This window comes from Serratia sp. HNCC26DJ206 (genome assembly GCF_057180605.1).
Genome location: NZ_JBXUGP010000010.1, coordinates 115,344 through 157,081 on the forward strand (window position 1 = coordinate 115,344; position 41,738 = coordinate 157,081).

Annotated in this window: 40 protein-coding genes (1 of these 40 only partly in view); 10 read left to right on the top strand and 30 right to left on the bottom strand. The window is 52.6% G+C overall.

Going from position 1 to position 41,738, the window contains the following annotated elements; all coding sequences use genetic code 11:
- On the top strand, window positions 1-89 hold the 3' end of the coding sequence (locus tag AC2A1E_RS08830; RefSeq protein WP_484383432.1) for an NAD-dependent succinate-semialdehyde dehydrogenase. Its footprint begins 1,357 nt before the window's first position; 89 of the gene's 1,446 nt are visible here — the last part of the coding sequence; its start codon lies beyond the left edge, outside the window; the stop codon is at window positions 87-89.
- A 785-nt stretch (window positions 90-874) separates the two neighbouring features.
- Here AC2A1E_RS08830 and AC2A1E_RS08835 read toward each other — a convergent pair.
- The 27 genes from AC2A1E_RS08835 to asnC all read right to left on the bottom strand — a co-directional run bounded on the left by AC2A1E_RS08835 (window position 875) and on the right by asnC (window position 28,284).
- Window positions 875-1,615, bottom strand: a complete 741-nt coding sequence (locus AC2A1E_RS08835) for an amino acid ABC transporter permease (RefSeq protein ID WP_484383433.1) — start codon at window positions 1,613-1,615, stop codon at window positions 875-877.
- 1 nt (window position 1,616) lies between these two features.
- On the bottom strand, window positions 1,617-2,342 hold the full coding sequence (locus AC2A1E_RS08840) for an amino acid ABC transporter permease (protein ID WP_484383434.1): 726 nt from the start codon (window positions 2,340-2,342) through the stop codon (window positions 1,617-1,619).
- Between the two features lie 54 nt (window positions 2,343-2,396).
- Complete coding sequence (locus AC2A1E_RS08845) at window positions 2,397-3,236, bottom strand: ABC transporter substrate-binding protein (protein ID WP_459400659.1); 840 nt, start codon at window positions 3,234-3,236, stop codon at window positions 2,397-2,399.
- Between the two features lie 167 nt (window positions 3,237-3,403).
- On the bottom strand, window positions 3,404-4,135 hold the full coding sequence (gene phoU / locus AC2A1E_RS08850; RefSeq protein ID WP_484383435.1) for a phosphate signaling complex protein PhoU: 732 nt from the start codon (window positions 4,133-4,135) through the stop codon (window positions 3,404-3,406).
- Between the two features lie 12 nt (window positions 4,136-4,147).
- The gene (gene pstB, locus AC2A1E_RS08855) at window positions 4,148-4,924 is read right to left on the bottom strand and encodes a phosphate ABC transporter ATP-binding protein PstB (RefSeq protein WP_459400657.1); all 777 of its coding nucleotides are present in this window, start codon (window positions 4,922-4,924) and stop codon (window positions 4,148-4,150) included.
- Between the two features lie 48 nt (window positions 4,925-4,972).
- Entirely contained in the window at window positions 4,973-5,863 is an 891-nt protein-coding gene (gene pstA, locus AC2A1E_RS08860; protein ID WP_484383436.1) for a phosphate ABC transporter permease PstA, read from the bottom strand.
- Window position 5,864: 1 nt separating this feature from the next.
- Window positions 5,865-6,821 carry a phosphate ABC transporter permease PstC gene (gene pstC / locus AC2A1E_RS08865; RefSeq protein WP_484383437.1) on the bottom strand — a complete coding sequence of 319 codons (957 nt, stop codon included), beginning with the start codon at window positions 6,819-6,821 and terminating at the stop codon, window positions 5,865-5,867.
- Window positions 6,822-6,915: 94 nt separating this feature from the next.
- Window positions 6,916-7,956 carry a phosphate ABC transporter substrate-binding protein PstS gene (pstS, locus tag AC2A1E_RS08870; protein ID WP_459400654.1) on the bottom strand — a complete coding sequence of 347 codons (1,041 nt, stop codon included), beginning with the start codon at window positions 7,954-7,956 and terminating at the stop codon, window positions 6,916-6,918.
- A 222-nt stretch (window positions 7,957-8,178) separates the two neighbouring features.
- Window positions 8,179-9,450 (bottom strand): hypothetical protein, encoded by a 1,272-nt coding sequence (locus tag AC2A1E_RS08875; RefSeq protein ID WP_484383438.1) that lies wholly within the window; start codon window positions 9,448-9,450, stop codon window positions 8,179-8,181.
- Between the two features lie 3 nt (window positions 9,451-9,453).
- Window positions 9,454-10,227: an outer membrane lipoprotein-sorting protein gene (locus AC2A1E_RS08880; protein WP_484383439.1), complete on the bottom strand. Its 774-nt coding sequence runs from the start codon at window positions 10,225-10,227 to the stop codon at window positions 9,454-9,456.
- 53 nt (window positions 10,228-10,280) lie between these two features.
- Window positions 10,281-11,669, bottom strand: a complete 1,389-nt coding sequence (locus AC2A1E_RS08885) for an ABC transporter permease (RefSeq protein WP_484383440.1) — start codon at window positions 11,667-11,669, stop codon at window positions 10,281-10,283.
- A gap of 24 nt (window positions 11,670-11,693) precedes the next feature.
- Entirely contained in the window at window positions 11,694-12,377 is a 684-nt protein-coding gene (locus AC2A1E_RS08890) for an ABC transporter ATP-binding protein (protein ID WP_484383441.1), read from the bottom strand.
- 578 nt (window positions 12,378-12,955) lie between these two features.
- Complete coding sequence (glmS, locus tag AC2A1E_RS08895; RefSeq protein WP_484383442.1) at window positions 12,956-14,785, bottom strand: glutamine--fructose-6-phosphate transaminase (isomerizing); 1,830 nt, start codon at window positions 14,783-14,785, stop codon at window positions 12,956-12,958.
- 226 nt (window positions 14,786-15,011) lie between these two features.
- Entirely contained in the window at window positions 15,012-16,382 is a 1,371-nt protein-coding gene (gene glmU, locus AC2A1E_RS08900) for a bifunctional UDP-N-acetylglucosamine diphosphorylase/glucosamine-1-phosphate N-acetyltransferase GlmU (RefSeq protein WP_484383443.1), read from the bottom strand.
- A 293-nt stretch (window positions 16,383-16,675) separates the two neighbouring features.
- Window positions 16,676-17,095 carry a F0F1 ATP synthase subunit epsilon gene (locus AC2A1E_RS08905; RefSeq protein ID WP_459400647.1) on the bottom strand — a complete coding sequence of 140 codons (420 nt, stop codon included), beginning with the start codon at window positions 17,093-17,095 and terminating at the stop codon, window positions 16,676-16,678.
- 21 nt (window positions 17,096-17,116) lie between these two features.
- Window positions 17,117-18,499: a F0F1 ATP synthase subunit beta gene (atpD, locus tag AC2A1E_RS08910; RefSeq protein WP_459400646.1), complete on the bottom strand. Its 1,383-nt coding sequence runs from the start codon at window positions 18,497-18,499 to the stop codon at window positions 17,117-17,119.
- Between the two features lie 98 nt (window positions 18,500-18,597).
- The gene (gene atpG, locus AC2A1E_RS08915; RefSeq protein ID WP_459400645.1) at window positions 18,598-19,461 is read right to left on the bottom strand and encodes a F0F1 ATP synthase subunit gamma; all 864 of its coding nucleotides are present in this window, start codon (window positions 19,459-19,461) and stop codon (window positions 18,598-18,600) included.
- 57 nt (window positions 19,462-19,518) lie between these two features.
- Window positions 19,519-21,060: a F0F1 ATP synthase subunit alpha gene (gene atpA, locus AC2A1E_RS08920; protein WP_459400644.1), complete on the bottom strand. Its 1,542-nt coding sequence runs from the start codon at window positions 21,058-21,060 to the stop codon at window positions 19,519-19,521.
- Window positions 21,061-21,072: 12 nt separating this feature from the next.
- A complete protein-coding gene (gene atpH / locus AC2A1E_RS08925) occupies window positions 21,073-21,606 on the bottom strand; it encodes a F0F1 ATP synthase subunit delta (protein WP_484383444.1) in 534 nt (177 codons plus the stop codon).
- Window positions 21,607-21,620: 14 nt separating this feature from the next.
- Window positions 21,621-22,091: a F0F1 ATP synthase subunit B gene (gene atpF / locus AC2A1E_RS08930; RefSeq protein ID WP_076943874.1), complete on the bottom strand. Its 471-nt coding sequence runs from the start codon at window positions 22,089-22,091 to the stop codon at window positions 21,621-21,623.
- A gap of 58 nt (window positions 22,092-22,149) precedes the next feature.
- Window positions 22,150-22,389: a F0F1 ATP synthase subunit C gene (atpE, locus tag AC2A1E_RS08935; protein ID WP_004393045.1), complete on the bottom strand. Its 240-nt coding sequence runs from the start codon at window positions 22,387-22,389 to the stop codon at window positions 22,150-22,152.
- A 49-nt stretch (window positions 22,390-22,438) separates the two neighbouring features.
- Complete coding sequence (atpB, locus tag AC2A1E_RS08940) at window positions 22,439-23,215, bottom strand: F0F1 ATP synthase subunit A (protein ID WP_459400642.1); 777 nt, start codon at window positions 23,213-23,215, stop codon at window positions 22,439-22,441.
- Window positions 23,216-23,238: 23 nt separating this feature from the next.
- Complete coding sequence (gene atpI / locus AC2A1E_RS08945; protein WP_484383445.1) at window positions 23,239-23,622, bottom strand: F0F1 ATP synthase subunit I; 384 nt, start codon at window positions 23,620-23,622, stop codon at window positions 23,239-23,241.
- A 637-nt stretch (window positions 23,623-24,259) separates the two neighbouring features.
- A complete protein-coding gene (rsmG, locus tag AC2A1E_RS08950; RefSeq protein ID WP_459400640.1) occupies window positions 24,260-24,880 on the bottom strand; it encodes a 16S rRNA (guanine(527)-N(7))-methyltransferase RsmG in 621 nt (206 codons plus the stop codon).
- Between the two features lie 138 nt (window positions 24,881-25,018).
- On the bottom strand, window positions 25,019-26,908 hold the full coding sequence (gene mnmG / locus AC2A1E_RS08955) for a tRNA uridine-5-carboxymethylaminomethyl(34) synthesis enzyme MnmG (RefSeq protein WP_484383446.1): 1,890 nt from the start codon (window positions 26,906-26,908) through the stop codon (window positions 25,019-25,021).
- A gap of 381 nt (window positions 26,909-27,289) precedes the next feature.
- Entirely contained in the window at window positions 27,290-27,730 is a 441-nt protein-coding gene (gene mioC, locus AC2A1E_RS08960; protein WP_484383447.1) for an FMN-binding protein MioC, read from the bottom strand.
- A gap of 92 nt (window positions 27,731-27,822) precedes the next feature.
- A complete protein-coding gene (gene asnC / locus AC2A1E_RS08965) occupies window positions 27,823-28,284 on the bottom strand; it encodes a transcriptional regulator AsnC (protein WP_459400637.1) in 462 nt (153 codons plus the stop codon).
- 155 nt (window positions 28,285-28,439) lie between these two features.
- Here asnC and asnA point away from each other — a divergent pair, with 155 nt between their 5' ends.
- Complete coding sequence (gene asnA / locus AC2A1E_RS08970) at window positions 28,440-29,432, top strand: aspartate--ammonia ligase (RefSeq protein ID WP_484383448.1); 993 nt, start codon at window positions 28,440-28,442, stop codon at window positions 29,430-29,432.
- A gap of 7 nt (window positions 29,433-29,439) precedes the next feature.
- Here asnA and viaA read toward each other — a convergent pair whose 3' ends face one another.
- Both viaA and ravA read right to left on the bottom strand, forming a co-directional pair.
- Window positions 29,440-30,897 (bottom strand): ATPase RavA stimulator ViaA, encoded by a 1,458-nt coding sequence (gene viaA, locus AC2A1E_RS08975; RefSeq protein WP_484383449.1) that lies wholly within the window; start codon window positions 30,895-30,897, stop codon window positions 29,440-29,442.
- 2 nt (window positions 30,898-30,899) lie between these two features.
- Entirely contained in the window at window positions 30,900-32,408 is a 1,509-nt protein-coding gene (ravA, locus tag AC2A1E_RS08980; RefSeq protein WP_484383450.1) for an ATPase RavA, read from the bottom strand.
- A gap of 374 nt (window positions 32,409-32,782) precedes the next feature.
- Between ravA and kup the strand changes: the two genes are divergently transcribed.
- From kup to rbsR, 7 genes are all read left to right on the top strand, one after another.
- Complete coding sequence (gene kup / locus AC2A1E_RS08985) at window positions 32,783-34,651, top strand: low affinity potassium transporter Kup (protein ID WP_459400633.1); 1,869 nt, start codon at window positions 32,783-32,785, stop codon at window positions 34,649-34,651.
- Between the two features lie 167 nt (window positions 34,652-34,818).
- Window positions 34,819-35,238, top strand: a complete 420-nt coding sequence (gene rbsD, locus AC2A1E_RS08990) for a D-ribose pyranase (protein WP_484383451.1) — start codon at window positions 34,819-34,821, stop codon at window positions 35,236-35,238.
- A 7-nt stretch (window positions 35,239-35,245) separates the two neighbouring features.
- Window positions 35,246-36,751 (top strand): ribose ABC transporter ATP-binding protein RbsA, encoded by a 1,506-nt coding sequence (gene rbsA, locus AC2A1E_RS08995; RefSeq protein WP_484383458.1) that lies wholly within the window; start codon window positions 35,246-35,248, stop codon window positions 36,749-36,751.
- A gap of 7 nt (window positions 36,752-36,758) precedes the next feature.
- On the top strand, window positions 36,759-37,721 hold the full coding sequence (gene rbsC / locus AC2A1E_RS09000; protein WP_459400631.1) for a ribose ABC transporter permease: 963 nt from the start codon (window positions 36,759-36,761) through the stop codon (window positions 37,719-37,721).
- Window positions 37,722-37,791: 70 nt separating this feature from the next.
- Window positions 37,792-38,679, top strand: coding sequence for a ribose ABC transporter substrate-binding protein RbsB (rbsB, locus tag AC2A1E_RS09005; protein ID WP_076943890.1), 888 nt, complete (start codon window positions 37,792-37,794; stop codon window positions 38,677-38,679).
- A 62-nt stretch (window positions 38,680-38,741) separates the two neighbouring features.
- A complete protein-coding gene (rbsK, locus tag AC2A1E_RS09010; protein ID WP_484383452.1) occupies window positions 38,742-39,668 on the top strand; it encodes a ribokinase in 927 nt (308 codons plus the stop codon).
- A gap of 5 nt (window positions 39,669-39,673) precedes the next feature.
- Window positions 39,674-40,675, top strand: a complete 1,002-nt coding sequence (rbsR, locus tag AC2A1E_RS09015) for a ribose operon transcriptional repressor RbsR (RefSeq protein ID WP_484383453.1) — start codon at window positions 39,674-39,676, stop codon at window positions 40,673-40,675.
- A gap of 30 nt (window positions 40,676-40,705) precedes the next feature.
- On the opposite strand, the gene AC2A1E_RS09020 is transcribed toward rbsR, so the two are convergent.
- A complete protein-coding gene (locus tag AC2A1E_RS09020) occupies window positions 40,706-41,395 on the bottom strand; it encodes a FadR/GntR family transcriptional regulator (RefSeq protein ID WP_484383454.1) in 690 nt (229 codons plus the stop codon).
- A gap of 98 nt (window positions 41,396-41,493) precedes the next feature.
- On the opposite strand from AC2A1E_RS09020, the gene AC2A1E_RS09025 reads away from it, so the two are divergent.
- The coding region (locus AC2A1E_RS09025; RefSeq protein ID WP_484383455.1) for a hypothetical protein at window positions 41,494-41,738 on the top strand (245 nt) is incomplete at its 3' end.

A 41,738-nucleotide genomic window follows, 5' to 3' on the forward strand; every position in this document is an offset into this window, starting at 1 on the left:
AAGAGTCTGGTTTAGGTCGCGAAGGCTCGGACGTTGGTCTGGATGAATACATGGAAACCAAATACGTCAATCTAGGGCAGTTGCTGTAAGCGAGCCTAGGCATTACGGTTAATCTGTTTCCCCTCTCCTACAGAGCTGCCTCTTATACCGTCTATATCAGTCAGGAGTCATAGGAATTGCCGTAAACAGAACGCAACTCCATGAAACAACAATGGACGGCAATTGCAGGGCCCAAGGCGGGGCCCTGCACCGCGCCTACGCTTAACATGCCCTGCCCGCTGCGCGGGTGCCTTCGCTACACCACCGTCGCCGGGCGGGTCGGCTACGACAGGCGTCCCTTCCTGTCTCGCCTAAATCGGCCGTCCGTGGCCGATTTTCCCTGGCAACGGTGTCTTGCTCAGCAGGCCATGATGCGCTCAACGTCAACACCCGAATCTGTAAGCACTGGGCAGCCTTTGCAATACCGCTGATAACAGCGTGTCAAACCTATCGTTGGTGAGATGAGCACCGGTGTTGACGCCATTGAAGGCGCCGAACGGAAACACAGCGCATAGGCAAAATCGCCAAGGAAGGCGATTTTAGGCGAGATGAACAGGGATGTGAATCGTAGCCGGCCGTGATGCGCTGTGGTGGAGTGAGGGAAGTGGGCGAAGCCCACCGCCTGATAGGGCAAGGGCCGGGGTGCTGGGGGCTGGCTCTTGAGCCCCCAGCTCGGTCGCGTTCACCCTATCGCCAAGTGAACACAACATGTTTAGCGACCGAAATAATGACTCTCATCCCTTATCTCAAAATGTGAACAAGAGACAACCCACATGACGAGGGGATCAAACGTGCCACAATTAACGTCTGTGTTTCGAGAGAGGTTACAGAGAGATTAACTGGCCGGTAACGGTGGCCGATTGCGCCACCAGCGCCAACTGCGTTTCAGCGCTTTGGCCTGCGGGCTAAAGCGCTGGTTTAACGCATTCGCCAAGATATCCAGCGTCAGGCAGAAGATGAAATACACCAGCGCCACAAACAGGAACACCTCCATCGGATAGACCATGCTGCGGTTATTCACCTGGGTGGCCAGGAAGGTCAGTTCACCAACGCCAACGATATAAGCCAGTGAAGTATCTTTAATCAATGAGATCCACTGGTTGATAAACGAAGGCACCATCATGCGCAGCGCCTGCGGCAAGACGACCAGCAACAGCACCTGCCAGCGATTCAGCCCCAAAGAAAGCCCCGCCTGCCACTGCCCGGCACCGATGGCAACGATCCCCGCTTTGACCGCATGGGCCAGATAGGCCGAGGCGATCAGCGCCAGCGCGCACACCACGGTGGTAATTTCCGGAATATCGACACCGAACACCATTGGCAGCAGGAAGTAAGTCCAGAAAATCAGCATGATCACCGGGATCGCGCGGAAAAACCCTAACACCGCCGCCAATAACCCCGCCAGCACACCGCGCGACATCGCCAGCGCCACGCCCAGCAAGGTGCCGAGAATCGCCGAGGCTACCCCGGCCATCAGGCTGATCGCCAACGTCAGCGCCGCGCCACCCAATGGCCCATCGGGGAAAGTGCCCCACAGCAGGTAACCTAAGTTCTCGTGGATAACGGTGAAATCCATCTTAGTGCCCCCCGAGCGGTTTACGCTGCTGACGCCACATGCCCCAGCCTTCCAGCAGGGCAATAATCGCGATATACAACACCGTCGCCACGCCAAACGCCTGGAAGGTGCGTAGGGTTTCGGTTTCTACCTGACGCGAAGCGTAAGACAGCTCCGCCACACCGATAGCCATGGTCAGCGACGAATTTTTGATTACGTTCATGTATTGCCCCAACAACGGCGGGAAAGCGATTTTCAGCGCCTGCGGCAGCACCACGTAACGCATGGATTGCCAGCCAGTGAGCCCTAGCGCGTTGGCGGCGTACTTTTGCCCACCGGCAACACCACGGATACCGGAGCGGATCTCTTCGGCAATAAAGGCGGTGGAATAGAGCGTGAGGCCAAAAAAACCTGCCAGAAACTCAAACGAGGGCCACTCGAACCATCCCAGTGCATGAGGAGTATTCAGCCACTGCATGGCGGCTGAGGGCAGGATTTGCCCGGCGGCAAAATACCAGAAGAACAGTTGTATCAGCAGGGGGGTATTACGAAATAACGCGCTGTACGACACCGCCAGCCAGCTTAACGCTCGCACGCTGCTGTCCCGCATGGTGGCCAGAACAAATCCCAACAGCGTCGCTGCCAGCCCGGCGCAGGCCGATAGCCATAGCGTCATCAGGAAGCCATGCCATAGCCAGCTCAGATATTGTGGCGCCAGCAGCCAATCTGAGAGTTGTTGCAAATTCATCTGCGGTATTTCTCCTCACCTCAGCCCTCCCCAACCGGAGAGGGCAAAGGGAGATTAGGCTTTAGGCTGTTGATCCAACGGGCCGATCTTGAAGCTGCCACGCGGCTGGGCAGAATTGGTTTCCGGGCCGAACCAGCGATCGTAAAGCTTCACCGCTTCACCATCTTGTTCCAGCTTGATCAGCGTATCGTTAATGGTCGCGGTCAGGCGCTCTTCACCTTTAGGAATGCCGACGCCCTGATACTCTTTGGTGATACTGAACGGAGAAATTTCGAAATCCGCTTTTTGCGCGGCTGGCAGGTTGCCCAGCAGACCAACCAGCTTGGCGTCATCCTGGGTAATCGCCTGTACGTTGCCGTTGCGCAGTGCGACAAACGCCAACGGCGTATCGTCGTAAGAGATCACTTTAGCGGTGGGGTAATGCTCGCGCAGGGTGATTTCCTGCACCGTGCCTTTATCTGCCCCAATGCGCAGTTTTTTGATGTCTTCCGGCGTTTTCAGCACGCCTTTGTGAGCAATGAATTTCTGGCCGGTAGCGAAATACGGCACGCTAAAGTTCACTTCTTTAGCACGCTCATCGGTGATGGTGAAGTTGGCGGCGATCAGATCGACCTTTTTGGACACCAGCAGAGGAATACGGTTGGCCGGGTTGGTGGCGCGCAGTTCCACTTTAACGCCCAGCGCTTTACCAATGGCGTCCGCCACATCCACGTCATAGCCCACCAGCTTTTTCGTTTGCGGGTCGATGTAACCAAACGGCGGGTTACTGTCGAATACCGCGATACGTACCACACCGGCTTTTTTAATATCGTCGAGTTTATCGGCATGGGCAGCCCCCACAACAAGGCTGGTCAAGCTGGCTAACAGGGTTAAGGCGAGAACGCGCTGTTTCATAAGAGGCTCCTAAGGGGATGATGTTGTGCTGGCTAACAAGCTATCAGCCCTCCCTTAGGTCAGGAAATAATATTAAAAGCTATATTTATAACCATTTTAACTTTATGGCGTTCAAATGTACTAAAGGCGCTGTATTCAGCGCCTTTATAGGTAACTCATTGGTGAAATTACGCTTTCTTCTCGTCTTTAGTTTCAGACAGCAGCGTTTCCAGCGCATCGCCGCCCAAATGGCGGAAATCCTGGCCTTTAACGAAGTAGAAGATAAATTCGCAGATATTCTGGCAGCGATCGCCGATACGCTCGATAGAGCGGGCGCAGAACAGCGCGGTCAGCACGCTTGGAATGGTGCGTGAGTCTTCCATCATGTAGGTCATCAGTTGGCGCACGATGCCTTCATATTCCTGGTCGACTTTTTTATCTTCGCGGTAGATGCGGATCGCTTCATCCAGATCCATACGCGCAAAGGCATCCAGCACGTCGTGCAACATCTGCACGGTGTGGCGGCCAAGCGATTCCAGGCTCACCAGCAGCGGCTGATGCTGATGGGAGAATTTTTCCAGCGCGGTGCGGCAGATTTTGTCCGCTACATCACCGATACGTTCCAGTTCGGAAATGGTTTTGATGATCGCCATCACCAGGCGCAGGTCGCTGGCCGTTGGCTGGCGTTTGGCAATAATGCGCACGCAGGCTTCATCGATCGCCACTTCCATCATGTTGACCTTGGCATCGCCTTCGATCACCTGCTTGGCCAACTCACCGTCCTGATTATGCATCGCGGTGATCGCGTCGGTCAGTTGCTGTTCCACCAGCCCGCCCATGGTCAACACCTGGGTGCGGATGTGCTCAAGCTCTGCGTTGAACTGGCCGGAGATGTGTTTGTTTAAATTCAGGTTATCCATGATGCATCCTCATCAACCATAACGGCCAGTAATGTAATCTTCGGTCTGTTTTTTCTGCGGCGCAGTGAACAGAGTGTCAGTATCACTGAACTCGATCAATTCGCCCAGATACATAAATGCGGTGGAATCAGAACAGCGCGCTGCCTGCTGCATATTGTGGGTCACAATCACCACGGTGTAGTCAGACTTCAGCTCGCTGATCAGTTCTTCAATTTTACCGGTAGAGATTGGATCCAGCGCCGAGCAAGGCTCATCCAGCAGCAGCACTTCCGGGCGAATAGCGATACCGCGCGCAATGCACAAACGTTGCTGCTGGCCGCCGGACAGGCTGTAGCCGCTCTGGTGCAGCTTGTCTTTGGTTTCGTTCCACAGCGCCGCTTTGGTCAGCGCCCACTGCACGCGCTCGTCCATATCGGCACGGGACAGCTTCTCGAACAGGCGCACGCCAAAGGCGATGTTGTCGTAAATCGACATCGGGAACGGCGTCGGTTTCTGGAATACCATGCCCACTTTGGCGCGCAGCAGGGCAATGTCCTGGTTATCGGTCAGAATGTTTTGCCCATCCAACAGAATATCACCTTCAGCCCGCTGCTCCGGGTACAGCTGATACATCTTGTTGAAGGTACGCAACAGGGTGGATTTACCACAGCCTGACGGACCGATAAATGCGGTCACTTTATTCTTGGCAATATCCAACGTGATGTTTTTCAGCGCATGGAATTTGCCATAGTAAAAGTTCAGATCGCGTACCTGAATTTTGCTGCTGGAAGCGGAGTCAACAATGCTCATCAAGACTTCTCTCTTTTCACCGCGCCAGCCAGGCTGACGCTTAAATTTTTATGAATGCTTTTTCTTGGCGAAAATCACACGCGCCAGGATATTCAGTAACAGTACGCACAGGGTGATCAACAGCACCCCTGCCCAGGCCAGCTGTTGCCATTCGGCAAACGGGCTCATGGCGAATTTGAAAATGGTCACCGGCAGGTTGGCGATCGGCTGCATCAAATCCGTGCTCCAGAACTGGTTCGACAGCGAGGTAAACAGCAGCGGAGCGGTTTCACCTGCAATACGCGCAATCGCCAGCAGCACACCGGTGATAATGCCGGAAACCGAAGCCTTCAAGGTGATGGCCGAGATCATGCGCCATTTCGGCGTGCCCAAGGCATAGGCCGCTTCACGCAGCGTATCCGGCACCAGCTTGAGCATGTTCTCGGTGGTGCGAATCACTATCGGGATCTGCAACAGTGCCAACGCAATAATCCCAGCCCAGCCGGAGAAGTGTTCCATTTTCGCTACCACCACGGTGTAAACGAACAGGCCCACCACGATTGACGGTGCAGACAGCAGAATATCGTTAATAAAGCGGATCACTTCCGCCAGCCAGGATTTACGGCCGTATTCTGCTAGGTAGATCCCCGCCATAATGCCCAGCGGTGTACCGAAAACAGTCGCCCACAGGATCAGCAGGCCGCTACCGGCGATAGCGTTCGCCAGCCCGCCACCGGCGGTATTCGGCGGCGGCGTCATTTCAGTGAACAGCGCCAGCGACATGCCGTCGATGCCCTTGGTCACGGTGGAGAACAGGATCCATACCAGCCAGAACAGGCCGAATACCATGGTCGCCATCGACAGGAACAGCGCAATACGGTTTTTCTGGCGGCGCCAGGCCTGCATTTTGCGGCGGCTTTCTGCCAGCGCTGCGGGGTTTTGCATATCCATCGTTGCCACGTTAGCGTCCCTCGTTCTTAGCCAGGCGCATAATCATAAACTTCGACAGCGCCAGGACGATAAAGGTGATAACAAACAGGATCAGCCCTAACTGCATCAACGCAGAAGTGTGCAGCCCGGATTCCGCTTCCGCGAATTCGTTAGCCAGCGCCGAGGTAATACTGTTGCCCGGCATAAACAGCGAGAAGCTGTCGAGCTGGTAGGTGTTGCCGATGATAAAGGTCACCGCCATGGTTTCCCCCAGCGCACGCCCCAGGCCAAGCATCACTCCGCCAATCACGCCGTTTTTGGTGAACGGCAGCACGATGCGCCAGATCACTTCCCAGGTGGTGCAGCCAATGCCGTAGGCCGACTCTTTCATCATCACCGGGGTTTGTTCGAATACGTCGCGCATCACTGCGGCAATGTAGGGAATAATCATAATCGCCAAGATCACTCCGGCGGCTAAAATGCCGATACCAAACGCCGGGCCGGAGAACAGCTCACCAACAATCGGCATACCGGAGAGCACGTTGCCGAGCGGGGTCTGGAAATATTGGGCAAACAGCGGGGCAAACACGAACAGGCCCCACATGCCGTAAACAATGCTTGGGATCGCCGCCAGCAGCTCAATGGCGATGCCCAGCGGGCGCTTCAGCCAATTGGGTGCCAGCTCGGTCAGGAACAGGGCAATACCAAAGCTGACCGGCACCGCGATCAGCAAGGCGATCAGCGAAGTCACCACCGTGCCGTAGATCGGCACCAGCGCACCAAACTGTTCAGCCGGGGCATCCCACTCTTTGGTCCACAGGAAGGCGAAGCCGAACTTCTGCATGCTTGGCCAGGAGGCGATAATCAGCGAAACAATAATGCCGCCCAGCAGCAATAGGGTAATCAGCGCCGCCAGTCTGACTAGCGCGCTGAAGATGATGTCACCATTTTTACTTGGTGCTTTAATGGTCGGCTTAGATCCAGCCATAGATTACTCTTCTGTTTTAAAGCTTGAAGGGCCCAGCACGCTGAGCCCTGACACATCAGGCTGAGGCGCGGTAAATTCCGCACCCCCTGCATAGTTAGAACAAGGCTTTACCGGAACTGTCTTTGATATTGGTTCTCCAGGCCGCGCGGATCTGCTCAACCACTTCATGTGGCAATGTGGCGTAATCCAGTTCGCTGGCTTGCTTGGCACCGGTTTTGTAAGCCCAGTCAAAGAACTTCAGCACTTCTGCGCCTTGTTCGGGCTTCTTCTGCTCTTTGTGTACCAGGATGAAGGTAGTGGAAGTGATCGGCCAGACGTTGTCGCCTTTCTGGTTGGTCAGGTCCTGAGCAAAAGTTTTACTCCAGTCCACGCCTTTGGCCGCTGCGCTGAAGCTCTCTTCAGTTGGGCTGACCGGTTGGCCGTCTGCTGAGATCAGTTTAGTGTAAGCCAGGTTATTCTGCTTGGCGTAAGCGTATTCCACATAACCGATAGAGCCCGGCAAGCGTTGTACGAACGCGGCAATGCCGTCGTTACCTTTGCCGCCCAGGCCGGTTGGCCAGTTAACGGTTGAGCCTGCGCCAATTTTCTCTTTCCACTGCGCGTTAGCTTTGGCCAGATAGCTGGTGAAAACGAAAGAGGTGCCGGAACCGTCAGCACGACGAACCACCGCAATATTCTGATCCGGCAGTTTCACGCCAGGGTTCAGCTTAACGATCGCTGGGTCATTCCATTTTTTGATGTTACCCAGGTAGATATCACCCAAGGTTTGACCATCCAGGGTCAGTTCGCCGGATTTGATGCCCGGAATGTTCACTGCCAGTACCACGCCACCAATCACGGTTGGGAACTGGAACAGGCCGTCAGCGGCCAGTTTGTCGTCAGACAACGGTGCATCGGAGGCGCCAAAGTCAACGGTGTTGGCAATGATCTGCTTCACGCCGCCAGAGGAGCCGATCCCCTGATAGTTAACTTTGTTGCCGGTTTCTTTCTGATAAGAATCTGCCCACTTGGCGTAAACCGGAGCGGGGAATGTCGCACCTGCACCGGTCAGGCTAGCAGCAGCGAACGCAGACACAGAGGCCAGGGAGAAAGTCGCTGCCACAATACTGGCGACGGTGGTACGCATCAGTTTCATAATCCCTCCTAATGGGATATTCAAAAATCAACTTTGAGTTGTTTTCATCAGAGTAAGTATTGTTGCAGGAGGGAAAATAGGACAGTTAAGTGACAGAAAAATGTACGAAATATGACAATTATATTACAACCAACAGAAAACAAATTAATTTAATTTAAAATCAATAAGATAAAAACAACTGGCAGTTGAACACTGCCAGCCATGATGATATTGCGATCACGTTTAGAAATAATAGTTAAACGACAGCTGCCAACGCCGTTCTGGGCGCACCTGTTCCACTTGCGATGCTTCCAGACGATAGATTTTCTGCCACTGCAAAGCCAGATCCACCGGGCCGATATGACGACGCACCTCGGCAAAGCCCATATTCTTCTGCCGTTGCAGATCGCGCTGCCAGATCGCATTCACATCGTAATTATCGACAATATCTTTCCAGTATGCCTGGAACAGCACGGAACGACGGGGCATCAGCCAGTTCTGTGCTTGCAACGAGGTCTCACCGAGCGAGGTTGCCCCTTGTGCCACGGCATAAGGGGGTAGGTTGGCAAGGAAATCCAACGCACGCTGATTATCAGCACTGCCGTTATAATGGCCCTCAGCACGCAGCGTTAACCGATTCTCCCCACTCCAGGTCAGACCATAAGCCAGACGATTGCGCCAGCGGCTCTCCTGCTGCTGCTCGGGCAAGGAGGTTTGCCACATGTAGGGCTGGCGCCCTCCGGCCCACTCGGTGTAGAACAGCGTGGAATGGGAAAGGACTCGTGAAAGGTTGAAACCCAACTGCGGTGAGCGGCCTTGCTCCAGCAGGAGCAGCCACTGTGGGTTCAGGTTTTCTGCCCACTGATAGCTGCCCACCAGCAGCATGCGTTGCCTCGGGTTACTGGCTCCCCAGTCCAGGCTGGCACTTTGCTGGCTCGGATGTTCACTGAGTTTGGGCGACCAGATCGCTGTCAAAGCGGCTTTATCCCACAGATACTGCCAACGCAGCATAGCATTGCCCAAGCGGTTATTTCTCAGAGTCTCTGGATCGGCAGACGTAACGGAGCGCACCGTGCCCTGCCCGAGGAAATCGGTAGGGTTATAACCGAATGCCAGACCATAGCGCGTGTTGACACGTCCAGCATCCAACAGTAAACGCGGCGTCACTTTATACGTCAGGTAGGCTTCTTTCAGCGAGTTAACGTTGCTGTCACTGCGTAGACCGGGTGAAAAACGGCTATCAACCCGGTTAGCAAACACAAAGCGCCAGTCCTGAGAGGGATTCGCCGTTAAGGGCGCATCCCAACGCAGATCGAGCGAGATTCGCTGCTGGTTGCCACCGTTCTCATTCAGGCTGGTGGCCGCTTCAGCCGTCATATTGAGTTTTTTACCCTCAACGGGTGAGAACGTGGTGCTATCAGCCAAATCCAAAGCCGCCAGCGTGGCATCTTCTCCATGAGCAAATGGTCCATACAAAACTGATAATGCCACCATCCATGACCGCGCTTTCTTCATCCGTCAGTCATCCTTGAAATGCGGCAGGTAATCACGCTGTAGCCAGGCTTCGGGAACATCGTACCAGGCGAAATCCTGGTGCTTGAGTACGGTGACCAACTGCGAATTTAGCCCATCGATGATCACCGCTTCCGTTGGGCGACTTCCCCCTAGCACCGTTTGGTAACGACGGAAATAGGTGGTCTTGAGCAAATTGCCGTTCACGGCATAGAACTCGGCTTTACAGCTTTTGAAGTCCTGCTTATCCACCCAGAGATCCATAGACGGATAGGCAGCGTCCTGATGCTGTGCCACCAGATGTAGGCGATAGCAATCCCGCTGCTGTCGCTCCCCGTCCAGCACCCGTTCTTCACCCACTAAAGTGGCCTGATAATCGTAATTCCAGTTTGCCGTCACCACGTCACCGTTAGCGGCCTGCCCCAGCAGGCGTTGCTGAGGTGAAATAGGCACGCTAGCCTGGCTGGCAGGATCATAAAGCCACAGATCGCGGCCGCTTTTCAGCGTTAGCTTGCCGGCATCCCGTTGTGGGCTGACAAACTTCACCAAGCTACGAAACTGACCACTCGGATAGGCGCGAGAATAGAGGCGCAATGTGCTGGTCTCATGCTGCTTGCCGCTTTTATAGCTAACCAGAGTGGTGCTCAAGCTGAAAGAGCGACTCGGGTTGCGCACCTCATCGCTTTTTTTCAAAATGTCCTGAGCGCTGAGCGTGGCCAATGCCTGAGTGCTGGCAAACAGGCTAAACAATAGGCCAGAGAGCAATGAGAATCTCATCATGCGGATCTTCCTTGTGAGTCAACAATAACCTCCCACCATCCATTGTGATGGGATCAGGCATGGCGCAGTGCTTGTACAATATGAACGTTTGCCGCTCGCCGGGCTGGCCACCAGGATGAAGACACTGCGGCAACCATCAGAATAGCCAACACGCTTAGCAGCATCGTCCATTCCCCCCAAATACGAATCTTGATTGGGATTGGTGCAATCACCCCCGGCGGATGCCAGGTCAGGCCGGAGCGATTGATGAAATAAGCCAGAAACAGCGAAAGAATAATGCCTGTCAGACAACCAATAATGCCCAGCAAAATGCCTTCATTCAGGAACAGGCGCTGAATATCCTGACGCTTCAGCCCCACCGCACGCAACGTACCGATTTCAATCGTGCGCTCCAGCACCGCCATACTCATGGTGTTGCTAACGGTGAACAGCGCAATGCACAAGATGAGCGCCAGCAGAAAATGGAATATCTTGCCGAACATATCCAGGATCTGGTTGTACAACGGCTGCAACTGAGAAAAGTCATAAACAGCCAGAGGTTCATCGGCCAACGTAGTTTTAAATAACTGCTGCAAACGAGCGCGAGCCGCTTCCAATTGTTCTGTATTATGCAGTTGCAGAGTAATTGCCGTGACTCCCGCTTGGTCACGACCAAATACCAGTTGCTGGGCTTGTGCCAGATGAATACCGACGTAGCTGTCATCCAACTCTCTGGCGGCCTGCGGCTGGACGGCCTCAACCTGCACACGAATGATATTGGGCGCTCCGCCCACCGAGGCAGCCAACAGCTCGATTTGATCCCCGGTTGATGGTTTCCTTTCCTCCCGCGTCTGCTGCGCGAGTAGCATCAGATCGTCAGGAAGCGCCGTTGTGTTGTTCTCTGCCGGGGTCACCGAACTGCCACAGGGTTGGTCAGCGATAAAATCACATAACTGCAACATACGCGCCACGCCTGCGCCGATCATCGCAGCATCAGGGTCATGTTCGTTGAGGGTCCTCTCCTGCCTCCCTTCGCCGAGATGGTACTCATCCCATTTGTTCAGTGCTTCCTGGCCCGCCGCTTCGCTGCCATAAATCAATACGGGGCGGGAAGTGCCAGCGGCATAATTTCCGGCAATGCCATTGAGGATCAGCACCGGGGTTTTAACTACCACCATCTGGCGTAACTCGGGATCCTGTTCAATCTGCGCCATGATTTTCTGGTGGTTTTTGATGCTATATTCTGCCGGGTTGGCCGAACCATTCAGCAAGTAGTCTTTATGTTGTATTTGCAGATGGCCAGTATCACGGACAAAGGTCGTTTGCAGACTGTATTCAATAGAGCGGTTATAGCCACCAAATAACAGAATGCCTACGGCACCAACGGTAATAGCACAAAGGGTCGATAGCGTTCGCCGTCTGTTACGCAGTAAGTTGCGTAAGGCCAGCTTGAATGTTTGCATAATGATTTTTCTCCAGCGGGAAACTTACTGCATTGCAATGCGGGTAACATTGCCATCATGTACCTGATAGAGATCGTCGGCTTCTGCAACAACCTGCGGATCATGGGAGGAAAAGACCACCGTCACCGAATGTTCCTGCTGCAAACGCCGCAATAACTGCAAAATAGAGTTGCCGGTTTTGCTGTCCAGATTAGCCGTCGGTTCATCGGCCAGTACCAGGGAAGGGCGGTGAATAAGAGCCCGGGCAATTGCGACGCGCTGGCGTTGACCACCAGAGAGTTGCCCTGGTAACGATCGTGCTTTTTCAGCCAAACCGACGGTTTCCAGCATATTCATGATGGCGGATTTCCGCTGTGCAACCGTTGTACCTTGCAAGATAAGCGGGATCTCAACGTTTTCCCAAACGCTCAAGACGGGGATTAAATTAAAATTCTGAAAAATAAACCCAAGGTTACGGGCGCGAAATGCACTGCGTTGATCGTCATTCAAGCGTGACATTTCCTGCCCGGCAATCACCAGGCTGCCTTGATCGGGACAATCAATCCCACCAATAACATTCAATAACGTCGTTTTACCACTCCCAGATTGACCAGATAATACGGTGAAACGTCGCGAGGCGATTTTTATATTAATATCTCTTAATGCCTCAACCTTGGACTGCCCCAATAAATAGTTTTTGCAAATCCCTTTAATCTCCACTGCCCACATTTTCTTTAATTCCTTTTAAATATAAAACATCAATTCAAGAAAGAGGCAATAAAATTAGTCTAACACAAGTAAAAATACAAATAACACATTGACTCTATCCAATTAAGACCCTACTGCATCTTAACAAAGCATATAGATATTTGTACACTAAGGCTACGACAACATATTCTAAGTTTTCTCCTAAGCATTAATCTAATTATATTTTAACCATATCATCAAGGCAACCAACGCCAAACACCCTCAGTATAAAAGTGATATCGCTTTCTTAACCCTAAGACCACCCTGAATAACATACAGAAAAATAAGGATATTTTTATTAATGAAGCGATTCCACAAAATTAATGCATTATTAATGTATCTTATAAAGTTGCAGGTAAGTAAGATAAGAATAGCTATTAATATACTGACGTGATCGGGTTAAAAAAAACAGAATGATTAACAGAAAAACAAGAAAAATCTTAACAAAGCTAAGGTACAGCAGATAAATCACACGTTCTAACTTTTTGCTAAGCTGAATAGATTGATAAAAAAACCGGCACACAGGCCGGTTTTTGACGTTATTGGCAGAACCCCATCCATCACTCTACGGTAACGGACTTCGCCAGGTTACGCGGCTGATCTACGTCAGTACCTTTGATCAGCGCCACATAATAAGACAGCAACTGCAACGGTACGGTGTAGAAAATAGGCGCCACGATCTCTTCAACGTGTGGCAATTGAATAATGGTCATGCCTTCGCTGCTGACAAAACCGGCATCCTGATCGGCAAACACGTACAACTGACCACCGCGCGCGCGCACTTCTTCGATGTTGGACTTCAGTTTTTCCAGCAGTTCGTTATTAGGGGCCACCACAATCACCGGCATATCCGCATCAATCAACGCCAATGGGCCATGCTTTAACTCGCCAGCAGCGTAGGCTTCCGCATGAATGTAGGAGATCTCTTTCAGCTTCAGCGCCCCTTCCATCGCGATCGGATACTGATCGCCACGGCCAAGGAACAGCGCGTGATGCTTGTCGGAGAAACCTTCCGCCAGCGCTTCAATGCTCTTATCCAGCGACAGCATCTGCTCGATACGTGCTGGCAGCGCCTGTAGGCCGTGGACAATTTCATGCTCAACGCTTTCAGCCATGCCCTTCAGGCGGCCAATACGCGCCACCAGCATCAACAGCACGGCAAGCTGGGTGGTGAAGGCTTTGGTTGATGCCACACCGATTTCAGTACCCGCTTTGGTCATCAGTGCCAGATCGGATTCACGCACCAGTGAAGAACCAGCCACGTTACACACCGCCAGTGAACCCAGGTAACCCACTTCTTTCGACAGACGCAGCGCAGCCAGCGTATCGGCGGTTTCACCGGACTGAGACAGGGTGATAATCAGGCTACCAGGACGCACAGCGGATTTGCGATAACGGAATTCAGAAGCGATTTCCACGTCACAAGGCACACCAGCCAGCGATTCGAACCAGTAACGCGCCACCATGCCAGAGTGATAAGAGGTACCACAGGCGATAATCTGTACGTGCTGCACTTTTGCCAGCAGTTCATCAGCGCGTGGGCCCAGTTCGCTCAGGTTGATCTGACCATGGCTGAAACGCCCCTCGAGGGTGTTTTTCAACGCCATTGGCTGTTCAAAAATCTCTTTCTGCATGTAGTGACGGTACGCGCCTTTATCACCGGCATCGTATTGCACCTGAGATTCGATCTCCGGGCGCTCAATGGCGTTACCCTGCTTGTCAAAAATGTTGACCGTGCGGCGGGTTACTTCCACTACGTCGCCTTCTTCCAGGAAGATAAAGCGGCGAGTCACCGGCAGTAACGCCAGTTGATCGGAAGCAATAAAGTTTTCACCTACGCCACGGCCAATCACCAGCGGGCTGCCTGAACGAGCGGCGACCAGCACGCTAGGATCGCGGCTGTCCATCACCACCGCGCCGTACGCGCCACGCAGTTGCGGGATCACGCGCTGAACCACTTCCAGCAACGTACCGCCCTGCTTCTGCTCCCAATGCACCAAGTGAGCAATCACTTCGGTATCAGTTTCTGAGCTGAAGCGGTAACCGCGCTCGATCAGCAGTTCACGCAGCGGTTCGTGGTTTTCGATGATGCCGTTATGCACCACGGTGATGTAATCAGAAATATGAGGATGCGCATTCGCTTCGGTTGGTTCACCGTGCGTTGCCCAACGGGTGTGAGCAATACCGGTTCCCCCGTGCAGAGCATGATGTTCTGCCGCTTCGGCCAGTTTTTGCACCTTACCGACACGGCGTAAACGGCTGACGTTACCTTCGGCATCAACCACGGCTAAACCCGCAGAGTCATAACCACGGTATTCCAAACGACGTAAACCTTCCAACAGGATTTCTGCAATATCACGTTGCGCTACTGCGCCTACAATTCCACACATCAGTTTGTATTCCTAATTAAACGCCTTTCGGGGCGCTTTCGATGCCTTGACCTGATTTTGCCGGTTTTTTACCGTGCATCCCCGAGCCTGTAGATGGTGGGGTTATTATGTTTTGCTCTGTGCTTTACTGCGAAAGTACAGAGCAAAACAGGGGATGAGAGTGGCGTATCCCCCCCTCACCCCAGCCCTCTCCCCAAAGGAGAGGGAGGAAAACCCAATAGCATGGTTACTTTTTCTTCACCGGGCGCTGCCAGCCTTGAATATGCACCTGCTTAACGCGGCTCAGCACCAACTCATCTTCAGCGATATCCTGCGTAACCGTCGTACCAGCAGCGATAGTGGCACCTTTCCCCACCGACACCGGAGCTACCAGTTGAGTATCAGAACCAACGAACACGCCGTCACCAATAATGGTCTTGTATTTGTTGGCACCGTCGTAGTTACAAGTGATAGTCCCGGCACCGATATTCACATCCGCACCGATCTCAGCATCACCCAGATAGCTCAGATGACCTGCTTTGGAACCTTTACCTAACCGCGCTTTCTTGATTTCTACGAAGTTGCCGACGTGCGCGCCTTCAGCTAATTCTGCACCAGGGCGCAGGCGGGCAAACGGGCCAACGGTACAAGCTGCTTCCAGCAGTGCATCTTCCAGCACGCTGTAAGGGCTGATCTCGCTGTCATCACCAATCACGCAGTTTTTCAGCACGCAACCGGCACCAATCTTCACGCGATGGCCCAGCTTAACCTTACCTTCAATAATGACGTTGGCATCAATGGAGATATCGCGGCCATGCTCCAGCTCACCACGCAGGTCGAAACGCGCCGGATCCAGAAGCATGACGCCAGCCAGCAGCAGTTTTTCAGCCTGTTCGGCCTGATAGACACGCTCCAATTGCGACAATTGCAGGCGGTTGTTCACACCTTCAACTTCGCTCAGGCGCGAAGGATGTACCGTTTCAATCTTTTTACCGTCGGCATGAGCCAAGGCGATAATATCGGTGATGTAGAACTCACCCTGCGCATTATCGTTGTTCAGCATCCCCAGCCAGCGCTTCAGATCGCCGCCATTAGCCACCAGGATGCCGGTGTTGATTTCATTAATCTGGCGCTGCTCATCGCTAGCATCTTTATGTTCTACAATACCAACGACATCGCCATTATTACGCACAATACGGCCATAGCCGCTCGGATCATCCAGTTTCACCGTCAGCAGGCCAATGCCGCCCTGCGGTTTTGCCGCCAACAGGCGCGTCAGCGTATCAACTGAGATCAATGGAACGTCGCCGTACAGCATCAGAATGTCTTCATCGTCGGCAAAATGTGGGGCCGCCTGCTGCATCGCATGGCCAGTTCCCAACTGTTCTGCCTGTAGCACCCAGTTCAGCGCCTCATCCTTCAATCTGCTTTTCAGCAGTTCTCCACCGTGACCATAGACCAGATGAACATTTTGCGCGCCCAGCTTCATGGCTGCATCAATGACGTGCTGCACCATCGGCTTGCCCGCCAACGGATGTAACACTTTGGGAAGATCGGAATACATGCGTGTTCCCTTGCCCGCGGCGAGGATAACCACGCTCATTGCGCTGTTCGACATAAGCAACCTGATAACTCCATTTTGATAGACGGAAGTAAAACCGTTTGGTGATGAAAATACTACATATTTCTCTGCACGAATTCAGCACAGGCCGCATGGCTCTAGGCGTGCCGCTAATCGAGCCGATCCCATTTTACAGCAGAAAAACTGTCGGCGATCGGAGACGCTTAATTCCACTGGACGCGCTAATACAGCACAATGTAAGCCCGGTTGAAACGCTTATTTTAAAGCAAAAAAAAAGCGACCACATGGGCCGCTTTCTTATTCTGGGAGTTGTATGCAACTCTCGGATTTTACATCGCTTTTCTGGTGAGCTCGATAACGCGCAGTTTCGCGATCGCTTTCGCCAGTTCAGCGGATGCCTGAGCATAGTCGACGTCGCCATGAGAGCTACGGATGTGCTCTTCAGCTTTACGCTTCGCTTCCAGCGCTCTTGCTTCGTCGAGGTCCGTTCCACGGATGGCAGTGTCCGCCAACACGGTGACCACACTCGGCTGTACCTCAAGGATACCGCCGGACAGGTAGATGAACTCTTCTTCACCGTGCTGTTTAACAATACGCACCATGCCAGGCTTGATGGCAGTCAGCAGCGGCGCATGGCCAGGGAAAATCCCCAGTTCGCCTTCGCTGCCTGTAACCTGGATCTTCTGCACCAGGCCGGAAAACATCTTCTTTTCCGCGCTGACAACATCCAGATGGTAAGTCATAGCCATATCACCCTCCTTCTCAAGGCGTTACAGTTTCTTGGCTTTTTCCACTGCTTCTTCAATGGTGCCAACCATGTAGAACGCCTGCTCCGGCAGGTGGTCATAGTCGCCGTCCATAATGCCTTTGAAACCACGGATGGTGTCTTTCAGCGATACGAACTTGCCCGGAGAACCGGTAAAGACTTCTGCCACGAAGAACGGCTGAGACAGGAAACGTTGGATTTTACGCGCACGGGATACCACCAGCTTGTCGTCTTCTGACAGCTCGTCCATACCCAGGATCGCGATAATATCTTTCAGTTCCTGATAGCGTTGCAGAATAGACTGCACGCCACGCGCTACGTCGTAGTGCTCCTGGCCAACTACCAGCGGATCCAACTGACGGCTGGTAGAGTCCAGCGGGTCAACGGCCGGGTAGATACCCAGAGAAGCGATGTTACGGCTCAGTACCACGGTTGCATCCAAGTGAGCAAAGGTGGTGGCTGGTGACGGGTCAGTCAAGTCATCCGCAGGAACGTAAACGGCCTGTACGGAAGTGATAGAACCGGTCTTGGTTGAGGTGATACGTTCTTGCAGAACGCCCATCTCTTCCGCCAGCGTTGGCTGATAACCTACCGCCGATGGCATACGGCCCAGAAGTGCGGACACTTCGGTACCGGCCAGGGTATAACGGTAAATGTTATCCACGAACAGCAGAACGTCACGACCTTCGTCACGGAACTTCTCAGCCATGGTCAGGCCAGTTAGCGCAACGCGCAGACGGTTACCTGGTGGCTCGTTCATCTGGCCGTAAACCAGGGAAACTTTGTCCAGTACGTTGGAGTCGTTCATTTCGTGGTAGAAGTCGTTACCCTCACGAGTACGCTCACCCACGCCCGCAAACACCGAATAACCGGAGTGCTCGATCGCGATGTTACGGATCAGCTCCATCATGTTTACGGTTTTACCTACACCCGCACCACCGAACAGACCAACTTTACCACCCTTGGCGAACGGGCAGATCAGGTCCATGACTTTGATACCGGTTTCCAGCAGATCCTGGGAGCTGGACAGCTCTTCGTAGCTTGGTGCCGGACGGTGAATCGCCCAACGCTCTTCTTCGCCGATGTCGCCCTTCATGTCGATTGGTTGACCCAATACGTTCATGATACGACCCAGAGTCGCTTTACCTACCGGTACTTCAATTGGGTGCTGCAGGTTAGTCACTTTCAAACCGCGACGCAGACCGTCTGAGGTCCCCATGGCGATACAGCGAACCACGCCACCACCCAGCTGTTGCTGAACTTCCAGCACCAGTGTCTCGGTGCCGTTTTCGACCTCAAGAGCATCGTACACTTTTGGTACGGCATCCTGAGGGAACTCGACGTCCACTACGGCGCCGATTACCTGGATAATCTTTCCAGTAGCCATCTTGAATCCTCTACGTAATTCGTTTACCCGGCCTATTTCAAATTGCTGGTGCGTTGACTGCCTTCCCGCAATCTGAACTATTTAGGGTAATAACCTGGTTAAACCGCGGAGGCTCCCGAAACGATCTCGGTGAGTTCCTGAGTGATGCTGGCCTGACGCGCCTTGTTGTATACCAACTGCAGCTCTTTGATCAGGCTACCGCCGTTATCGGTTGCGGCTTTCATCGCGACCATTCGTGCGGCCTGCTCGCTGGCCAGGTTTTCCACGACGCCCTGATAAACTTGCGATTCCACATAGCGGCGCAGCAAGGTATCAAGCAGCACTTTTGGATCGGGTTCATACAGGTAATCCCAGGATTTTTTCTTCAGTTCACCGTCATCTGAAGGCGGTAATGGCAGAAGTTGCAGTATCTGCGGTTCCTGGGACATCGTATTAACAAATTTGTTGCTGACGATGTACAGCTTGTCCAAACGACCTTCGTCGTAGGCTTGTAGCATCACTTTCACTGGACCGATCAAGTCCGACAGAGAAGGGTTATCCCCCATGCCGGTCACCTGGGCAACGACTTTGCCACCCACGGAACCAAAGAAAGAGGCCGCTTTTGAGCCAACCAGCGCCAAATCAGCTTCGACGCCTTTTTCAGACCAGCCTTTCATCTCTGCCAGCAGCTTCTTGAACAGGTTGATGTTCAAGCCACCGCAGAGACCACGGTCAGTAGACACCACCAGATACCCGACGCGCTTAACGTCACGCTCATCCAGGTACGGGTGCTTGTATTCCAGATTCCCTAACGCCAGGTGACCGATCACCTCGCGCATGGTTTCTGCATAAGGACGGCTGGCCGCCATGCGTTCCTGCGATTTACGCATTTTGGAGGCGGCGACCATCTCCATCGCTTTAGTGATCTTTTGCGTGTTTTGCACGCTAGCGATCTTACTACGTATCTCTTTTGCGCCGGCCATCTCTGCTTCTCCTCATTGCCAGCGGCCTGCCGTCTTTCAACAGCAGGCCGCTATGCGTTACCAGGACTGGGTTGCCTTGAAGCTATCGAGGATGCCTTTCAGCTTGCCTTCGATCTCATCGTTATAAGCACCAGTTTGGTTGATGTGGTTCAGCAGCTCAGCATGCTCGCGATCCGCATAGGCAACCAGAGCGGCTTCGAAGCTCACGACTTTCGCAACTTCAACGTCGTTCAGGTAGCCACGCTCGGCAGCAAACAGCACCAGAGACTGTTGTGCGACAGACATCGGCGCATACTGTTTCTGTTTCAGCAGCTCGGTCACTTTCTGACCGTGGCTCAGCTGTTTGCGGGTTGCATCGTCCAGATCGGAAGCGAACTGAGAGAACGCTGCCAGTTCACGATACTGTGCCAGTGCGGTACGAATACCACCGGACAGTTTTTTCATGATCTTGGTCTGTGCTGCACCACCCACACGAGATACGGAGATGCCTGGGTTAACTGCCGGACGGATACCGGAGTTAAACAGGTTGGATTCCAGGAAGATCTGACCATCGGTAATTGAGATTACGTTGGTCGGAACAAACGCGGAAACGTCACCCGCCTGGGTTTCAATGATCGGCAGAGCGGTCAGTGAGCCAGTTTTCCCTTTAACTTCACCTTTGGTGAAGGCTTCAACGTATTCAGCGTTAACACGCGCTGCACGCTCCAACAAACGGGAGTGCAGATAGAATACGTCACCAGGATAAGCTTCACGACCTGGTGGACGACGAAGCAGCAGGGAAATCTGACGATAAGCAACGGCCTGTTTGGACAGGTCATCGTAAACAATCAGAGCATCTTCACCGCGGTCACGGAAGTATTCACCCATTGCGCAACCGGCATACGGAGCCAGGTATTGCAGTGCAGCAGATTCAGATGCGGTAGCCACAACCACGATAGTGTTGGCCAGTGCACCGTGATCTTCCAGTTTGCGCACCACGTTAGCGATGGTGGACGCTTTCTGGCCGATAGCCACGTAAACACATTTGATACCGGAGTCGCGCTGGTTGATGATCGCATCGATCGCCAGAGCGGTTTTACCGGTTTGGCGGTCACCGATCACCAGCTCACGCTGGCCACGGCCGATTGGGATCATGGCATCAACAGACTTATAACCGGTCTGCACAGGCTGATCGACCGACTGACGCTCGATAACGCCAGGTGCGATGGTTTCAACCGGAGAGAAGCCGTCATGCTCAACCGCGCCTTTACCGTCGATAGGTGCACCCAGAGTGTTGACCACGCGGCCCAGCAGGCCACGGCCAACCGGAACTTCCAGGATACGGCCGGTACATTTTACCTTCATGCCTTCGGCCAGATCCGCGTACGGACCCATGACCACGGCACCTACGGAGTCACGCTCCAGGTTCAATGCGATTGCATAACGGTTGCCTGGCAGTGCGATCATCTCGCCCTGCATTACATCGGCCAGACCGTGTACGCGGATGATCCCGTCACTGACGGAAACGATAGTACCTTCATTGTGAGCTTCGCTCACCACATTGAACTGAGCAATGCGCTGCTTGATCAGTTCGCTGATTTCGGTGGAATTCAGTTGCATGCTCCAGTCCCCTTAAGACTGCAAGACGTCTGCCAGGCGTTCAAGACGACCGCGAACGCTGCCATCAATCACCATATCGCCAGCACGGATAATTACGCCGGCCAGTACAGACTTGTCAATTTTGCAATTCAGCTTAACTTTGCGTGACAGACGTTTTTCCATCGCAGCGGCAATATTGGCCTGCTGTTTATCGCTCAGTGCGCTCGAAGAGAGCACGTCGACTTCGATAGTGGATTCCAGCGCAGCGCGCAGTTCAATGAACTGTTGCAGTACCGCAGGAAGAACCAGTAAACGTCCATTTTCGGCCATTACGCGGATAAAGTTCTGGCCATGTTCGTCGAGCTCATCACCACATACCGCAGTGAACGTTTTGGACAGCGTATCTGGTGCAACAGCACCGGAAAGCAATTCGGCCATCTGTTCATTACGGGTGACTTCAGCAGTAAACGCCAGCATTTGCTGCCAGCGCTCTACGCTTTGGTTCTCAACGGCAAAGTCAAAAGCTGCTTTGGCGTAGGGGCGAGCTACAGTAACAAATTCAGACATCAGCCCCTCCCTCCTTACAGTTCAGCGACCAGTTTATCAACGATGTCGCTGTTAGCAGCTTCATCCACGGAACGTTCGATAATCTTCTCGGCGCCAGCAATTGCCAGCATCGCGACTTGCTTACGCAACTCTTCACGAGCGCGCTTACGTTCAGCTTCGATCTCAACCTGAGCCTGCGCCACGATTTTGTTACGTTCCTGCTCGGCTTCTGCTTTCGCTTCATCCATGATCTGAGCTTTGCGTTTGTTGGCTTGCTCGATGATCACCTGAGCTTCTGCTTTAGCAGTTTTCAGTTGGTCGGTCGCATGGGCTTGCGCTAAGTCCAAATCTTTTTTGCCACGCTCTGCAGAAGCGAGACCGTCAGCAATTTCTTTCTGACGCTTCTCAATGGCAGCCATGATCGGCGGCCATACATACTTCATACAGAACCAGACAAACAGGATGAACGAGATAGCCTGGCCGAGGATTGTTGCGTTAAGATTCACAGCACAATGCCTCTTTAAAAGTTAATAATGTGGTTTCTTTGTCGAAAACCATCTCGACTTACGCGACAGCAAACATCACGTACAGACCCAGACCCACAGCGATCATCGGGATGGCGTCAACCAGACCCATAACGATAAAGAACTGTGTACGCAGCAGAGGAATCAGATCAGGCTGACGTGCAGCGCCTTCCAAGAATTTACCACCCAGGATGCCGATACCGATCGCAGCACCGATTGCCGCTAAACCCATCATAATAGCGGCAGCCATGTACAGCAGATCCATATTCAGGTTTTCCATGACAGTCTCCAGTTTATTTCAGTTTAAAAGTGCAAGTGTTTTAAGAAAATCAGTGCTCTTCAGATGCCATCGACAGATAGACAATCGTCAGAACCATGAAAATAAAGGCTTGAAGCGTAATGATCAGAATGTGGAAGATCGCCCAAGGCAAGCTCAGGATCCACTGTGACCACCACGGCAACAGGCCGGCAATAAGGATGAAGATCAACTCACCCGCATACATGTTGCCGAACAGTCGCAGACCCAGAGAAACAGGTTTGGACAGCAGGCTGACACCTTCAAGAATCAGGTTGATTGGAATAAATAACGGATGGTTGAACGGCTGCATGGTCAACTCTTTAGCAAACCCGCCAATGCCTTTCATTTTGATGCTATAGAACAGAATCAGGACAAATACGGCCAACGCCATTGATAACGTGATGTTAACGTCAGCGGTAGGTACCACACGCAGCGCAGGCAGGCCTGCCATCGTACCGAGGTGCGGCAGGAAATCTACCGGAATCAGGTCCATCATGTTCATCAGGAACACCCAGACGAACACGGTCAGCGCCAACGGTGCGATCACCTTACTCTTACCGTGATACATATCTTTCACGCTGTTGTCGACAAACCCAACGAGCAATTCAACAGCGGTTTGCAGCTTGCCGGGAACGCCGCTGGTGGCGCTTTTGGCCACTTTGCGGAAAATTGCCAGGAAGACAACCCCGAGAACAACAGAGAAAAACATTGAGTCGAGGTTAATCGACCAGAATCCCGTCCCGATCTGAAGATGCGTCAGATGGTGACCGATATACTCCTGTGGAGTGTTGATTGCTCCTGCAGACATGATGCCTCTTACCCTTTATTGAGTTAAGTTCGGTAACGGTTAATCACGGTCGGTGCCACTATCTGCACCACTAACACCGCTAAATAGGTTATGCCAAGCGGGACAAAAGCCGCTTTGAACACCCCAAGCGCCACGATCAACAACACAATGGTGATCACGACCTTCAAACCCTCGCCAACAGCAAACGACCATGCAACCCTACCGGGTGCTGGCGTTTGCGCCTGATGGCGCAAGGCAAACAGCATAAACATGGCATTAGGCAACCAGGCAGCAAAACCACCCGCCAACGCCGAACCGCTCCATTCCAGGCTTTTCAGCCCGAAAGCAGCGCTGATCAGAACAAAAGTCATTAACTGCAGGAACAGCAGCTTGCGTGCAACTTTTCCGCTGTAAAGGGACACAGACATGACGTTTGTTCTCTCCGTACCCCAAGGGGTATGCTGAGTGACGTATGAAACTGTTTTTGCTGTTTTGGGGCAAACAGCCAAAAACGAGCAAATTATACGGGCCACTCCAACGAATTCAATCGATAAGTAGCGAAAAGGTGAACAATTATTTAAATTTCCCTTTTTCGAGCTATTTTCACAAGAAAACGGTCGGAATAATCGTACAGGTTTAATTGTCTGATTATTCCAGTGTTGCGTCAGGAAACGTGCGGCTGATCACAATAATAACCATCACTGATTTATACCCCACCCAAGCAGCCAGAGTCTTTAGCTAATCGAGCGGTAAAAAATTATTATAAATCAAAATATTGCAAGTTAACCCTTCAGAAACAATCCTTCTACCCGAGAAAAACCTTCTATTGACATTCTCAGGATGAATTTCGCAACAGTAAATCAACATCGACAGCAAGGCTGAATCTTTCGCACATTGTTACTAACGTGACTATTGCATTCTGCAATTAAGCGATTGTCAGTAATCAAGTCATCGTCTTAGGTTAATCAAGAGTCAATTGACTAAAAAATCGCTCATTTAATTAGCCCGCTTATCTTTACATTCCATACGATCATTTAACAGAGACTTATTTGATTCTGAGCAAACTTAGTTGGCCTTTAGTACTACCAGATGCCGTTCACCTTCCAGTTCAGGAACATGTAAACGAATTACAGATTCCAAACTAATACCTTCTGGCAATTGCGTCAGTTCGTCTTCTGGGCGAACGCCTTTCAGCGCATAAAAACGCCCCTGCCCTTTTGCTGGCAAGTGATGACACCAGGCCAGCATGTCCTGCAATGAGGCAAAGGCTCGGCTGATGACCCCATCAAACGGCGGCTCTGCCGGAAAGTCTTCCACACGGCTCTGTACCGGTTCGATATTTTTCAGCCCCAGTTCATGCTGCACCTGGCGCAGGAAGCGTACGCGCTTACCCAAGCTGTCTAACAGCGTGAAATGCGAGTCTGGCCGCACGATCGCCAACGGGATCCCCGGTAGTCCGGGGCCAGTACCGACATCGATAAAACGTGAACCTTGCAGATGAGGGTTAACCACGATGCTATCGAGAATATGACGCACTAACATTTGCTGCGGATCACGCACCGAAGTGAGGTTATAGGCTTTATTCCACTTGTCGAGCATACCGACATAACCCAGCAATTGCTGTTTTTGTTGATCGGGAAGCGCAATTCCTGCCGCTGAGAGCAGCGAATCTAATTTTTTCTGCACAACGGAATCCTCTGACAGAAGTGGAACAGCAAGCCAAAACCGTGCTGGCCCATGAGGCGACTATGATAATTCAGGCGTGGGATGATGTCAGCGGCCGTTTGCTCAGTAGATAAGCAAACGGCCAGATAAACGTAGGGTTTATGCGCTGCGGCGCAACAAGCCCTGCTTTTTCAGCCAGATCAGCAGAATGGAAATGGCGGCCGGGGTGATACCCGAAATGCGAGACGCCTGGCCGATCGAGTTCGGTTTGTGATCGTTAAGCTTGGCGATCACTTCGTTCGATAACCCGGAAACCTGGCGATAGTCGAGATCCAATGGCAGCAGGGTATTCTCGTTGCGCTGCTGTTTATCGATCTCTTCCTGCTGGCGCACGATGTAGCCTTCATATTTCACCTGAATTTCCACCTGTTCAGCGGCTTGCGTATCCGCCAGAGCGGGGGCAAAAGCGGCAACACCGGTCAACTGGGTATAATCCATTTCAGGGCGGCGCAGCAGTTCTTCGCCATTAGCTTCGCGTGACAGCGGGGCTTTCAGCAGTGCGTTAACCTGCTCCACGTTTTCGGAATGTGGATGTACCCAGATATCGCGCAAACGCTGACGTTCCTGCTCAATATGCTCTAATTTTTCGTTGTAACGGGCCCAGCGGAGATCGTCTACCAGCCCCAGTTCACGGCCTTTTTCGGTCAGACGCAGATCGGCGTTATCTTCGCGCAGCATCAAGCGGTACTCGGCACGTGAGGTAAACATACGGTACGGCTCTTTGGTGCCCAAGGTACTGAGATCGTCCACCAGTACGCCCAAATAAGCCTGATCGCGTCGTGGTGACCAGCCTTCGTCTTCCGTGGCATAACGCCCGGCGTTTAGACCGGCCAGCAAACCTTGCGCTGCGGCTTCTTCGTAACCGGTGGTGCCGTTGATCTGGCCAGCGAAGAACAGCCCCTGAATAAATTTGCTTTCCAGCGTGGGTTTCAAATCGCGTGGATCAAAGAAATCATACTCAATGGCGTAACCAGGACGAACGATACGCGCGTTTTGCATTCCTTCCATCGAACGAACGATCTGCATCTGCACGTCAAACGGCAGGCTGGTGGAAATGCCGTTGGGATAGATCTCGTTGCTGGTGAGCCCTTCTGGCTCCAGGAAGATCTGGTGTGAATTACGATCGGCGAAACGCATCACTTTGTCTTCGATCGATGGGCAGTAACGTGGCCCGATCCCTTCGATGATCCCAGCGTACATCGGGCTACGATCGAGGTTATTGCGGATCACATCATGGGTTTTTTCGTTGGTATGCGTGATATAGCACGGCATTTGCTGCGGATGTTGGCTGGCATTGCCCAGGAATGAAAACACCGGGCTCGGTGTGTCGCCATGTTGTTCAGCCAACACGCTGAAATCGATAGTTCGTGCATCGATACGTGGTGGCGTACCGGTTTTCAGGCGATTAACGCGCAGCGGTAATTCACGTAGGCGCTGTGACAGTGAGATCGACGGAGGATCGCCAGCACGGCCACCGCTGTAGTTCTCTAGGCCAATATGGATCTTGCCATCCAGGAAAGTCCCCACCGTCAGCACTACCGCTTTGGCACGGAACTTCAGCCCCATTTGGGTAACCGCACCTACCACCCGATCGTTTTCTACGATCAGATCCTCAACCGCCTGTTGGAAGATCATCAGGTTCGGTTGGTTCTCCAGGGCGGTGCGGATCGCCAGGCGATACAATACACGATCGGCCTGAGCACGGGTTGCCCTGACTGCCGGGCCTTTGCTGGCGTTTAGTATCCTAAACTGGATACCGGCATGATCGATCGCCGTGGCCATCAAGCCGCCGAGTGCATCAATTTCTTTAACCAGATGCCCTTTCCCAATACCGCCGATCGCCGGATTACAGGACATTTGTCCCAGCGTATCGATATTGTGAGTCAGTAATAAAGTCTGACGACCCATGCGTGCCGCAGCCATGGCCGCTTCGGTACCGGCATGTCCACCACCGATGATGATGACGTCAAATTGCTCTGGATAAAACATGGAACTGCACCTCGAAGTACTTGCGAACGATCTTGATCTGCCCTGGGGGGAGGATTCTACTCAAGTTTAGACGATCGACCAAGCGGTCAGGATCGTGGGTAATTAAAAGAAGATCTTTTTTATTTAAAGATCTCTTTATTAGATCTCTTATTAGGATCGCGATCCTCTGTGGATAAGTGATTATTCATCATGAAGATCAGCAGATTAATGAGGATCGATTGCTGTTAATGATCGGTGATCCTGGCCAGTATAAGCTGGGATCTAAATAGCATGTTATCCACAGCATGGAAAGCGTACAGCAGTTGTTATTGGGATAACTACGGGTTTTACCCTGCTTATAAGCCTAGTTATACACAATCGTTCGCCTGATCTTTGAACAAATTAGAGTAAATTAATCCAATTCCTCACCCATTCCTCGGCAGGATCCTCGGGAATTTCGTGTTGGGTCACGTCGATCTCGAGTCGATCGCCGATCCTTTTCGCTCCACGAGCCACTAAAAGATCGTCGATCTGTTTGATCGCACCACAGAAGGTATCGTATTCAGAACTGCCCAAACCGACGGCACCAAATGTGACTAAGGAGAGATCGGGTTGCTGTTCTGCAATTTGTTCCAGCAGTGGTTGCAGATTATCCGGTAAATCTCCGGCTCCGTGGGTGGAGGAAACCACCAGCCAGCGGCCATTCAGCGCCAATTCATCTAATTCAGGGCCATGCAGCATTTCCGTAGAGAAACCTGCTGCTTCGAGCTTTTCCGCCAAATGTTCAGCGACGTACTCAGCACTGCCGAGCGTACTGCCACTGATCAGAGTAATGTCTGCCATGAATGATCCCAACCTTGCCGAAGAGGCAGCATTGTACGCTGTGAATCAGCTGGGATCTACCTGTGGATAATAGGGGTATAGAAATTGATCCGTTAAGGCACGATGGTGCGCATAATGGGGTTCTGCAGCGAGATCAGGGTCTCGGTTGACTGGATCTCGTCGATGGTCTGGATCTTGTTGATAAGTACCTGTTGCAACGCATCTATTGAACGGCACATCACCTTGATAAACACGCTGTAGTGCCCGGTGGTGTAATAAGCCTCGACCACTTCCTCCAGGCTTTCGAGCTTTCTCAATGCCGAGGGGTAGTCTTTAGCACTCTTTAATATAATGCCGATAAAGCAGCAGACGTCGTAACCCAGCTGTTTTGGGTTCACGTCCACCCGTGCGCCGGTAATGATGCCCGCCTGCTTCATTTTCTCTACCCGCACGTGGATCGTGCCGGGGCTGACGGCAAACGTCTTCGCCAGTTCGGCGTAGGCAGTACGGGCATTGGCCATTAAGGCGTTGAGAATGCCGCGATCGAGATTATCGATCTGATAAATTTCCGCCATTAAATCCCCCTTTAATTGCTGATTGTTGAATTATCACCGCTTAAAAATGAACGATTAAAAATGAAAAGGCAATATTGATTGCTGGATATTGAATTGTGATGCCATTCTGTTGCTTAATCGTCGGCAACTAGACAGGTTATTTAAGAGATACGGCAATGAAAAAGCAGTTTATTCAAAAACAACAACAAATCAGCTTCGTGAAATCCTTCTTTTCTCGCCAACTGGAACAGCAGTTGGGGTTGATTGAAGTCCAGGCTCCGATCCTCAGCCGCCTGGGTGATGGCACGCAAGACAACCTTTCCGGCAGCGAGAAAGCGGTACAGGTTAAAGTGAAAACCTTACCAGACGCTACGTTTGAGGTGGTGCATTCTCTGGCAAAGTGGAAGCGTAAAACCCTGGGTAGCTACGATTTCAGCGCGGGCGAAGGCTTGTATACCCATATGAAAGCGCTGCGCCCAGATGAAGATCGCCTGACGCCAATCCATTCAGTATATGTCGATCAGTGGGATTGGGAGCGCGTGATGGGCGATAGCGAGCGCAACCTGGCTTACCTGCAAGATACCGTTACGCGCATCTATGCTTCTATAAAAGAAACGGAAGCGGCGGTGAGCCGTGAATATGGCCTGGCACCGTTCCTGCCAGAACAGATTCATTTTGTTCACAGTGAAACTCTGCTGCAACGTTACCCGGAGTTGGACGCTAAAGGTCGTGAACGCGCCATTGCCAAAGAGCTGGGTGCCGTGTTCCTGATTGGTATCGGCGGCAAACTGTCGCATGGCAAATCACATGACGTGCGTGCCCCGGATTATGATGACTGGACGACACCGGCTGCCGATGGGCTGGCTGGCCTGAACGGCGATATCGTGGTGTGGAACCCGGTATTACAGGATGCGTTTGAGCTGTCTTCCATGGGGATCCGCGTTGATGCTGCTGCGCTTAAGCATCAGTTGGCGCTGACCGACGATCAGGATCGCCTGAAGCTGGAATGGCACCAGTCGTTGCTGCGCGGTGAAATGCCGCAGACCATCGGTGGCGGTATTGGGCAATCACGCCTGGTGATGCTGTTGCTGCAACTGTCGCATATCGGCCAAGTGCAGTGTGGCGTATGGGCACCTGAAGTGCGTGAAGCGGTTGAAGGCCTGCTGTAAGTTGCTTTTAGCGCCGCCAGCGGCGCATTAAGCGGCTTTTTAACCCGGTATCAAAGCGCCAGATATGATCAAAGATGCGCATGATGCCGGGTTTGCCATAAGCAGACATCGCCACCGCATGAAAACGTTGCTGGTGGCTTTGCTGCTGTAATTTCACCTTTTTTATCACCTCGTCTGGCAATCGCTGGGCAATAAAGTCAGAAATAATCACCGCGTCGGCATCAAACCAGCCACTCTCTGCCATTTTACTCACCGTTGCGCTCAGGCAGGCGGCTAAATCAGTACCGCCACGGAAATGCTGGCCGAGAAAACGCACCGCTTGCTCAATGCCGCTGGCGGCGGTCAGTTCGTAATGCACAATCTGGTTGGCAAACAGCATAATGTAACAACGGCGGTTATCCGCTAACGCGATGCGTAACAAGGCCAGGCAGAAGGCTTTGGCACACTGTTCGTTAAAGCCCCCCATCGAACCGGATGTGTCAACACAGACGATAAACGGCCCGCGCGGCTGTTGATCCTGCTGCTTATGGGTGACCTGGCGCATCACGATTTGTTCCTGCCAAGCATCGCCTTGCAGGCGATAGCTCAGCAGGCGCTTTTCCAGCAACCGCCGATAAAACTCAAACTCCAGTTCTTCAATACCCAAGGTTGCCAGTTCGGGCGGCAATAAACGCAGGATGTCATCACTTTGGTGAATGCCGCTGACCTCTTCTGGCTGAATGGCCGGAACCTGTACCATCATGCGGAAAGGTTCGGGTTGTGCGTCCTGCTGAAGCACCGCTTTGGCTTCATAACTGCGCCCCAACTGCTGTGCCAGTTTTTTCAATTCCGGCTGCTGTTGCAGAAAATCGCCGTATTCCACCAGCCGCTGATAGTCACCGCGTTGTAAATGGCCTTTACTCATATCCCACAAGCGCCCGGCGGCGGTATCGTTTTCTGCCAGTACTGGTTCCAACGCACCACTTAATGCCAACCGTTCCTGTAGTTCGGCCATCAACTGTTCGCGTTCTTGCTCAAGCAACTGATGATGCAGCATGGTGGCCTGTAGCGTCAGGCTAATGCGCCAGCGCTGTAAAAACAGCGTTTGGAAACTGTCTGGATGGTTGTGCAGATCGGCTGCGTCAACCAGCTCTTGCGCCTGTTGATAAAAGGGCGAAATCAACTGACGCAACAGTTCAAGCGTATCATTGAGGTTGTGAAAAAACTGGGCGTTATTTTCCAACTGGCACTGCTGATAACGGTAAAACTCCTGTGCCAGTGCGGGGGGTACCATGGCCTGATGAATGCGTTCTTTTAGCTGTAATCTCCAGCGTGGCAGATCGCGGTTAAGCGCTCGGCGTATCGCTGGGAATTTATTGAAAAACATCATTAGCTGCGGGGCCGCCAACATGCCAATGATCATCTCTTCGATCAGTTCCCCTTCGGCGATCGACAGCAGCAGATCAATCGTTTCAAGGCTGAGCATCGTTATTGACCGCGCATCTGCTGATATTGCTGCTTAATCTGTTCGGCAACCTGTAGCAGGCTGGCTTCGATCTTCGCCAGACCGCTGGCTGGAACAAACAGGCATGGCTGATGCAGGCTGAATAACCGGCGCTGTTCCGCCAGGCGTTGGGTCAGGGCTTCCATTTCGTCCAGCAGCGCCTGCGGTGTGCCACCGGTCGGTTTGCCCGCTGAAGCCAGTAACGCAGGCTGGCGGCTGACATCCAGCACCGTCAAATGCAGTTGGTCGTCCACTTCCAGTTCAATCTGCTGGGCAAAACCAATGCCGTTCAGTTTGGCACGCACATCACCGCCCTTTTGCAGCCAGTTTTCCAACGCGCTGCTTTCGATGCTGAGGTGATTAACCTGGATATCGTGCAGTTGCAGCGGTTTTTGCAGCAGCAGGGTTAATGTGCTGCCGCCGAGCGGCGTTGCCAGCGCATATTGCGGTTTACGACTGAACATACCGCCTTTTTTTACCAGATAGATAGCCTGGCGGTCGCTTTGCTGCTGTTGGTGCTGCATCCAACGGGTATGCGTCTGCTGGAGCTGGATTAACAGCGTCTGTTGCTGGTAAGCCTGTTCAGCCAGCAGTTGGTCTACCTGTTGCTGCAACAGTTTCAGCGAGGTGAGATCGTGCCACAGGCAATCTTTCAGCAGCATTAAATCCAGCGGCGCAATGGTATCGCGGCCGCTAAAGAACGCGCTGGCTTGCAGCAAGCGCAGGGATTTTTTCCAGCGGCGATCGGAAACATAAGGCGCCTGTTCCAACGCGTCCAAACGCTGGCGCAGCAGGAAGATCAGTTCAAAGCAGTTTTCCGGCAATTTGACTTTATCGATCTGGGGCTGCCACTGGTGGAATTCTTCATCGCTGATGCTCAGCGCTTCGGGCACCGGGTTTTCACTTTCACTCTGGCGATTAACCAGCAAAGAACGGAAGTTCTGCTTATCCTGCACTTTATCGAGCCACAGGCGGATCAACATACGGTCGTACAAGGCCTCAAGGCTGTTGTCGGCTTCTGGCAGTTCGTTGGACGCAGTGACCAGCAGGCGCAGTGGGATGGCTTCTTCGCTGTTACCATTACGGAAGCGGCGTTCGTTGATAGCTGTCAGCAGCGTATTGAGGATCGCCGGGCCCGCTTTCCAGATCTCATCAAGAAACACGATTTCCGCCTCGGGCAAATAACCAGAGGTTAAGCGCTGGTAGCGCCCTTCATCTTTTAGCGCCTGAATCGACAATGGGCCGAACACTTCTTCCGGCGTGGAAAAACGCGTCATCAGATATTCGAACGAGCGGGCGCTGCGGAAAGCAAACTTCAACCGACGGGCGATCAGGCTCTTGGCGATCCCCGGTGGGCCAAGCAGGAACACGCTTTCGCCACACAACGCAGCCAGCAAACATAACCGGATGGCTTCCTGTCGTTCATAAAGGCCGCTCTCCAGCGCACTGCTGAGGCGGGAAATCCGTTCTGCCAGAAGTGATGATGACGCCATAAAATAGTCCGCGTTGTCCGGGGGTTAGGGCCGGTTTAATCGGCTGATAATCAATCTTGCTGGAGAATTCGATGATAAACCACCTTTTTCTAAATAGCATAGATTGTTGATTAGTATTATTTTTCTCTTATCAAGAGGATATCTGGTTCACATTTTGTTGATTTTTAGCGGTAGAGATCAGGATAGGCAACCCCGATAAATGATGCATACTGTGCGCCTTTTATCTCCTTTTGGTTTCAAGCCGTAGTATTGTCGGTTGCTCAACTACACTTGAAATCCATTGGTGACGTGGGCGTAACGGATCATTAAGAGCCCGTATCTTTAGCTTGGTGCGGATGTAACGGCTGACGGATGTTCCAGAAAAGAAACGAATTATGAGCACAGAACATAAACAGTCTTTATCGGCGGTAACCTTGGCGGCTATCGGGGTGGTTTACGGAGATATCGGCACCAGCCCTCTCTATACCTTGAGAGAGTGTTTCTCCGGCCATTATGGTTTTGATGTCCGTCCTGATGTGGTCTTTGGTTTTCTTTCCCTGATCTTCTGGATGCTGGTGGTTATCGTTTCCCTGAAGTATCTCACCTACGTGATGCGTGCCGATAACGCCGGTGAAGGCGGAATTCTGACATTGATGTCGCTGGCCGGGCGTAATACCTCGTCACGCACTACCTCATGGTTGGTAATACTTGGCCTGATTGGTGGCAGTTTCTTCTATGGTGAGGTGGTGATCACCCCGGCAATTTCGGTGATGTCGGCCATTGAGGGGCTGGAAATTGCCGCGCCGTCGCTTGATCCCTATATTGTGCCGCTGTCTATTCTGGTTCTGACCCTACTGTTCGTTATTCAAAAGCATGGCACCGGCAGCGTCGGTAAGCTGTTTGCTCCGGTGATGCTGCTGTGGTTTATTGTGCTGGCTCTGCTCGGCGCGCGCAGCATTATCGATAATCCCGAAGTGCTTCAGGCGTTGAATCCGAAGTGGGCGTTGAACTTCTTTATTGAATATAAGAAGGTCTCGTTCTTTGCACTCGGTGCGGTGGTGCTGGCGATTACCGGCGTGGAGGCGTTGTATGCTGACATGGGCCACTTCGGTAAATTCCCGATCCGCTTGGCCTGGTTTACCGTAGTACTGCCTTCTCTGGTGCTTAACTACTTTGGCCAGGGGGCATTGCTGCTGAAAAACCCTGAAGCGATCAAGAACCCTTTCTTCCTGCTGGCGCCCGACTGGGCGCTGATCCCACTGCTGATCCTGGCTACCCTGGCTACGGTGATCGCCTCGCAGGCGGTGATTTCTGGCGTATTCTCTCTGACCCGGCAAGCGGTGCGCTTGGGGTATCTGTCACCGATGCGCATTATCCACACGTCAGAAATGGAGTCGGGCCAGATCTATATCCCGGTGGTCAACTGGATACTGTACATCTCGGTGGTGTTGGTGATCGTGGGCTTTGAACACTCCAGCAACCTGGCAGCGGCATATGGTATTGCGGTTACCGGCACCATGGTATTAACCAGTGTCTTGATCACGTCGGTAGCGCTCAAAAATTGGCACTGGAATCGCTTCTTGGTGGTTGGTACTTTGGCGATCCTGTTGATTATTGATGTGCCGATGTTCTCTGCCAATGCGTTGAAACTGTTCTCTGGCGGTTGGTTGCCGCTGACGTTGGCGTTGGTGATGTTTATTATCATGACCACCTGGAAAAGCGAGCGTTTCAGCCTGTTGCGCCGTATTCATGAGCATGGCAACTCCCTTGAGGCGATGATAGCCTCACTGGAAAAATCCCCGCCGGTGCGCGTACCTGGCACCGCCGTGTTTATGTCTCGGGCCATCAACGTGATCCCTTTTGCGTTGCTGCATAATCTCAAGCACAACAAAGTGCTGCATGAACGCGTGGTGATACTGACGTTGCGTACCGAAGATGCGCCTTATGTGCATAACCTACGCCGGGTGACCATTGAACAACTGTCGCCGACCTTCTGGCGCGTAGTCGCCAGCTATGGCTGGCGTGAAACCCCGAACGTGGAAGAAGTGTTCCACCGCTGTGGTTTGGAGGGGTTACCGTGCCGAATGATGGAAACCTCATTCTTTATGTCGCATGAATCGCTGATCCTGACCAAGCGGCCATGGTATCTGTTCCTGCGCGGCAAACTGTTTATCGCGCTGAGCCGCAACGCGCTGCGTGCTCCAGACCAGTTTGAGATCCCGCCAAACCGCGTTATCGAGCTGGGAACCCAGGTCGAGATATAATCCCCCAAGGGCTTAGTTGACTGACTGAGCCCTTTTCTTTGTCTGTTTGTCGACCACGAGCGAAACGTTTCGATGGCGATCACATTTTTGCAACTTGATCATTGCCTTCCCCTGTTGTTTTTTTAAACTCATTCACGAGCGAAACGTTTCGCTGTTGGAGTGAGAACATGAAAAAAGGCGTGCTACTGAATTCTGAAGTTTCTGCGGTTGTGTCCCGCCTCGGTCATACCGATCAGATCACCATTTGCGATGCGGGGTTGCCAATTCCGGCAGCGGCGCAGCGTATCGATCTGGCGCTGACCCAAGGAGTACCGACGTTTTTACAGGTGGTCGGGGTGGTTACGCAGGAAATGCAGGTAGAAAACGCTATTCTGGCGGAAGAGATAGTTAAACAAAATCCGCTGCTCCATGAAGCGTTGCTAGCTCAATTGCAACAACTTAGCCAACACCAGGGAAATACCATAAGCGTGAGCTATATTAGTCACAGCGAGTTTAAAGTACAAACCGAGCACAGCCGAGCGGTGATCCGCAGTGGAGAATGTTCGCCATATGCCAACGTCATTCTCTGCTCCGGCGTCACTTTCTGAGGCAATTATGCAACCGTTAATGCAACTGCAAGGGATCGATAAAGCCTTTCCCGGCGTCAAGGCGCTTTCTGGCGCTGCCCTCAGTGTCTACCCTGGCAGGGTGATGGCGCTGGTGGGGGAAAATGGCGCCGGGAAATCCACCATGATGAAAGTGCTGACCGGTATCTACAGCAAAGATGCGGGCAGTCAGCGTTTTCTGGGTAAAGAGGTGGTGTTTAACGGCCCGAAGGATTCGCAAGAAGCGGGTATTGGCATTATTCATCAGGAATTGAACCTGATCCCACAACTGACCATTGCCGAAAACATTTTCCTTGGCCGTGAGTTCGTGAGCCGTTTCGGCCGCATCGACTGGAAACGCATGTACGCCGAAGCAGATAAACTGCTGGCGCGCCTGAACTTGCGTTACAGCAGCCACCGGCTGGTGGGGGAATTGTCGATTGGCGATCAGCAGATGGTAGAAATTGCCAAAGTGCTAAGCTTCGAATCGAAAGTCATCATTATGGATGAGCCGACCGACGCGCTGACCGATACTGAAACCGCCTCTTTATTCAGCGTCATCAATGAGCTGAAAGCCGAAGGCCGCGGCATTGTTTATATCTCCCACCGCCTGAAAGAGATCTTTGAAATCTGCGACGACGTTACCGTGTTCCGTGACGGCCAGTTTATTGCCGAACGCCCGGTAGCCGAGTTGCAAGAAGATTCGTTGATCGAAATGATGGTGGGCCGCAAGCTGGAAGAACAGTATCCGCGCCTGAATCTGCCGCGTGGAGAAAAACGTCTACAAGTCAGCCATGTTTCAGGCCCAGGCGTTCACGACGTCAGTTTTACCCTGTATCGTGGCGAAATTTTGGGTGTAGCTGGCCTGATGGGCGCCGGGCGCACCGAATTGATGAAGATTCTGTACGGTGCAGCACCACGTAAAAGCGGCATCGTTAACCTTGATGGTCATGAGGTCGTCACCCATTCACCACAGGATGGGTTGGCTAATGGCATCGTCTATATTTCCGAAGACCGTAAACGCGATGGTTTAGTGTTGGGGATGTCGGTGAAGGAGAACATGTCGCTAACCGCCTTGCGCTATTTCAGCCGCGCCGGTGGCAGCCTGAAACATGCCGATGAGCAGCAGGCGGTGAGCGATTTTATCCGCCTGTTCAATGTTAAAACCCCCTCAATGGAGCAGCCGATAGGCCTGCTTTCTGGTGGTAACCAGCAGAAAGTGGCGATCGCCCGCGGTTTAATGACCCGGCCGAAAGTGCTGATCCTCGACGAGCCGACGCGCGGCGTCGACGTCGGAGCCAAGAAAGAGATTTATCAATTAATTAACCAGTTCAAGCAGGAGGGGCTGAGCATCATTCTGGTGTCTTCAGAAATGCCAGAAGTGCTGGGCATGAGTGACCGCATTCTGGTGATGCACGAAGGCCATCTCAGCGGTGAATTCCCAATTGAACAGGCCACTCAAGAAGTGTTGATGGCAGCGGCCGTCGGCAAGCAATACGGCGTAAAGCAGGAGTAAATCAGATATGAGTTCCCAGAGTGTCGCAAAGCGCTGGTTCAGTAAAGAGTGGCTGTTAGAGCAGAAATCGCTGATTGCGCTGCTGGTGCTGATTGCCGTAGTGTCTTCGATGAGCCCGAATTTTTTCACCCTCAACAACTTGTTCAATATTCTGCAGCAAACGTCGGTGAACGCCATTATGGCGGTAGGCATGACGCTGGTGATCCTGACTTCCGGTATCGATTTGTCAGTAGGTTCACTGCTGGCGCTGACCGGTGCGGTCGCAGCATCAATCGTCGGCTTTGAAATCAATGCGGTAGTCGCCGTGGCGGCGGCTTTGGCGTTGGGGGCTGCCGTGGGAGCCTGCACTGGGATTATTGTGGCGAAAGGCAAGGTTCAGGCATTTATCGCCACGCTGGTAATGATGCTGCTGCTGCGCGGTGTCACCATGGTGTATACCAGCGGCAGCCCGATCAACACTGGGTTTACCGATGTGGCCGATACTTTCGGCTGGTTCGGTATTGGCCGCCCACTGGGAATACCTACACCGATCTGGATTATGGCGATCGTGTTTATTGCCGTCTGGTACATGTTGCATCACACCCGCTTGGGCCGTTATATCTACGCGCTAGGGGGGAACGAGGCCGCGACCCGTTTGTCTGGCATCAGCGTCGATAAAGTGAAAATCATCGTTTACTCGCTGTGCGGCCTGTTGGCAGCATTGGCCGGAGTGATTGAAGTTGCACGCCTGTCATCGGCACAGCCAACCGCCGGTACTGGCTATGAGCTGGATGCTATCGCAGCGGTAGTGTTGGGTGGCACCAGCCTGGCAGGAGGCAAGGGGCGCATTGTCGGCACACTGATTGGTGCGCTGATCCTGGGCTTCCTGAACAACGGTTTGAATTTGTTGGGTGTTTCTTCCTACTACCAAATGATCGTGAAAGCAGCCGTTATTTTGCTGGCGGTTCTGGTAGATAACAAAAAGCAGTAAGTCTCTTTAGAGGCGGGCTTGTCGGCCCGCAGTATTCACGGACACTTCTTCTCCTACAGGAATCTCGAACATGAAAATGAAAAAACTGGCCGTATTCGCTTCTGCTATTGCTCTGTCGGCCACGTTGAGTGCCAACGCGTTGGCTAAAGACACTATCGCGCTGGTGGTTTCGACGCTGAACAACCCGTTCTTTGTTTCGATGAAAGACGGTGCGCAGCAGGAAGCCAACAAACTGGGCTACAACCTGGTCGTGCTGGATTCTCAGAACAACCCGGCAAAAGAGCTGGCTAACGTGCAGGATCTGATGGTGCAGCAACCGAAGCTGCTGCTGATCAACCCAACCGATTCCGATGCTGTCGGTAACGCCATCAAGATGGCCAACCAGGCCAAGATCCCGGTAATCACGCTGGACCGCGCAGCAGCCAAAGGTGAAGTGGTCAGCCATATTGCTTCCGATAACCGTGCTGGCGGTAAAATGGCCGGTGACTTTATTGCCAAGAAAGCCGGGGCTGATGCGAAAGTGATCCAGTTGGAAGGTATTGCTGGAACTTCTGCGGCACGTGAGCGTGGTGAAGGTTTCAAACAGTCTCTGGAACAGAACAAATTCAAACTGTTGGCTAGCCAGCCAGCGGATTTCGATCGCACCAAGGGTCTGAACGTGATGCAGAACCTGCTGACTGCGCATCCAGACGTGCAGGCGGTATTTGCCCAAAACGATGAAATGGCGCTGGGTGCTCTGCGTGCGCTGCAAACTGCCGGTAAAACCGATGTGGTCGTGGTGGGGTTTGACGGTACTGATGATGGGGTGAAAGCGGTTGAAGGTGGCAAACTGGCCGCCACCGTGGCACAGCGTCCGGATCAAATCGGGGTGATTGGCATTGAAACAGCCGATAAAGTGTTAAAAGGCGAAAAAGTGCCGGCCACTATTCCGGTCGATCTGAAGCTGGTGACCAAGTAAGTCATCTCTGCGCCATCGGAACGGGCGTTACGGTGGCGCATAATTTTGCAGGAATCAATGCGATGGAAACAGGAAAGCTGGTGGTTTTGGGCAGCATCAATGCCGACCATATCCTTAATATCGAACAGTTTCCCCACCCGGGTGAAACGGTGATCGGGAAGCAGTATAACGTCGCTTTCGGTGGCAAAGGGGCTAACCAGGCCGTGGCCGCCGGGCGCAGTGGTGCTGAGATCGCGTTTATCGCCTGTGTTGGGGCTGATGATATCGGTGAGCGTATTCGCCAGCAACTGGTAACCGATCGCATTGATACCCAACCGATTGAAGCTATTGCCAGCCGTACCACCGGGGTTGCACTGATTTTTGTTAATGCGGAAGGTGAGAACGTGATTGGTATCGATGCGGGTGCCAATGCGGCCCTGACGCCTGATTATCTTAAGCGTTATCAGCAGAAAGTGATCGATGCGGATGCATTGCTGATGCAGCTCGAATCTCCTCTCGAAACGGTGATCGCTGCCGCCAAACTGGCAAAGCTGCACCATACGCAAGTGATCCTCAACCCGGCACCGGCACGCGAGTTGCCGGATGAGTTATTGGCGATGATCGATATCATCACGCCGAATGAAACCGAAGCTCAGCGGCTAACCGGTATTGCCGTCAATGACGATAGTGATGCAGCCCGTGCCGCCAATGCGTTGCATGATAAAGGTATCGGGTGCGTGATTATCACGCTCGGTAGCCGGGGCGTTTGGCTGAGCGAAAACCGCAGCGGTAAACGGGTGCCGGGCTTCAAGGTGAAAGCGGTTGATACCATTGCCGCTGGTGATACCTTTAACGGCGCGCTGGTTACGGCGTTGCTCGAAGGTAAATCTATGGATGATGCCGTGCGTTTCGCCCATGCGGCTGCGGCGATTGCCGTAACTCGTGCTGGCGCACAGCCTTCTGTACCCTGGCGTGCAGAGATTGACGCTTTCCTGTTGCAACAGGAGTAGTCATTTTGGCCACCATGAAAGATGTTGCGCGTCTGGCAGGGGTTTCCACCTCGACGGTATCGCACGTGATTAATAACAATCGCTTTGTCAGCGACAGCGTGCGCGGCAAAGTCATGGCGGCCGTCGAACAGCTTAATTATGCTCCGTCAGCATTGGCTCGTAGCCTGAAACTCAATACCACGCACACCATCGGTATGCTGGTTACTTCCAGTAATAACCCGTTTTATGCCGAAGTGGTGCGCGGCGTCGAGCGCAGCTGCTATGAACGCGGATACAGTCTGATCCTGTGTAATACCGAAGAAGATGCGGCACGCATGAACCGCAGCATGGAAACGCTGTTGCAAAAGCGAGTCGATGGTTTGCTATTGATGTGCACTGAGAATCATCGTCCGTCACCAGACGCACTGAGTCGTTATCCCTCTTTACCCATTGTGATGATGGATTGGGCACCGTTCGAAGGGGCTAACGATATTATTCAGGATAACTCGTTGCTCGGTGGTGAAATGGCTACCGATCATCTGATCGGCCGTGGTTACCGTAAAATTGCCTGCATTGCCGGGCCACAGGATAAAACCACCGCGCGTCATCGCTTGGAAGGGTATCGCCGTGCGATGCAGCGTGCCGGGCTCGATATTCCGCCTGGTTATGAAGTGCATTGCGACTTTGAATTTGAGGGTGGCGTTCAGGCTATGCAGCAACTGCTGGCGTTGGCTGAACCACCGCATGCGGTGTTTGCCGGGAACGATGCGATAGCTGTAGGGGTTTATCAGGCACTGTATCAGGCGAGGATGGTGGTGCCGCAGGATATGGCCGTCATGGGATATGACGATATCGAATTGGCTAAATACCTGACTCCACCGCTGAGCACTATTCATCAGCCGAAAGACTCACTCGGGGAGTTGGCCATTGATGCGTTGATCCATCGTCTGCAACACCCCGAACGTGAGGCCCAGGTTATGGTGCTGACGCCCGAGTTGGTGGATCGCGCCTCCGTGGGTCGCCGCTAACCGTCTTTCTCTTTTCTTCTATATATAGGCTTACTCGTTATCTTGTAGCAGAACTTGGCATGCGACCAAGGCTGCTGCGCTGTCGCCCGATACGATGGCATCGACAATCGCCTGATGGCTTTGCAGCTTAATCACTTCGTTCCCGGTAATCGCGCGAAAGTAGTTTTGGTAGACCGAACTGAACAATTTGGCGAATGAGGTCAGAAACGGGTTAGCACTGGCTTCGTATATCAACTGGTGATATTGGCTATCAACGTCAATCCAACGTTCGCGATCAAAATCAGTGTGCAGTGCGCGCATCTCCAGCATCAAGCGAGTTAATTGCGCTTTCTGTTGCGCAGTAGCCTTGGCGGCGGCCAGTGAACAGGCTTGGGGTTCGAGCGTGGTGCGCAGGATCAGGAAGTGCTGCATGACCTGATCGAAGTTTTCCTTTGTCATCCACCAGGCCAGTAAATCCTGATCGAGAAAGTTCCATTGGCTTTGTGGCATCACCCTGGTACCGATACGTGGGCGTGGTAGCAGCATACCTTTGGCCGCCAGTATCTTTACCGCCTCCCTCACCGCAGTGCGGCTAACACCAAATTGCTCCCCCAACTCCATCTCACCCGGCAAGATACTGCCCGCTTCATATTTACCTGACAGAATTTGTTGGCCGAGCTTTTCTGCCAGTAGGTAAGAAAGGTTTCGCTGTGCGGCCTGTTGTTGAGCATTAAATTGCATGGCTGCGGATCCTTGGCTTGCATCATTACCTGTCATTTTACTCTACGGGGCGCTAGCTTTTACGGCTGTTTTCGGGGAAAAGCAGCAAAAACGCTGCCTTGCGCAGCGTTTTGTTGAAAATATCCGCGCTTGAAACGTTTTTTGAATTTAGGGGTTGCGGCGTTCTGAGAACTCCCTATAATGCGCCTCCACTGACCGGGAACAACGAACTCTTTATAGCAAAGAATGTCGCCCAGCCAGGAAGAAGCAACCCGGTGAAAACACCGCATCTCAGTAGAGAAAAAAGGTTGACTCTTCAGCGGGAAAGCGTATTATACACCTCCCGCGTTACCGAGAAACATGT

What these genes read in the sequence shown, in the direction of transcription:
- AC2A1E_RS08905 (WP_459400647.1), bottom strand. Translation starts at nt 17,095, where the DNA reads ATGGCTATGACTTACCATCTGGATGTTGTCAGCGCGGAAAAGAAGATG.
- rbsB (WP_076943890.1), top strand. Translation starts at nt 37,792, where the DNA reads ATGAAAATGAAAAAACTGGCCGTATTCGCTTCTGCTATTGCTCTGTCG.
- pstS (WP_459400654.1), bottom strand. Translation starts at nt 7,956, where the DNA reads ATGAAACTGATGCGTACCACCGTCGCCAGTATTGTGGCAGCGACTTTC.
- atpI (WP_484383445.1), bottom strand. Translation starts at nt 23,622, where the DNA reads ATGTCTGTGTCCCTTTACAGCGGAAAAGTTGCACGCAAGCTGCTGTTC.
- AC2A1E_RS08835 (WP_484383433.1), bottom strand. Translation starts at nt 1,615, where the DNA reads ATGGATTTCACCGTTATCCACGAGAACTTAGGTTACCTGCTGTGGGGC.
- AC2A1E_RS08885 (WP_484383440.1), bottom strand. Translation starts at nt 11,669, where the DNA reads ATGCAAACATTCAAGCTGGCCTTACGCAACTTACTGCGTAACAGACGG.
- viaA (WP_484383449.1), bottom strand. Translation starts at nt 30,897, where the DNA reads ATGCTCAGCCTTGAAACGATTGATCTGCTGCTGTCGATCGCCGAAGGG.
- atpA (WP_459400644.1), bottom strand. Translation starts at nt 21,060, where the DNA reads ATGCAACTGAATTCCACCGAAATCAGCGAACTGATCAAGCAGCGCATT.
- AC2A1E_RS08880 (WP_484383439.1), bottom strand. Translation starts at nt 10,227, where the DNA reads ATGATGAGATTCTCATTGCTCTCTGGCCTATTGTTTAGCCTGTTTGCC.
- rbsK (WP_484383452.1), top strand. Translation starts at nt 38,742, where the DNA reads ATGGAAACAGGAAAGCTGGTGGTTTTGGGCAGCATCAATGCCGACCAT.
- atpE (WP_004393045.1), bottom strand. Translation starts at nt 22,389, where the DNA reads ATGGAAAACCTGAATATGGATCTGCTGTACATGGCTGCCGCTATTATG.
- atpB (WP_459400642.1), bottom strand. Translation starts at nt 23,215, where the DNA reads ATGTCTGCAGGAGCAATCAACACTCCACAGGAGTATATCGGTCACCAT.
- AC2A1E_RS08845 (WP_459400659.1), bottom strand. Translation starts at nt 3,236, where the DNA reads ATGAAACAGCGCGTTCTCGCCTTAACCCTGTTAGCCAGCTTGACCAGC.
- AC2A1E_RS08875 (WP_484383438.1), bottom strand. Translation starts at nt 9,450, where the DNA reads ATGAAGAAAGCGCGGTCATGGATGGTGGCATTATCAGTTTTGTATGGA.
- atpH (WP_484383444.1), bottom strand. Translation starts at nt 21,606, where the DNA reads ATGTCTGAATTTGTTACTGTAGCTCGCCCCTACGCCAAAGCAGCTTTT.
- rbsC (WP_459400631.1), top strand. Translation starts at nt 36,759, where the DNA reads ATGAGTTCCCAGAGTGTCGCAAAGCGCTGGTTCAGTAAAGAGTGGCTG.
- ravA (WP_484383450.1), bottom strand. Translation starts at nt 32,408, where the DNA reads ATGGCGTCATCATCACTTCTGGCAGAACGGATTTCCCGCCTCAGCAGT.
- mnmG (WP_484383446.1), bottom strand. Translation starts at nt 26,908, where the DNA reads ATGTTTTATCCAGAGCAATTTGACGTCATCATCATCGGTGGTGGACAT.
- kup (WP_459400633.1), top strand. Translation starts at nt 32,783, where the DNA reads ATGAGCACAGAACATAAACAGTCTTTATCGGCGGTAACCTTGGCGGCT.
- atpG (WP_459400645.1), bottom strand. Translation starts at nt 19,461, where the DNA reads ATGGCCGGCGCAAAAGAGATACGTAGTAAGATCGCTAGCGTGCAAAAC.
- asnA (WP_484383448.1), top strand. Translation starts at nt 28,440, where the DNA reads ATGAAAAAGCAGTTTATTCAAAAACAACAACAAATCAGCTTCGTGAAA.
- pstB (WP_459400657.1), bottom strand. Translation starts at nt 4,924, where the DNA reads ATGAGCATTGTTGACTCCGCTTCCAGCAGCAAAATTCAGGTACGCGAT.
- phoU (WP_484383435.1), bottom strand. Translation starts at nt 4,135, where the DNA reads ATGGATAACCTGAATTTAAACAAACACATCTCCGGCCAGTTCAACGCA.
- atpD (WP_459400646.1), bottom strand. Translation starts at nt 18,499, where the DNA reads ATGGCTACTGGAAAGATTATCCAGGTAATCGGCGCCGTAGTGGACGTC.
- glmS (WP_484383442.1), bottom strand. Translation starts at nt 14,785, where the DNA reads ATGTGTGGAATTGTAGGCGCAGTAGCGCAACGTGATATTGCAGAAATC.
- AC2A1E_RS08840 (WP_484383434.1), bottom strand. Translation starts at nt 2,342, where the DNA reads ATGAATTTGCAACAACTCTCAGATTGGCTGCTGGCGCCACAATATCTG.
- AC2A1E_RS08890 (WP_484383441.1), bottom strand. Translation starts at nt 12,377, where the DNA reads ATGTGGGCAGTGGAGATTAAAGGGATTTGCAAAAACTATTTATTGGGG.
- AC2A1E_RS09020 (WP_484383454.1), bottom strand. Translation starts at nt 41,395, where the DNA reads ATGCAATTTAATGCTCAACAACAGGCCGCACAGCGAAACCTTTCTTAC.
- mioC (WP_484383447.1), bottom strand. Translation starts at nt 27,730, where the DNA reads ATGGCAGACATTACTCTGATCAGTGGCAGTACGCTCGGCAGTGCTGAG.
- asnC (WP_459400637.1), bottom strand. Translation starts at nt 28,284, where the DNA reads ATGGCGGAAATTTATCAGATCGATAATCTCGATCGCGGCATTCTCAAC.
- rbsD (WP_484383451.1), top strand. Translation starts at nt 34,819, where the DNA reads ATGAAAAAAGGCGTGCTACTGAATTCTGAAGTTTCTGCGGTTGTGTCC.
- rbsA (WP_484383458.1), top strand. Translation starts at nt 35,246, where the DNA reads ATGCAACCGTTAATGCAACTGCAAGGGATCGATAAAGCCTTTCCCGGC.
- pstC (WP_484383437.1), bottom strand. Translation starts at nt 6,821, where the DNA reads ATGGCTGGATCTAAGCCGACCATTAAAGCACCAAGTAAAAATGGTGAC.
- glmU (WP_484383443.1), bottom strand. Translation starts at nt 16,382, where the DNA reads ATGTCGAACAGCGCAATGAGCGTGGTTATCCTCGCCGCGGGCAAGGGA.